Raw genomic sequence first — 57,671 nt, 5'->3', positions numbered from 1 at the left:
CGAATCTGTGACCTCTGCCTTCGGAGGGCAGCGCTCTATCCAGCTGAGCTACGGGTGCTTCACACTGATTATTAAAATCAGTTATGGTCTTTTAACTAATCATACTCTTAGCTTCAATGCTAAATTATCATTCTAATAAAAAAATTACTCGTTTGTAATTTATCTAACGACGCATTCCTTTTACTTTTTAATGATACTTTACCTTGAAATAACTTCTCTTTATTCAATGCTCTTTTTATTATAAAAAGAGCTTTTATTACAACTTCAAAACTCTCAAAAATAAGTTACAACATAAATTATAAGTATCAGGATAATTTTTAAATGGCTACATTACCAAATCGCTTTCATTTTATTTCCGCAGAAACTGAGGAGGCTATCAAAGCTACCCATAAATTAATTTCCGTTTATGGTCATTCTTCTCTGGAAGAAACTGATATTGTTGTTGCAATCGGTGGTGATGGGACAATGTTACAAACCGTACGAGATGTCATGAACACAGGCAAACCTATTTATGGTATGAATCAAGGTTCTGTAGGATTTCTTATGAATGAATTTCATGAAAAAAAATTGCCCAATCGTATTGCTGCCGCACATAAAAAAGAAATCCATCCCCTGCGCATGATTGCAAAATCTGAATGTCAAGATTCTATCGAGGCGCTTGCAATTAATGAAGTATCCCTCTTTCGGCAATCTTATCAAGCGGCAAAAATTCGCATCACCATTGATAACAACGTACGCATGGAACAATTAAGTTGTGATGGTGTCCTCGTCGCTACACCAGCTGGATCAACCGCCTATAATTTATCAGCACAAGGACCTATCTTACCTCTTATGGCTCCCCTTATGGCCCTCACTCCCGTTAGCCCTTTTCGCCCTCGGCGTTGGCATGGAGCTTTGCTTCCCGATACAGTAACAGTGCGCTTTGATATGCTTGAACCTGACAAACGCCCTGTAAACGCTGCTGCAGATAATATTGAAGTTAAATCTGTTCATTCAGTTACTATTTCAATGGCAACAGAAGTAACAGCTTCAATCCTTTTTGACTCAAATCATTCATGGGATGAGCGCATTTTATCAGAACAATTTCGCTATTAATGATTGTATTATGCGTTTTATATGTATATGATTGTTATAGTTAGTTTTTTTGTGAAAACATCTTAACACTTTTAAAGAGTGTAGAATATTGGTTATAATCATCATTAGATAGCGCAGTTAAAATCACAGAGCAGTTGATAAAAAAATGATACCATCTTTAAACAGTTTTGATGATTTAGGTCTTTCCGCAAAGGTTATTAATGCGGTGAAATCAGCGGGGTATACAGCTCCGACACCTATTCAAAGTGAAACAATTCCGTATGTCCTTCAAAGAAAAGACGTTTTAGGAATCGCCCAAACGGGAACAGGTAAAACCGCCTCTTTCGTATTGCCTATGCTCACTCTCCTTGAAAAAGGTCGTGCAAGAGCACGCATGCCCCGTACGCTTATCTTAGAACCAACAAGAGAAATTGCAGCTCAAGTTGAAGAAAATTTCGATAAATACGGCATAAATCATCGTTTAAATGTTGCTCTTTTGATTGGTGGAGTTTCTTTTGAACTCCAAGATCGCAAACTTGAACGGGGAGCTGATGTTCTTATAGCAACACCAGGACGCCTTCTTGATCATTGCGAGCGCGGTAAACTGCTCCTGATGGGCGTTGAAATCCTTGTTATTGATGAAGCTGATCGCATGTTGGATATGGGCTTTATTCCTGATATTGAACGCATCTGTAAGCTAACTCCTTTTACGCGTCAAACTTTGTTCTTTTCTGCAACAATGGCGCCAGAAATTACAAAATTAACGAAACAATTTTTACATTCTCCCATATCTGTTGAAGTTACAAAAGCATCCTCAACCGCAACCACAATTACACAGCGGCTCGTCAAATCTGGAAGTAAGTCATGGGATAAAAGAGCTGTTTTGCGAGAACTTATTCATAATGAAGGTGCAGAGCTTCAAAATGCAATCATTTTCTGTAATCGAAAGAGAGATATCTCTGAACTTTTTAGATCGCTCATCAAACATAACTTTAATGTAGGGGCCCTTCATGGAGATATGGACCAATATTCGCGCATGAACACCCTAGCTGATTTTAAAAATAATAAACTTACACTTCTTGTTGCTTCTGATGTTGCTGCCCGTGGACTCGATATTCCAGCTGTAAGTCATGTCTTTAACTATGATGTTCCTACACATGCTGAAGACTATATCCATCGAATTGGTCGTACAGGGCGTGCAAATCGTAGCGGAAAAGCTTTTACAATTGTCACAAAAGCTGATCAAAAATATATCAATGCCATTGAGGAAATGAGTAATGAAAAAATTGAATGGCTCAATGGAGATCTCTCAACTTTAATAGTCGATGATCAAACAGAAGATATTGTTGTAAAGAAAAAATCTTCAAAATCATCAAAGAAAACTGCTCACAAAGAGCCTGTTGCTCACACTAAAAAATCTGTAGAAGAGAATAAAACAGAATATATCAAAAATGCAAATAATAAGGAGAAGCCCTCTGAGCACCAACGCCCACGAAAAAATAAGAATTACACGCCCCTTGGATTTGGTGATGATATTCCTGCTTTCATGCTTATAAAAACGTGTAAATAAATCCGTTCTTTACTCTCTTTAAGAGTGAAATGAACGAAATGCTTTAAAAAAAGCCGCTCCTATTTCCTAGAGAGTCTTTCTGCTACCTTTTCACGCCCTAAAAGCTGCAAAATTTTTCCCATTTCAGGTCCATGATCCATGCCTGTAAGTGTCTGACGTAATGGCATAAATAAAGCTTTTCCTTTTCGACCTGTTTTTTCTTTTAATGCTGTTGTCCAAATTTTCCAACTTTCCTCCTTCAAAGCACCTTCAGGTAAGAAATCGAGTGATTGGCGCACAAAAGCGCGATCCTCTAGTGCCACTGTATCAAAATTCTGTTCATCATGAATGATTTTCCACCACAAAACAGCATCATTGACTTTATTAATATTGCTTCTTATCGCGTTCCAGAAATATTCCGCCTTATCTCCCTCAATAGAAAGTTTTTTAAGGCGCATTTTTACTTCCTCATAGGTTAACTCATGGACAAGATGACTATTCAAAGCAAGAAGATCAGCAATATCAAATTTTGCAACGGATCTTGACGTATCTTGGAGATTAAAATGCTCTAAAAGCGCTGCTTGATTAGGATAGGGATGCACATTTTGCGATGTCCCAATCAAAACGGCAAGGCATTGAACAGCTATAGATTCAAATCCTTCTTCCCGTAGAGAACGAATAGAAAGATCATTATTACGTTTTGAAAATCCTTTTCCTAAAACTGTCGCCAATAAATTGGTATGAGCAAAAACCGGTAATTCTGCATTAAGAGCTTTAAAAATAGCAATTTGAGCGCCTGTATTTGTAATATGATCATCCCCACGAATAATATGCGTAATAGCCATATCTACATCATCAACAATAGAGGGCAATGTATAAAGATAGCTTCCATCTTCACGAATAAGAACGGGATCTGAAAGAGAAGCCAAATCAATCGTCTGCTTTCCCTTTATTGCATCATTCCAGCAAACTTCTGTTCGCTTTGTTTGTAAAGGATCACTTTCAAAATTAGGAAGAAGAAAACGCCAATGGGGTTTACGACCTTGAGATTCAAAGTTTTTTTTCTCTTCTGCTGTCAATTTTAATGCTGCACGGTTATAAATAGGAGGCAATTTGCGTGAAAGCTGGATTTTACGACGTCGCTCTAACTCTTCTGCAGTCTCATAACAGGGATAAAGAAGCCCGCGTTGTTTGAGAATTTCCGCAACTTCATCGTATCGATTAAATCGCTTAGATTGGTAATAAATTGAATCTGGTTGAATACCAAGCCATTCAAGGTCAACAGCAATAGCATCAATATATTCTTGTTTAGAACGTTCAACATCTGTATCATCATAGCGCAAAATAAATTCTCCTTTATGCGCTTGCGCATAAAGCCAATTGAAAAGCGCAATACGGATATTGCCAATATGAATATAACCTGTTGGAGAGGGAGCAAAACGAACTTTAACCATAACATAATACTCAATTTTTATCGCGAAAATGATTGACTATAGGATAGCGACGATCGCGTCCGAAATTCTTGTAACTGATTTTTACACCGGGTGCAGATTGTCGCCTTTTATATTCAGCACTATAAAGAAGCTGTTCAATTTTCTCAACAATTTCCCGTGAATACCCACGTTGAACAATATCACCAATACTCATGTCATTTTCTACAAGAGATTGCAAAATATCATCTAGAATAGGATAAGGTGGAAGTGAATCTTCATCTTTTTGATTTTCTCGCAGCTCTGCAGAAGGCGCTTTTTCTATAATATTGGATGGAATGACAATTCCTTCTGGTCCTCTCAAATTGTGCAAGTGATTTTTATTGCGCCACTCAGCTAATGCATAAACCTGCATTTTATAAATATCTTTAAGAGGATTAAACCCGCCATTCATATCCCCATACAATGTTGCATATCCCACAGCCATTTCTGACTTATTGCCTGTCGTTACCACCATTGAGCCGAATTTATTTGAAAGCGCCATTAAAAGTGTACCGCGTATACGACTTTGAAGATTTTCTTCTGTGACGTCAGAGGATAACCCTGAAAAAACAGGTGCCATTGTCTTTAAAAAAGCCTCAACAGGTTGTGCAATCGGTATGATTTCATAACAACATCCCAAAAGATCAGCACATTCTTTGGCATCTTTTAATGATTCTTGCGAAGTATAATGATAGGGCATCATAATGGTGCGAACCCTCTCAGCACCAAGAGCATCCACCGCCATTGCTGTACACAGGGCTGAATCAATTCCTCCTGAAAGACCAAGAATAACATCCTTAAAGCCGTTTTTATTAACGTAATCTTTCAACCCTAAAACACAAGCTTGATAATCGGCCGCTAATCCATTGAGAAGACTTTCTTTAGGACCTGAAATACAGTGCCATCCCGTCGTTGTTTTTTGCCAATGGCTTAAAGCAATATGGCTATCAAAGTGTTTCATTTGAAATATCTTTTTTCCTTCTCCATTCAAGGCAAAAGACCCGCCATCAAAAACGAGCTCATCTTGACCACCAACTTGATTAGCATAAATAATTGGCACCCCAGATCGTAGGGCTTGCGTATGAACAACATCTATACGTTTTAAGGTTTTATTACGATAGTAGGGAGATCCGTTAAGGACAAGAATAATTTCCGCTCCTTTATTACCAAGCTCCGCACAAAGTGAAGAATCATTCCAAATATCTTCACAAATCACTATTCCTAGTCCTACCCCACGATAGATAAGAGGCTCAGGTCGTGGGCCTGAAGAAAATAAACGCTTTTCATCAAATTCAGCATAATTAGGTAAATCAAACTTCAAACTTTCGGCAATGACTTGCCCTTCATCAAGAAGCATGACACCGTTGTAAATATTGCCATTGCGTCTTAATGGAAGTCCAATGACAATTCCTGGTCCGCCTACGGTTATCTTTGCTAATTTCTCAACAGTCTCTTCACATGTTTTTGTAAAAGCAGGTTTTAGAACAAGATCTTCCGGCGAATAAGCGCTTATAAAAAGTTCCGTGAATAAAACAAGATCTGCCCCCTCTTCTTTGGCCTTTTGATGCGCCATGACAGCTAAAGAAAAATTCCCCTCAATATCACCGACAATAGGATTTAATTGAGCAATTGATACCCGAAAATTATTTTTCATAAGCCTTTGTATCATTTCATCAGTTTAGTAACCACAACTTTATTCTTCATCATCTTTATTCTTCATCATCGGAAATATCATTTTTAAAAATTCTCTTCTGCCATAATGACCTAAAAAATATTAGGCAAATTTTTGCCTACCCCCCAGCAGCAATTGCTAACGAGTCAGTCACGCGATTTTTTTTAAGGAGTTCAGCAACAAGAAAAGCCAATTCTAACGCTTGATCTGCATTTAACCGTGGATCACATTGCGTATGATAACGATCAGATAAATCGTCCACAGAAATGGCATGTGCACCTCCTGTACATTCAGTAACATCACGACCTGTCATCTCAATATGAATGCCTCCTGGATAAGTTCCCTCTCCACGATGCACTGCAAAAAAATTCTCTACTTCTTTTAAAACATAATCAAAGGGACGCGTCTTATAACCATTGGCAGTAATTGTATTGCCATGCATTGGATCACATGACCATATAACCGCACGCTTCTCGCGTTCAACGGCACGGATGAGTTTAGGCAGATAACTTTCAACTTTATCATAACCAAAGCGCGTAATGAGAGTAAGCCGCCCCAGCTCGTTTTCAGGATTTAAAATATCAATTAATTTTAAAAGCTCATCAGACTCAATGGAAGGACCACATTTTAATCCTATAGGATTCTTAATGCCGCGACAATATTCAACGTGAGCATGGTCAATCTGACGCGTACGGTCACCAATCCATAACATATGACCAGATGTTGCATACCAATTTCCTGAAGTTGAATCAATCCGAGTCAAAGCCTCTTCATAACCAAGCAACAGTGCTTCATGACTGGTATAAAAAGATGTTTCACGCAATGAAGAATGTGTTTTGGATGTAATCCCTATAGAACGCATAAAATCAATTGCTTCAGAAATACGCTCTGCCAATAATTCATAACGTTCTCCCTGCGGACTGTTAGAAACAAAACTCAACATCCATGTGTGAACATTTTCTAAATTAGCATAGCCACCTTGTGAAAAAGCACGCAATAGATTAAGTGTTGCCGCAGATTGGCGATAAGCCATAGACATCCGTTGCGGATCTGGAATACGAGAACCTGCTTCAAATTCAATGCCATTAATAATATCCCCACGATAAGCAGGAAATTCAACTCCCTCTTTTCTTTCAATATCAGAAGAGCGAGGCTTTGCAAATTGACCAGCAATACGACCAATTTTAACAACCGGTTTAGAACTACCAAAGGTCAAAACAATCGCCATTTGCAAAAATACACGAAAAAAATCACGGATATTATCAGCTTCATGTTCTGCAAAGCTTTCGGCACAATCACCACCTTGCAATAAAAAAGCTTGTCCTTTTGCAACAGCTGCTAATTCATTTTTTAAATCACGTGCTTCACCGGCAAAAACTAAAGGAGGGTAACTTCTCAGTTTTCGTTCAACATCTTCTAACATAGACTTATCCGGATAAGTCGGAACTTGTTTAATTGGCCTTGTTCTCCAAGAGTCAGGTGCCCATTCTTTTATCATTACACTCTCTCTAAAGATTAATCTTACAGATTGGCATATCAAAAGCTTTTTACCGCAATATATGCTGTTTAACTTTCTATTTTCTTCCCATTTTCATATATATAACTTGGTTTATACATCGTTACCAATTCTTCTGCCATCGTTGGATGCACTGCCATCGTTTCATCAAAGATATCCTTCGTCAGCTTTCCTTTGAGAGCTATCCCAATAAGCTGTGCCATCTCACCAGCGTTTTCCCCTAAAATATGAGCGCCCACAACAATACGGCTTTCACCATCAACAATGAGTTTCATAAGCATTTTCTCTGAACTACCAGAAAGAACATTACGCATAGGACGAAAAACTGTACGATAAATTTCAAGACGCTTATAACGCTTTACCGCCTCCTCTTCTGAAAGACCAACCGTTCCAATCTCTGGCTGTGAAAAAACTGCTGTTGTAATTAAATCATAATCAGGTGTTGTTGGAATATTCTCAAATGCTGTCTTAACAAAACACATTGCATCATGAATCGCAACAGGTGTTAATTGAATATGACCTGTTACATCACCAACAGCCCAAATGTGGGGTACATTCGTTGTCATTCTTTCATCAACAACAACTGCACCAAATTCATCCACTTGAACACCTGCTCGCTCAAGTCTTAAACCTGTTGTATTTGGTACACGCCCCGTAGCCAACATAATCTGATCGGCACTAATCGTTTGCCCATTTGATAAAATAACTTCATAACAATTTTCTGCAGCCTGCACTTTAGAAATTGTTACACCATAGAGAATAGAAATCCCTTTTTCAGTCATTTCATCGCTGAGCAATTGCCGCAAATCATGATCAAAACCCCGAAGGATTAAATCACCACGATGGAGCAGCGTTGTTTTTACACCTAATTCATGAAAAATATTAGCAAATTCAACACCAATATACCCTCCACCAACAATGACTATTGATTTTGGGAGTTGATCAAGGTCAAAAATCTCATTAGAAGTGAGGCAAAATCCACCGCCTTCTATGGAAGTATTTGGTGCAACTTTTGCCCCTGTTGCAATCAAAATTTTTTCTGCACTGACCCGCTCACCCGTGGCAGAAAGCTCTAATGTGTGATCATCTACAAAAGTAGCACGACTTTCATAAATATGCACATTGTTATTCTCTAATCCCTTACGATACAGCCCTTCTAACCTTGATATTTCTTTATTTTTAGCTGCAACCAACTTTTCCCAACTAAAAATTGGATCCGCATATTTCCACCCAAAACCAACACTTTTCTTAAATTCTTTTACATATTGTGATGCATAAACATAAAGTTTTTTGGGAACACAGCCACGAATAACACAAGTACCCCCTATACGATATTCCTCTGCTATAGCGACCCGCTTGCCAAGACCTCCAGCAAGCCGTGCTGCACGCACTCCACCAGAACCACTTCCAATAACAAATAAATCAAAGTCAAAAGAGCCCACGAATTATTCCTTCTTATACATCTGCAAGAGTAGGCTAAGATCTTTTATTATCAAATGAAAGTCTTTTTTTCTTTTGAAGAAGCCTTTTTTATAAAGCAGCATTCTAAAAGGACTTATTCTCATTAAAATATTTAAAACGGCGGGAAAACCGCCGCTATTTTAAAAATCAGAAATTGCCCATTGGTTGTCATGATATCAATCAAGCTATTTTTTATTTCCTGAAGATTCTGATTTTATAGGCACATTTGTAGGCATCGTAGAATTATTCAAATTAAGTGTTTCAGACATCTCTTTTCTCACATTTTCTACAAGATCCTGCATAAAAGCAGTACGCCATATATCAAATGCTGAGTAAGAATCACGTGCGATATTGGGAACTTCTGTCAAAAACTTTTTACCGGTATCAGAATTATAAAATGTTGTTATTGCATCAAGCTCTTTTTGAGTAAAATATTTTGCATATACATGAGCAATCTCTTTTTCTAGATCAGAGCGCCTTTTAATTAAAGCAAGCGCCTGCTTATCAACAATATCAGAAATATCCGCTGCCAAGTTTGGATCATCCCTCATCAGTACAGTTTTAAGATCTTCTACCGCATTTGGTAAAAAACTATCAAACTGATCCGTTGCGTGAATGGCACTTATAGCTTTTCTAGCTGAATCTAAATGTTGATCGCTCACACCTTGTGCATAAGCCATTCCAATATTCACAACAAAAACGACAACTACACCCAAATATACGACAAAACGCTGAAAAGAAAATATTATTTTCATTTAATGATTACCCCGATCGCTAATTATAATTTTAATTCGTTATTCTACCTAAAATCTTTAAGACCCTTTTTTACTGTGCTAACATATCATCATGTAAATGCCTTTTCTAAAAATCAAACGGTTCTAAAACTTTTATTTGACCATCAGCCATAGCGACAATTGCACGTGAAGCCAACCCCAAAAAAAGGCCATGCTCAACAACACCAGGAATAGCAAGAAGTGCATCCGATAATGGTTTTGGTTGCAAAATGCAGCCCCAAAATGCATCAAGAATAAAATGGCCACCATCTGTTTCAAAAGGATTTTTTCCATTCATTCGCAATGCAATTTTTCCAGAAAGCCCTAAATCATCAGCAACTTTTTCGATGGCTCTGCATGTTGTGTGGATACCAAATGGATTAACTTCAATTGGTAGTGCAAAAGCACCAAGTCTTTTTACCACCTTTGTTTCATCCGCAATGACAAGCATTGCACGAGATGCCGACGCTACAATTTTTTCATACAACAATGCTCCCCCTCCCCCTTTAATGAGCATCATCTCAGGACCAATTTCATCTGCTCCGTCAATATCAAGATCCAGCTCAGGTATTTGTTCTAAAGTGCTAACAGGCACTCCAAACTTATGACAGAGTTGTTCAGAATATTTTGAAGTAGCAACACCAGTCACCCGCAAACCATCCGCAACACGCTCACCTAGAAGACGAATAAATTCATTGACTGTCGAACCAGATCCGATTCCAAGCCGCATACCATCTTCCACAAACTCAAGCGCTTTAATAGCTGCCATTTTTTTTAACTGCTGAACATTCATGAATGACTTTGCCTTCTATCCGTATAAGCAGCATTTATCACCCCTATTACCACCGATAATAATGATAATAAAAGATAACCTCTTGACGCAATCTATTTAAATTGACCATCATCTTTTGCTTGAAGAGATGTTACTCGTTATAGAAATATATGATAAGAATAAAATAGAATAATCAACAATTATCTTTTTTATTTCTTTGAGAATATTTGTTAGCATTTTTCTCATTCAATAAGAATTTTTGATTTATTTTGTGCTATCAATAGGATGCACAAAAATGCACATATCAATTTTTTTGAAAAAATTAAAATGATCAGATATAAAAAATCATCTATTTCTAGAAAACTGTAGATTATTATCTCATTTCAATGACGTTGATAAACTTACCAATTTAAATACCGTAAAATATTATGAGAAAAGTCTTCTGTTATTTTTTGTTTTGTCATTATCCAAATGTGAAGCAAAATATGACTGATTATATGTTTTTATGAACGCTGTCTGTGCATATTCCATGGTCTATGAAACCCTAGCGAAGACCAAATAATATCTCCACCTTTGGTCATCATAACGCTTCCTCGTGATAACAATTGTTGAGGTATAAATATTGTTTTTGCCTTCTTGTAACAAGTTGGATTATGCATCACAAATGTCTGAATGAGAATATCTGCCTCTACACATTGACCTGTTTCTCTCTGTAAAACGATCACTTTTAATCCATTATCCAATAAAGATGTACATACATGATAATCACAAATAAATTGTCCGTGCAACGAAGGACCATATTTTGTTGGTTTAATCGTTTCCTTCACACGAAATGACTTTTTCCATATGGATGTCGTGAACTTAGAAATATAGTAACGATCAATATATAACTTTTTATCATGGATAACGCCCACGAGACGCATATTATCTGCTATAATCAGTTGTACAGGTGAATGCATTACACAAATAGAAATACCTGCCAAAATAAACAAACTAAAAAAGAGCCGGATGGGTGTTTTGCAAAAAGTCAGTCCAACCAAGCCTATACTCAATAAAACTAACGCTGATAACGGCATAAAACCAGGATTCAAATCAGGAGAAATAGCCTTGATAGCATGTGCAATCTTTATTACAAGATCAACTCCAAAACCCATAATTTGAAGAGGAAGCCATTCGAATCCTCCTAACATTGCAAGAACTGCGATTAATCCAAAGGGAATGACAAAAATTGAGATGACAGGCAAAGCAAAAGCATTACTGATAATGCTCAACGATGCCATATTAGAAAAATGATAAGCAGCATAAATTCCACTTGCACTCCCTGCAACAAAGGAAGAAGCACATGTTGAAAGCATCGATAAGAAAACAAAATTTATCACTCCTCCTCCAACATAAGAGGGAGTTGTTTTTCTTTTACGAAAAAATGACCTTCCACTCCACCAATCAAAAAAAGCGATCAAAGCAGCAGTCGCAGAAAAGGACATTTGAAAGCTAGGACCTAATATTTCATGGGGTGTCATCGCTAGAGTTATCAACCCTGCAATGGAAAAATTACGCATTGTTATAGCAGAGCGATTACACAATATAGCAACCAACATAACAGCAATCATCACAAAACTTCTTTGCGCTGATATTGCTAAGCCCGACAATAACAAATAAAAAGCTGTTATCATAAAAGCAACGATAGCAGCAAATTTTTTACTGGAATAATAGGAAGAAAAAACTGGAAAAAATGCTAAAAAACTACGGATACTCAAAAGAACTATGCCGCTTAACAACGCCATATGTAAACCTGATATTGATAAAATATGAGCTAATCCAGCTGTACGTAATGCTTCATTTGTCTCATTTGAAATACCAGCACGCTGCCCTGTTATGAGGGCAGCTGCAACACTCCCCTTTTCTCCTTCAAGGGCTATACGGATTCTTTGTGTCATCTTCGTGCGTAAATTTTCAATTTTCTGTAGAATGATAGCGAATATTCCATCAGGCTGCGAAACGGATATTTTTCTTGGTTTTCCTAAATAAACGCCTTGTGCTCCAATTCTTTTAAAATAATTATGAAAACTAAAATCGTAGCCTCCTGGACGCACCGGCCCAGAGAATGCACGAATCTTAACTTTTCCATGCAATCCATCACCAATCGCTAAGCCAGATGGCAAATATCTTGCCGATAAACGAACACGATGAAGACTATGGCGTAATACGGAATTTTCTGTATTCAAAATATCCAAAACTAAACGAAATCCTCCTTTGGCACCTGACTCAATAGAAACAATTCTTCCCGTCAATGTAGTGACAATGTCACTGCTTAGCATGGGTGTTGCAATACGCCACGTTTCTATTTTTGCCGCTAAAACACCCAATATAATACAAAACAGAAACCCCACGGGAATCCATATTTTTCGATAAAAACGTGCAACATAGAATATTCCCAGAAAAATACTGACCAACGCCCCCAATTGTCCCCAACTTGGTTCCCACTCTAAATGAAAATAGAAAATGATTCCTAGGGCAAAAAAGACTAAAATTAGCGAAAAAAGGATACCAAAAGAAACTTCTTTATTAATACAATCTTCTAACCATTTGCGAAAAAAAATGATTACTTCTTTTAAGAGTGTCAATAAAAAAAGTTTTTGTTGATTATAGCTACCGTTCTTTGCATCATCATACCTAGAAAAAACACTCTGCCCTATCTGACATGGCTTTTTTCTTTCTGTAACAGATTTTTCGGATAAACCCTCTTTACTTTTATAAAACATCAGTCCCCCACTTTAACTCGCAATACGGCTATTGCACGCCCCATCACTTATGCTAACATGACTTTTCTATAAAATTCCATAAGTAATATCTTAGTTTAAAGGAAAATATTCGTGTCTGTTATTACTCGTTTTGCCCCTTCACCCACTGGCTTCCTTCACATTGGTGGTGCTCGTACTGCTCTTTTTAATTGGCTTTATGCAAAACATACCGGTGGAAAAATGCTTTTACGAATTGAAGATACAGACCGAGAGCGTTCAACAGAAGCAGCTGTAAAAGCCATTATAGATGGCTTGCACTGGATGGGTCTTAGTTATGATGGCGCCCCTATTTCGCAATTCGAACGTGCAGAACGTCACCGCCAAATCGCTGAACAGTTGGTCAAGAATGGCAAAGCATATTATTGTTATGCTTCACCTGAGGAGTTAGCTGAAATGCGTGAAAAAGCCCGTACAGAAAGGCGCCCACCCCGTTATGATGGACGTTGGCGGGACCGTGATAGTTCTGAAGCTCCTAAAGGTGTTAAGCCTGTTATTCGCATCAAAGCCCCTCAAGATGGAGAAACGATCATACATGACCGTGTTCAAGGTGATGTCCGTTTTCCTAATAAAGATCTCGATGACTTTATTATTTTACGTTCTGATGGTTCGCCTACCTATATGCATGCTGTTGTCGTTGATGATCATGATATGGGCATCACACATATTATACGTGGTGACGATCATCTTACCAACGCAGCCCGACAAACGATTATCTTTAAAGCAATGGGATGGGACATTCCTGTTATGGCCCATATTCCTCTTATCCATGGTGAAAACGGTGCAAAATTATCAAAGCGACATGGTGCGCTCGGTGTTGATGCCTACCGAACAATGGGATATCTTCCTGCTGCTTTGCGCAATTACCTTGTCCGTTTAGGTTGGAGTCATGGTGATGACGAACTGATGTCACTTAAAGATATGATTTCTTGGTTTGATATTGAGGATATTAACAAAGGTGCTGCTCGTTTTGATCTCAAAAAACTCGATTCCATCAACGGACACTATATGCGTATGAGTAATGATCAAGAACTTTTTGATGCCGCTCTTAATATTCTACCAGAAACCGATAGGGGAGCACAAATTATTGAAAGACTTGATGAAAAACGCCGTGTTCAATTTTTAAAAGCAATCCCGCATTTGAAAGAACGTTCAAAAACACTGTGCGAACTGATTGACAATGCCTCCTTCATTTTTACGCAACGACCTTTACAACTTGATGAAAAAGCTCAAATACTCTTAGATAAAAATGGACGAACCATTTTAAACGATCTTTATCTTGCTCTGAAAGCTTGCCCCTCTTGGGATACAAAAACTCTAGATGAAACACTTCGCTCTTGTGTACAAACACAGAATCTCAAATTTGGATCTATCGCCCAACCACTTCGCGCAGCTCTTACAGGATGTGCAACATCACCAGGTGTTTTGGATGTTCTTATTTTATTAGGACGCGATGAATCCCTTCATCGCATCAAGGACCAACTTATCACAACAATATGCCCATGATGGACACTGAGTATATTTCCTCAAATAAGGATCTATACAGATATCTCAACGTGCCCTAAAAGAGTTTTTTATGTTATATCATTGAAATACATTTCTTATTGAGTAATAATGATCAACAAGGAAATATTTTTAGATTGCATGTACTCACTTTTAGAGGCAATCTACCCTTAAATAAGTAAGAAAAGCTTCAGTTATACATCCCCTACTCTGATGAAGCAGAGTCTTAATTTTTAGAAGTGAAGGATCTGAAAGGAATACCGAATGTCTGAGAATAACGCATATATTATTGTGAATGATAAAAAAGTAGAGCTTCCCTTGCGTAAAGGTACGAGTGGACCTGAAGTCATTGAAATTGCTTCTCTCTATAAAAAAACCGATATTTTTACTTATGATCCTGGTTTTACTTCAACAGCTTCTTGTGAATCAAAAATTACTTATATCGATGGTGATAAAGGCATATTGCTTTATCGTGGTTATCCTATTGATCAATTGGCTGAAAAAGGAGACTTTCTCGAAAGTTGTTATCTTTTACTTTATGGTGAACTCCCAACACAGCAAGAAAAAAATGAATTTGATCGATGTATTATGCAGCATACCATGGTCCACGAACAATTTGCACGCTTCTTCCATGGCTTCCGTCGTGATTCTCATCCTATGGCCGTCATGGTTGCCTGCCTTGGCGCTATGTCTGCGTTCTATCACGACTCTATTGATATTACAGATCCTCACCAGAGAATGATTGCTTCTGTTCGTCTTATCTCAAAAGTTCCAACGCTTGCTGCTATGGCCTATAAATACAGTATTGGACAAGCATTTGTTTATCCACGTAATGATCTTAGTTATGCTGCAAATTTCCTCCATATGTGCTTTGCTGTTCCTTGTGAAGAATATAAAACAAACCCTGTGCTTGCTCGGGCGATGGATCAAATCTTTACCCTTCATGCAGATCATGAACAAAATGCTTCTACATCTACCGTACGTCTTGCTGGATCCTCAGGTGCTAATCCGTTTGCCTGTATTGCAGCAGGTGTTGCATGCCTTTGGGGACCAGCACATGGTGGTGCCAATGAAGCATGCCTAAAAATGCTACAAGAAATAGGTTCTATTAAAAGAATTCCTGAATTTATTGCACGTGCAAAAGATAAAAATGATCCTTTCCGCCTTATGGGCTTTGGGCACCGTGTCTATAAAAATTATGATCCACGTGCAAAAATCATGCAAAAAACCTGTCATGAAGTTTTAAAAGAACTCAACATTCAAGATGACCCTCTTCTTGATATTGCAATAGAGCTTGAAAAAATTGCCTTAAGTGATGAATATTTTATTGAGAAAAAGCTTTATCCCAATGTTGATTTCTATTCCGGCATTACATTAAAAGCTCTAGGTTTTCCAACTGAAATGTTTACTGTCCTTTTTGCATTGGCGCGCAGTGTCGGGTGGGTGGCACAATGGAAAGAAATGATTGAAGACCCTGCACAAAAAATTGGTCGTCCTCGACAACTCTACACAGGCTATGCTATGCGTGACTATGTTCCTATAGATGAACGTGCAAATTAAAAAAGAAATCAATAAAGCTTCAATTTACTGAAGCTTTATTGAGAGTAATCAAAAAACATCCTTTAAGAATTTTTATAAAACGTGATTTTAAAACTCTTTCTACAGAGATAACATCATCATAAAAATTTACTAAAAAATTCTAAGTTTTAGCTCTGTAAAGAAATTGAGAATACTCTTCTGCAAATTAGCCAAACATTTAGCAAAAAGAAATTGAAAATTTTACCTTATAATCCTCATTATCTTTAATGGAAATGTATTCCCTATTATTCCCCCATGTTTAAAAGCCTTATTACATATTAAAATCTAGCAATGTCAGAATTTTTCTTTCTATCTTCTTCAGATAAAATTGCAAAAAGCTTACATTAAGTGCTTCTCTAGTTAGAATAAAAACACTTTACATTTTGTTCTGTTAAAAGCTGAAATTTTCTTTGTATTTAAGTTAATAGTTTTTCTTTTAAAGATAAATTATTGATTTTTAAATAAAATTATTAAAAATCACCCTATAATCAATAAGAGATGACCTTCTTTCCTGTGTTTTTTATTCCCATACTTGATAAAAAGAAATTACTTTTTTTATAATGATATTCAGCATAATGATAGCAAAATGAACACAGATAAATTTTTTACATTGCTCCAAAAGAGCTTACAGATTATAAAAATTCATGATGGTTTCATATTTGCCAGCTTATCTAATAGGAGAACATAATGAAATTATTAGCAGGAGCGCTTATAATAAGCGCGACACTGTTTACCCTATCGGCCAATTCTCAAACGCTGAAAATTGCAAGCGATGCTTCTTATCCGCCATTTAGTTATATCGACTCAAATAACAAACTGCAAGGGTTTGATATTGATATATCTTATGCGCTTTGTAAAAAAATGAATGTTGAATGTACTATTGTCACACAAGACTTTGAGGGGATGATTCCCGGTCTTCTTGCCAAAAAATATGATGCTATCGTTTCTTCCCTTTCTCCTACAAAAGAGCGCTTACAAAAAATTGATTTTACAGATCCTTACTACAACACAGCACTCGCTGTTATCGTTACCAAAAATTCGGAAATTAAAGAAATCTCAACACAAGCCTTTAGAGGTAAAAACCTTGGTGTACAATCAAATACAACACAAGCTGCATATGCGGAAGATCATTATGCCTCTGAAGGAGTTAATATCAAACTTTATCCTACAGCAACAGAAGTTAATCGTGATCTTTTAAGCCATCGGCTTGATATCATCATCTTTGATAAATTAAAAGCATTAAATTGGCTTGAAAATGAAGGAAAAGACTGCTGTCTCCTCTTGGGAACTCTAAAAGAAACAAATTTTCCTATTGCAATTGCACTCCGTCAAAATAATAATGATCTTAAAAACAGTTTTAATAAAGCAATAGAAGAAATCCGCGCCGATGGAACCTATGAGAAAATTATGAGAAAATATTTTACTTTCGATATCAATTAGATAGTACTATGAATTAAAACTCAATCTGTATATTTAAGGAGTATTTTTTAAATCTTTATTGGACATGCAGGTATAATTAGAAATTCGGCATTTTTATAAGAAAATTTACATTTATCAAAATAACTTTAATTGCTCCTTGAGAGCTAAACATTTTGTAGAATCTAATGACAACAATAAGGTTGTATTTTTATCGTATTAAAATCTAATTTTTTTTATGTTCAAATTTAATAGCCTTATTTTCAAGAAAAATCCTCAGTTTTTACTCATGAAATGATTCAAATCAAAAATTTCGTGAAAATTAAGCTATCATACAAGCAATAAGATATTTATTCTTTTTTTATCAATAATGCCCAACATAATGATCTAAAATAAACATCAATAAATTTTTGAATTGCTCCCAAAAAGCTTACAGATTATAAAAACATAATGATTTCATATTGCCCGCTTATCCAATAGGAGAACATCATGAAACTATTAGCAGGAGCTCTTATAATAAGCGCCGCACTATTCACCCAATTGGCTGATGCGAAAACATTAAAAATTGCGAGTGAAGGCACCTATCCTCCCTTCAGTTATATTGACTCAAATAATAAATTGCAGGGACTTGATATTGATATATCTTATGCACTTTGTAAAAAAATGAATGTTGAGTGTACTATTGTTACACAAGACTTCGAGGGAATGATCCCTGGACTTATTGCAAAAAAATATGATGCTATCATTGCTTCCCTCTCTCTCACACAAGAGCGTTTACAAAAAATTGACTTCACAGATCCTTACTACGATACAGCACTGGCTGTTATTGTTACCAAAGCTTCGGGAATTAAAGAAATCTCGACAAAAGGCTTTAGAGGTAAAAATCTTGGTGTGCAATCAAATACAACACAAGCTTTCTATGCAGAAGATCATTTTGCCTCTGAAGAGGTGAAAATAAAACTCTATCCTTCCACAATAGAAGTGAATCGTGATCTTTTAAATCATCGACTTGATGTGATTATTGTTGATAAATTACAAGCATTAAATTGGCTTAAAAATGAAGGAAAAGATTGTTGTCTCCTCTTGGGAACTCTAGAAGAAACAAGATTTCCTGTTGCAATTGCAGTTCGTCAAAATAATAATGATCTTAAAAATAAGTTCAATGAAGCAATAAAAGAAATCCGTTTGGATGGAACTTATGAAAAAATTATGAGAAAATATTTTACAAGTGATGTTTATTAAATATCAATATGATATTTAAATAAAACCCGTTGGTTATTGCTAAAAAATATTATCTAACTCTTTCATGAGGAATACAAGAATGATTGAAAATTTAGCATTGCTATCATTTAGCAATGGTGGATGGGGAGCAGTTATACTTTCCAGTGCAGGAATGACTTTGTCATTGGCATTATGTTGTGGACTTCTAGGATTTCCTCTAGGACTTCTCAATGCAGTGATGATTCGATCCAATATTAAGATGGCCAAAGCTATGGCACGCCTCTTTTCAACGATATTTCGTGGGCTACCAGAGCTTTTAACTTTGTTTTTAGTTTACTACGGATTACAAAGCCTTATTCAAAATTTATTTGACTATTTTAGTTTTGAAATCATGTTCAGTATCAATGCTTTTGTTGCTGGTGTTCTTGCCCTTAGTATGGTTCTTGCAGCTTTTTCTTGTGAAGTTTGGCTTGGAGCATTTAATATTTTTGATAAAGGTCAATATGAAGCAGCTAAAGCTTTAGGACTTTCACGGTCAACCACATTTTTTCGTATTGTCTTCCCTCAGCTCATCCGAAATGCCTTGCCAGGACTTTCTAATAATTGGCTTACTTTACTGAAAGATACATCCCTTGTTTCTACCATCGCGCTTGTTGACCTCATGCGACAAACGAATCTAGCTGTCGCTGCTACCAATAAACCCATGCTATTTTATTTTGTAGCATGCTTACTCTATTTGTTATTTTCAGCGGTTTTTACTGCAATCTTACGCCATTTGGAAACATACACTCAAATAGGCTATAAAAAGGTGCTAGGTCAATGATTCCTGAGTGGCTTTATTTTCTTTTTAATCCTGATCTTTTAAGTCATTATGGACCAAAATTTATTAATGGCTTTATTGTTACTGTTGAACTTGTTTCTATTTCTTGTTCTCTAGGACTTTTTCTTGGTATGCTTATCGCTTTTGCACGTCTATCAGAGAATACATTTTTACAATATTTTGCAAATGCTTATGTCTATTTTTTCCGTGGCTCTCCTTTATTAGCTCAACTCTTTCTTTTTTATTATGGGCTTGGTTCAATGAACAGTTTTTGGCAACAAGTGGGGCTATGGTGGTTTTTTCAAAACGCGTGGTATTGTTGTCTTTTTATTTTTACACTCAATTCTGCTGCCTATCAATCTGAGATCTTTAAAGGAAGTTTTCTATCCGTAACAACTGGACAACGCGAAGCATCAAAAGCTTTAGGTTTAAGCAACTCTGTCACATTTTTTAGAGTTATTCTTCCACAAGCAATGATTGTAGCATTACGCCCCCTAGGAAATGAGTTGATTTTAATGATTAAATCCAGTGCTGTTGCCTCACTTATTACTGTTTATGATTTAATGGGGGTTGCTAAACTCGCTTATTCACGGACTTTCGATTTTCAAGTTTACGTTTGGGCTGCTCTTATCTATCTCTTTATCGTTGAACTCATTCATCGTTTTATTGTTTTTATCGAGCAGCGCCTCACTCGATATTTACGGTAAATAAAATGATCATAAAAAACTTTACCAAACCAAAATGTTGAATTAATCAAGTTCTTCATCAATGAAAGAATAAAATAAGATGAATTTGAAAAATAATAAATCGATCTCTCCCAGTAAAAAACCAGTGATCTCTATTCGAAATCTAAATAAATGGTATGGAAACTTTCAGGTCCTACATGATATCAACTTTAATGTTCAAGCTGGTGAACATATCGTTATTTGTGGACCATCCGGATCAGGAAAATCAACGTTAATTCGTTGTATTAATCAATTAGAACAAGCACAAAAAGGTTCAATCTGTATCCATAACGTTGATATCCATACTGCACCTATACAACAGCAAAAAAATGTTCTTCGTAAGATAGGAATGGTCTTTCAGAACTTTAATTTATTTCCCCACATGAGCGTTATACAAAATTGTATTTTAGCACCTATGACAGTTCAGGGACTTTCCAAACAACAAGCAAAAGAACGGGCAATTCGTTACTTAACACATGTTGGTATTGAAAAACACTGTGAAAAATATCCTTTACAACTTTCTGGTGGGCAACAACAACGTGTTGCGATTGCCCGTGCACTTTGTATGGAACCTGAAGTCATGCTTTTTGATGAACCAACCTCTGCTCTTGATCCAGAAAGTGTGAGAGAAGTTTTGGAAGTGATGGCTCGATTGGCCGATACAGGGATCACAATGCTTTGTGTTACCCATGAAATGGGCTTCGCACGTAAAGTCTCAGAAAGAATACTCTTTCTAGAAAATGGAAAAATTGTTGAAGATGCAGCCTCTGAAGAATTTTTTACCAATCCTAAAAGCCAACGTGCTTGTAATTTTCTTGCTAAAATTAAATATTAATCATTAAAATATTGCTTTATTTATACAATTTTATTCCTGCTTTTTAAAATAGTGATAATTGTTTGTGCGCCAACAACCCCCGATGGTACTTCAGTTTTCATTTTCTGTTCTACCATCTCAAAGGAATCAAGTTGTGCCTGTCGCAATAAAGGATTAGCCAAAAGTTGTTCTACCTGTCTTGCTAACATGCCAGGACGGATTAATTCATTCAAATATTCCGAAACAATAGGCTTATCAGCAATAATATTTGGAAGAGCAGCACTCCATAACATCATTTTAGGAAAAATAAATAATTTAGAAAAGAAATCAAGTTTATAGCAAAGAACCATAGGAACTTTTGCTAAGGCTAATTCAAGTGAAACAGTTCCATGTGCAGCAAGAGCAACATCTGCTTGTGCAAAAGCACGCCATTTTTCATCTTCACCAACTACAATTTCTATCTTGCTTTTCCAGCCCTGCACAAAGTCCCGGATTCTATCTACCAAATGAGGTAAGGTTGGTAAAATAATACGTAAATGAGGAATACGTTGTACAAGAATCTCTACTGTTTCTCGAAAAATAGGCATTAAGGAACGAATTTCTGAATTGCGTGATCCTGGCAAAATAACTAATGTAGGCGATAATGTTTGTGTATCGATCAAATTTCTTTGTTCTAATTGGCTTTTTTTTCTGACTGAATTCTCAAAAGGGGAGGATATGTCAAAAGACGATGTCCAACATAAGTCGTGGCAGGGCCTCCCAAATCTTGCATAATCTTTTCTTCAAAAGGAAAAACCGCTAAAACATGATCAACAAATCCACACATAGCTTTTGCACGCTCTGGCCTCCATGCCCAAACGGTTGGTGCAATATATTTAATGATAGGAATAGAAGGCGCTAAAGCACGTACCTTTTTTGCAATACGATGCGTGAAATCAGGACTATCAATAATAATTAAACAATCAGGTTGTTCTTGTGCAATAAATTTGGATAAATTGCGAATATGTAGCAACAACAATGGTAGTTTTTTCAACACCTCCTTTAAACCTATTAAAGCAATATCATGGGAATCAAAAAAGCTTTTTAAGCCTAATGCCTTTAAATGGCTCCCCCCAACACCAATCAAATGAATATTGCATCCTATCTGTTGTAATAAACAAGAAATTAGATCGGCCCCAAGTAAATCACCAGATTCCTCACCTGAAACCACTGCAATCTTTAAGAAACAATTATTCATGACCAAACTTTTCAAATGTCTCTATAAATAAAGAATATTTGTTGGCTTTTTCTATTGTTGTTTTCACCGATAATATTAGACTTCTATTTGCCTCCACCGCAACACCAGATAAACCACTCTTTGCAATATTCATTATTGTCGCGGGCCCAATTGATGGCAAATCAACGCGATTATCCTGTTGTGGTTTTGCGCATTTTACAAGAATGCCACCTTTAAGGGGAATTTGCCCTCTTTCTCGCATTTCACAAATACGCCACAACATATTATCAGTTCCCTCAGCGCCCTCTAGAGCAACCACCCTTCCTTGAACAACGACAACGGCTTGCCCGATATCTAATTGACCTAAAAGCTTTGCTGCTTCTACTGCTAAAAAAATATCTTTTTTCTCTTTTGGAGTAGCGCGCCGTACTGTTAAATTAAATTCTATGGGAGCTAAAAGATCTGGGACTATTTCGTGAGCACCGATAACACAAAAACCGTGTGCTTCAATAACCCGTATAAAAGCTTTTAATAACGCATCGTCTCCCCTCTTCAAAGCTCCGATTAAATTAGGAAGAGCTAAAAATGTTGTCCAGTCCAGTCGCAATTGTTTAAGAAGTGGACGCTTTTTCACACCACCTGCCAAAACAACATTATATACACCAGCCTCTTTTAAAATTTTAACGAGTCGTGCTAACTCTACAATTGATAGCTCGCAATGCTCATAGCGATAAAGAACAGAATCTGCCTCACCATGCAAAAGCACAAGAAAAGGATTTTCTCCATTCTTCTCAAGAGTCTGCGCAACAGTAATCGGTAGAACACCATTTCCTGCTATAATAGCAGTACGGCCGGAAAGAAAACTTCTGGCTCCCCAAATAGGCATTTTTAATCCTTATGTTCTTTTATTCTAACACCTTCAAATTTTGGTGTACAATAAAAACGCTTTCCTTCTTCTTTAATAAAATTAACAACTTCAGAAACAGACTGAGAAGAAGAATAGAAAGAAGCAACATCACTGACACGCTCTTTAAATGGTTTGCTATGATCAAAAAGCATAGCAACCGCATGACGGAGTGCATGAATATCTTGACGCTCAAGTCCTGCACGCTTCATACCAATAATATTGAGTCCAGCAAGTTTTGCCTGCACACCAACAGCTGTTCCATAAGGTATCAGATCACCAACCAGTGCAGATACGCCGCCGATAAATGCATGATGTCCAACACGAACAAATTGATGAACAGCAGCACCACCACCAATAATCACATAATCACCAATAGTAACATGACCAGCAATCATTGCGTTATTGGCAAATGTTACATGATTGCCTACATAACAATCGTGAGCGATATGCGCATAACAAAAAAATTGGCAATTATCACCAACAACTGTCATTCCTACACTCGAATCGGAGCCCCTATGCATTGTTACACCTTCACGAATCGTACAATTCTTACCAATAAAAAGAGTTGTAGCCCCTCCTTTATGTTTATTATTTTGCGGATCTGCCCCCAAAACGGCATGAGAAAATACTTTACTCTTGGCTCCTAACGTTGTCTTTCCCATTATTACAACATGACTTGTCAAACTACATTCATCACCAATAACAGCCTCTGAACTAATATGGCAAAATGGTCCAACGCGTACATTCTCACCAAGCTGCGCTCCCTTCTCCACAAGAGCAGTTGGATGGATTTTCGTACCGGACATTTTTAAATTCCCATCAAATATCGTTTATTCTTCTTCGACAATCATCGCAGCAATTTCTGCTTCAGCGACACGGACATCTTCTACTTTTGCAACACATGAAAAACGTCTCATACCAGATCTTTTTTTCAAAAGCTGAACATGAATCTTGAGCTGATCACCAGGCATAACCGGCTTACGAAATTTCGCATTATCAACCGTCATAAGGTAAACTAAATTTGTTTGCTTATTGCCTAAATTTAAAAGTGCTATTGCTCCTGCCGTTTGTGCCATAGCTTCTAAAATCAAAACTCCAGGCATAACAGGCTTTGAGGGAAAATGTCCCGTAAAATGAGGCTCGTTAATCGTTATATTTTTAATACCAATCGCTTCTTGTTCACCATTAATATCAATTATACGATCAATTAATAAAAATGGATAACGGTGCGGTAATATTGATAATAGTTTTTCAATATCGACAGCCTCTAAGTTTTTAGTTTTTTCACTGCTGATCATATCAGCGTTTCTCCTTTTTAACTTTTCCCATACTGCGCAACGCCGCTACTTCACGAAACCATTGTTTAAATGGTCGCGCTGGACTACCTCCCCATTTTTCGCCATCCGGAATGTCATTCATAACACCACTACGAGCAGCAATCTGAACAGATTTACCTATTATGATGTGATCAGCTACTCCCACACTTCCACCAAGCTGAGACATATCCCCTATAGATGTACTTCCCGCAATGCCACATTGAGCGGCAATAAGACAATAGCGGCCAATTTTTACATTGTGGGCAATTTGTACAAGATTATCAATCTTGCTTCCTTCACCAATAACAGTATCTTGAAATGTCCCACGATCAATTGTCGTGTTCGCACCAACTTCTACACCATCCTCAATAATAACGCGACCAAGCTGTGGAATTTTCTCGATTCCAGAAACGCCCCCAACATAACCAAAACCATCTTGCCCAATGCAAACACCAGGATAAAGCTGAACCTTATCACCTATTATAGAACACTGAACTGTTACCTTAGGAGCAATATAGCAGTCACATCCAATACGGCAATTTTCACCGATAACAGCTGTGGATGAAATAAGAGTTCCTGCACCAATCTCAACATTTTTACCAATAACAGCTCCCGCTTCAATACACACATCATGTGCCAACTTAGCCGTTGGATGAATATGCGCATGCGATGAAATCCCCTTCTGCCCCAACCAAGGCATTGGCTTGACAGAATCTGGAAACAAAATACGACCAATCTGAGCAAAGTCACGCTGTGGTGTGGATGTCACCAAAATTGCCATAGTCTCGGGAACTTTAAAAACAATCTCATTCGTACACAAAACAGCAACAGCAGAACTGTCCAGTAAAGCATCAGAAAACTTCCGATGCTCTACAAAAACAAGCGAACCTTCCACAGCACTCTCAAGTGAAGAAAGAGTATTGATAACTTTATGAGAAAACTCTGGATTAAGAAGCTTTGCACCCGTCAACTCAGCAGCATTTGCAACTGTCAATCGTCGGGACGGCGTAAAAAAAAAATGTATCCGCCATCAAAACACTTTCTCTCCCAGCTTAAGCTATTCTCTTCAAGTTTTCCCTCTTAAAATCGCTCAAATCAGAACTTCGTAGAAATACCAAAGTTCAATTGTTGCAAACGATCACCTTCCTGCTTCGTTATTGGCCAAGCATAATCAAAACGCAAAGGACCAAACGGAGAATCCCACATCAAACTCACACCTGCAGATGAACGCCAAGCACTTTTGGTATTGGTAACAGACGGTTCACCCTTAAAAACGGCTTTATAATTATTGCCATAAAGCGTGGCAATATCCGCAAATAAAGCACCGCGCAACCCAAATCCTTCAGGCACGACAGGGATAGGGAACTGTACTTCAGCAGTCGCATTCATATATGTCGTTCCCCCCAAGAAATAAACCTCACCCTTACTCGAAACCTGACGCGGACCTATTCCATTATATTTGAACCCTCGAATCATATCAGAATTTACTTTAAACATATCGAAAATACGAACACCATCTCGGCCCATTCCGTGGATATAACCACCCCCAAAGGAAAGCAAACCAACGATATCCTTCTGGTCAGAAAGAGTCTTGTACATCATCGCCTTACCCGTGGTCTTCAAGAACTTTGCACTCCCACCAAGCCCTGCATATTCCTGAAGCAGATGCACGTACCACCCATCATGGGGGGATCTCATATCATCAATCGTATTATAGGTGAAACCATAACTAATTGATGAACGTTTCCAAGGGCTGTGTTTTGCAGCTTGAACAATCGCACCAGAATATTTCCCATATAATTCTATTATGTCACTCTCTTTGTCAAAATCATACTCTCCGCCAAAATCATATTCTTCCTGCACATAAGAATAAGCTACATTAGCAGATAATTGATTATTAATAGGTAACGAAAACCGCAGCGATCCACCTGTCTGCCGTACATCATAGGCTTTATCAGCACGATAAGTACTACGAAAAACATCAACGCCAGCAGATAAACGATACCCTAAGAAATAAGGATCAACAAATGATAAATTATAATTACGAGATTTTTCTTGCCCCGCACCTAATCCTAAACGAACATATTGACCACGTCCCCCAAGATTACGTTCAGTAACAGAAACTTCAAGTGACATACCAGGACTTGTTCCCCCTGTTGTATACCCTCCAGAAAGAGAGAGATCTCCTGTTGAAGCTTCAACGACATCTATTACCAAAACAACTTGGTCAGATTGATCTGTAGGAACCATTGAAATATTAACGGCTTTGAAGAAACCTAAACTTTCTAGACGACGTTTTGCCCGCTGTAATAAAGTTTGATTGTAAGCATCTCCTTCGTTTAAATCAATCTCACGGCGAATGACGTAATCACGCGTTTTCTCATTGCCACGTATATCAATACGTTGAATATAAGCACGTGTACCCTGTTCAATATTATATAAAATTGAAATTGTATGATTTGCTAAATTACGATTTCCCCGCGGTTCAACTTTAGCAAAAGCATATCCCGAATCAGCAACTTTGTTATTAATAGTTGCAACAGACTGTTCAATATCTTCTGCACTATAAACATTACCTGGCTGGGTTTTAAGCACCCTTTTTACAGATTGAACGTCAATTCCATCAACATCACTTTCAACCTGAATATCGCTAATTTTATAGAGCGCACCCTCATCAAGAACGAAAGAAATTTTATACGTATTGCTTGCTGCATCAAAAGTTGCTTTAGAAGAGACTACACGAAAATCTGCATAACCACGGTTATAATAAAAGCGACGTAAAGCTTCTTCATCAACAGCGAGGCGCTCTTCACTGTAAACATCACCTCCCAACAACTTCGAAAAAATTCCTGAAGTTTTTGTTGAAATCACATCACGCAAACGGCGACTTCCAAAGACACTATTGCCCTTAAAAGTGATATCACCAATCTTTGTTTTTTTCCCTTCAACGACATTAAATACCACATTAACCCGCCCTTTTCCAAGGTTAATCGTTTGAACGTTAACAGTGATATTATTACGACCAAGAGTTTTATAAGCCTCACGAATTGTATTTATATCAGCAGAAAGCTTCGCAGAATTAAAAGGCTCATTCGGTTTTAAAGAAATAAACCGCTTAAGATCTGGGTCTTTAAAAGATTTATTTCCTTGAAACAATATTTGATTGACAACCTCATATTCTTTTACGAATACAACCAATTTATCACCCACCGGATTTATTTTAACATCATAAAATAAACCCAATTCGAAAAGGTTCTTCACAGCACTATCAACATCACCACTGGAAACACCTTGCCCAACCTTAATCCCCATATTGTCTCGAATCGCCTGAGAACTTACAAACTTATTCCCACGAACCTCAATAGAGCGGACTACAGACGCTTGTATTTCTCCGACCGCAGCAATTGACATAAAAACCGTTGCTGGGGCAATCATCCCCATCTTTAACACCAATACAGATGCTGCATTTAAAAACTTTGAATTCGTAGTCATTGGCTTTTTTACCTTACTCTCGTTCCTTAGACATGATGCCTTAAAAAGCTAACTGCCATAACAACCTTTTTACAGCAACCTTTTTACAGCGAGACTTTTCATTCCTTAATTACTCATTATAATGTACAACGCCACAACATTTTGTAGACATGGTAAACAACCTTCAATTTGTTTTTGCTATTATTACTTAATTTATAAAGCGTTTTCCATAATTTAATTAGCTAAACCAACAAAAATAATCATTAAAAAAGACAAAGATCATAAAAAGGAGAAGAATGGAAAAACCTAAACGAAAAACGATTCCCTGAATTTTAGCAGATATTTTCCTCCCAGTAATGACCTCAATGACATGCAATAAAAGATGCCCACCGTCAAGCGGTAGAATCGGAAAAAGGTTAATAAGCCCAACACTTATTGAAAGAAAAGCTGCTAAATTCAATAAAGAGATAAAACCTGTCTCGCTCACTTTCCAAGCAATTTTAACGGTTTTAGAAGGTCCACTTAGCCGACAACGATCCTCTTTGCCTCCTATTAAACGACTCATAAAAAGAACGGTTTGAGTGGCGATAAACACAGTACGGTCTGACGCTTTTCTTACAGCTGTTACAAAACCATAGCGAATATGTTTTATATAAGTTGGATCTAAACGTGCAGGATTATTTAAATCAACAGGAACACCTACACCTATCATAGCACTTCGTGTTCGATTACCAAATCCATCATCTCGCTCAACGACTTTCGGGGTAATCATCGTTGTAAAGAATCGCCCCATGCGTTCTATTTTAAACTCTATGGGTTCTCTTCCGTGAAAAGCTACATAATTCATCAAATCTTCAAAGCTTTCAACCCGTCGCCCATCCATTTCAACAAAACGATCACCTAATTCCAAACCGGATTGAAGAGCAGGGCTATCTTTTACCAAAGAACCAACAACGGGCTCAATGGCTACACGACCATAGATAAAGAAAAAAAATGTTAGAATAACAACAGTAAAAAGGGCATTGAAGAAAGGACCGGCAAAAACAGTTGCTGCTTTTTTCCAAGCATGCGCACTAGCAAATGAACCATCAACAATCAGAGATGATTGGGATGATTCCGTATCGATTTTTTCCTCATCCCCAACAAATTTTACATAACCTCCTAAGGGGATAAGTGCTAAACGCCACTTCGTGCCATGCTTATCTGTATAACTCGCTATTTCTGGTCCAAATCCAAGCGAAAAAATTAACGCCTTAATACCACACCACCGACCAATGAGATAGTGCCCAAATTCGTGCACAAAAATGATAATCATAATGATGAAAAGAATACTCAAACTTCTTAAAAGAAAATCACCCATAGTGACGATATGATTTAAAAGTTCCAAACTATCTTCTCCCAATTAGATCATACTAAAAAGATTAAAAGGCGCATCCATATCAGACATAAATGAACCAATTAAATAAAGAAGAAAAGCTGCCCCTACCAATCCATCTATACGATCCATAAAACCACCATGTCCAGGCAATAAAGAACTAGAATCTTTAACAGAAAAACGTCTTTTGAGCCATGATTGCCCTAAATCACTCAATTGTGAAACAATTGACAAAACAAGTGTAAGGAGTGGCACAAAAAAACTGGCTAAATTTATATCAAAAAATCCAAAAGCAACCCATATACCACCGAAAACTCCGACAAATGTACCACCAAGTGCTCCTGACCATGTTTTATTAGGAGAAAATTGTGGTGCTAATTTAGGGCCCCCTAATGCACGTCCGATAAAATAACCACCAATATCTGTTCCCCACACTATCGTAAATAAGAAAATAACAACTTGGAACCCCAACATTTCATGATCCCGTAGAAAGCATAAAGCAACAACAGGAAAAGATGCATATAAAAAACCACAAAAAACCCAACCACTCTTTTTTATAGATATAATAGCTAATACTGTAGCTAAAACGATTAAAACACAAAAAATCAATGAAGCAGATACACTCAACACTAAAAAAAAGCCAAAGATTAAATAAAATATACTTGCTAATATTTTTTGTAAAATACACCATTTCTCTTTAGTAATACTCATCCACTCATAAAGAACAAAACCGCCAATACACCATACAAATAAAAAAAAGAAGTTTCCTCCCAACCATGTTAGATACAACGCAATAATGCCAAAAACAAAAGCTGTCAGAATACGATAAACCAAATTAGACAAAACAACATCCAAACAATAAAAATAGAAAATACAAGCTCTAAAATTAACGCAAGAAAAACTCCCCTACGCAGTATTTTTATCTCATACCTGTATAATTTCTCTTATAATTTATCATAAATAATTCAGTCTACTAAGATAGCGCTTATGAAACTAATAATCAATGAAAACAGCTTCAAAAATCTCCGTCAAAATTATAAAATATTTTTTTAATATTTTCTCAAATATAAAATGAAAAAGCAGTTACCTCTGCCCCATACAAATTAACTAATATAGGTTTCGTATAAAAATACTTTTCTATCAACTATTCGTCATTAAAAAACGAATTACGCCACATAACATCTGCTTGATCAATTATACTCACATGTTTTATAATGAGAAATAAGAGAAAGGTTAGGCTTGTTTTTTGCATTATATTCTTTCCCCAACCTTCATCTTAGAATATTTGAATAATTTCTAATAATGCTTTCATTATGCATTTTAACAAAGACGTGCTCAACTAAAAAACCGCACCATGCTGTTAAATAGTGTCTCCCAGCAAAGGGCATGATTTATCACGCAGACTAAAAAATAAAAACATCTGCCCTTTCAAATCAGTCTCTCCCATATCAAAATGATAGAACACCTTCCTGCATCACACCTTGCTACCACAGAGCACACCACTCCCTACAATTATCCCTAGAAACAATTTACAGGCTGGGAGTAAATATCCTTTTTCTAGTGACAAAATCGTCTTAAACGTGCATAATTTCAGATTCTTTTACGGCTAAAATTTTATCAATATCAGCAATAGTTTCATCCGTGAGTTTTTGAACTTTTTCAGACAAACTATGGGCTTCATCTTGACCAATTTCACCATCTTTTTCTAACTTTTTCAAATTGTCCAGACCATCCCGACGAACATGACGTGTAGCAACACGCGCTTGCTCTGCATAGTGATGCGCAATTTTTACAAGTTCTTTACGGCGCTCTTCATTCAACTCAGGCAAAGGAATACGTAGATTCGTACCATCAGTTATGGGATTTAAACCAAGACCAGAATCGCGAATAGCGCGCTCTACAGCTCCGACCATCGTTTTATCCCATACAGAAACAGAAAGCATCCGAGGTTCGGGAACAGAAATATTAGCAACCTGATTTATATGCACAACAGAACCATAAGATTCAACGGTCAACGGTTCTAATAAACTGGCCGATGCACGTCCGGTCCGCAAACCACCTAATTCATGTTTAAAAGCCGTAATGGCACCATCCATGCGACGTTTCAGATCATCCATAATTGATGTAACATTCATATTTCTGTCTCCTTCAATTGTCCTTTGAAGCTTACCCTTATTCCGATACTATTGTAAAGCGTCCTGTTCCATTCAAGACCTTAGCCAAACCGCCTTTTTCATGAATGGAGTACACAATAATCGGTACATTGTTCTCACGTGCTAAAGTGACCGCCGTTGAATCCATAACAGATAATCCCCATTGCAAAACTTCAACATGTGTTAATTGGTCAAAACGCTTAGCCGTAGGGTCTATTTTTGGATCTGCTGAATAAATACCATCAACTTGTGTTCCTTTAAGAAGGACATCCGCACCAATTTCTGCTGCACGTAAAGTAGCAGCAGAATCAGTGGTAAAAAATGGATTTCCTGTACCACCTGCAAAAATAACAACTTTTCCCTGATTCATATAAGCTATTGCTTTACGTTGCGAGAAACTTTCACAAATTTGTGGCATAGCAATCGCAGAGAGTACAACAGTTTCAACCCCTAATTTTGTCAAAGATGTTCGCAATGCTAAAGAGTTAATAGCAGTTGCAAGCATTCCCATATGATCACCTGTCACTCGGTCCCCACCATGCGAAGCAACAGCAACGCCACGAAAAATATTTCCCCCACCGATAACAACCGCAACTTCTATCCCCATTGTGCGCACTTCTGCAATATCAGCGGCAATACGGTCTACAACAGAAACATCAATGCCAAAATTCTGCCCTCCCATAAGAGCTTCACCAGAAGCCTTTAAAAGAATACGTTTATACGGAAGTGCTAATGCCATTAATAATCTCCCCAAAAGCCCATTTACTTTTTGCTTTTGACATCACGAAGGGCACCACTTTTTTCACGTGACGCCCTCTCAACAATTACATTTTTCCCCTCAGAGATTCTACAACCAATGATATGACTTTAAATCTCTGATCAAGAGTTTGCAATAACTAGCCTTTTACAGCAGCAGCAACCTCTGCTGCAAAATCAGACTCCTCTTTTTCCACACCTTCACCTAATGCAAAACGAATAAAGCCTGTAATTTTTGCTGGAGCACCTATTGATTTCTCAGCATCCTTTAAAGCAGCCTCAACAGTTATATCAGGATTCATAACAAAAGCTTGAGAAAGCAAAACAACCTCTTCAAAAAACTTACGCATACGCCCTTCTACCATTTTTTCAATGATATTTTCAGGTTTTCCAGACTGACGTGCTTGATCTGAAAAAATTGCTTTTTCACGTTCAACAGCAGCAGCATCAACATCTTGTGCTGTAAGTGCTAATGGATTGGTTGCCGCAATATGCATCGCGACCTGCCGACCAAAAGCAAGAGCAGCCTCTTTATTTCCTGTTGTTTCAATCGCAACCAAAACACCAAGTTTTCCAAGCCCATCAGCCACACTATTGTGTATATAAGTCGCAACAACACCATTCTCAACGGACAATTTAGCGGAACGACGAAATGTTATATTTTCGCCAATTGTACTAATTGCATCTTTAATTGTAAGCTCTACAGTCTTCTCAGAACCTGGATAAAGAGAAACAGAAACAGATTCAACATCCCCTGACGTATCTAAGGCAGCAGTTGCTACTTTACGCACGATGTCTTGGAATCCATCATTGCGTGCAACAAAATCTGTTTCAGAATTAATCTCAACCAAAACTGCATGTGAATCTTTTGATACGACTCCGATTAATCCCTCAGCTGCTGTACGACCAGCCTTTTTATCTGCTTTAGCTATTCCTTTTTTACGAAGCCAATCAACAGCAGCTTCCATATCACCATTGGTCTCTGCTAGGGCGGCTTTACAGTCCATCATACCAGCGCCAGATAGTTCTCGAAGTTCTTTTACTTGTGCAGCAGTAATGCTCATATTTGCCTCTTTATTTTGTAACAGTGAAAGCGTGCAAAATCCCTCTGCACGCCTATAACTTCTTCTTTAGACAATAAAAGTACCTTAATTAGGCATTTTATATTATTCAGAAACTTCTGAAACTGCATTTTCTTCCAAAATAGGCTCCACAGGTGCATCAACTTGAGCTCCTAAATCGATACCCATTGCTCCTTGCTGGCGTGCAATACCATCAAGAGCAGCACGGGCAAAAAGATCGCAATAAAGAGAAATTGCACGTGAAGCATCGTCATTACCTGGTATTGGATGTGTTACGTCATCGGGATCACAATTGGTATCAATAATAGCAATCACTGGAATACCTAAACGTTTTGCTTCTTGGAGTGCAATATTTTCTTTATTCGTATCGATAACAAAGATAAGATCTGGAACAGAACCCATATCTTTAATACCACCAAGCGCACGATTAAGCTTTTCACGATCACGTTCAAGATTTAAACGTTCCTTTTTAGTAAAGCCTTGCGCTTCAGCAGCAAGAATTTTATCAAGCTTCCGCAAACGATGGATCGAATTGGAAATCGTTTTCCAGTTTGTGAGCATGCCGCCAAGCCAACGTGCATTAACGTAATACTGAGCGGAACGATTCGCCGCATCTGCGATAATGTCAGATGCTTGCCGTTTCGTACCAACAAAGAGAATACGACCACCACGCGCTACAGTATCTGAAACAAGTTTAAGTGCTTGGTGTAAAAGTGGAACGGTCTGAGCAAGGTCAATAATATGGATATTATTACGCTGACCATAAATATAGGGAGTCATTTTGGGATTCCAACGATGAGTCTGGTGACCAAAATGCACACCTGCTTCTAAAAGCTGGTGCATAGTAAAATCGGGTAGTGCCATAAATCTTATCCTTTCCGGTTCAACCTCCGCGGAAAAAGCAGGAAGACCTGCTACCGGCGGATGCTTGCTAGAAGTTTCTCACAGATCATTTGCAAACACCCAGACTCCGCGTGTGGAATAGCGCAAACATACTAATATTTGATTCTTTTTCAAGTTATTTTCTTTAATCATTTAATATTTGCATTTTCACATTGATTAAGATCTTTTCCAAGTTCCAAGAATTCGAGACTGTTCAATTTTGCACGCACTGAAAAAGTTCCATAATCTATATGAAGATCACGCATGACACCATTCTCATGTAAGAGAAAACTGCTACGATAAACCGGCAAACCATCTTTATTTTCTCCATCATCAAAATAAGAAATTGTAACAGGCCAATATTCTTCTTCATCCAATTTTCTTACTTTTTCCGTTTCGCTATCAGATAAAAGCGTCTTCTTTTCCCCTATGACGATACTTTCTTTTATAACTTTATCTGCTTTATTTGTCCCATCAAATACAGTAACATTGTAAAAATGATCTCCTGCTTTTGCATGGCGGATAATATTTTTTAGTTGCATCATTGGAAATTCAGCCATTGCAAGCTTATACTCTTTTTCCTTTGGCTTTTTTAAGGTAACTGTAATACCATCTTGCGTACGCTCCGCAACTCCCTCGGCACGATGCACAACCTCTTCTCCCTCTTGATCTGTAATATTAAAACGAAATGTACGGCTGTCTCCTGTTTCATAACTCGTCGTCTGTTGATCCGTCAAACGTACTGGCATATCTTCAATGTAAACACGGCTAATGAAACGAAAACGTGTGCTATAGCCTTGGCATGCCGAACCAGCAAGCTCGTAAACCATTCGCCCTGACATCGCAGAAATTGTCATGTCATGAGAAACGCTATCGAGATGAAAATCATAAATTGCTCGATGAGGCACAATAAAAATAGGCTCTTCAGCTCTCGCTGTACATAAAAAAACAATATATAAAATTATTATAAATAATGATCTAATCATTCCCAAATTCCAAACTTTATCCCCGTTGCATAACATCATACAATAAGGCAAAAAAGGCTAATTTCTCAATTAACCACACATTTCCTTAAATCAAAAAATAGATTATACAATGAATGTATTATAGAGCAGCTATGGAGTTTAAATTATGACTAATATGATTGAAAAAAACTTAGAGAAATTCGGAATCACTCTTCCTGAAGTAATCTCCCCCCTTGCCAATTACATCACCACTTCACAAAGTGGCAATCAACTCTTTATTTCTGGACAACTCCCTCTTATTAATGGAAAACCAATAGCCATCGGTAAAGTTGGTGCAACTGTGAATACCGAACAAGCCCAAAAAGCATCCGAAGCTTGCGCTCTCAATATTCTCGCTCAACTCCAAGCAACTCTAGGTGACTTAAATAAAATAAAACGTGTGGTAAAAATTACTGTTTTTGTGGCTGTAGATTCTCATTTTACCGATATTCCTTTTGTTGCCAATGGAGCTTCTAATTTATTCGTCAATATTCTTGGTGAAATTGGAAAACACGCCCGTTCTGCTATTGGTGTTGCCTCTCTTCCTATGGATGTTCCTGTAGAAGTTGAAGCCATCATAGAAATCTAAGCCTTTATATAAGACAGTGCACCATCCTAAATATAACTAAAGTCAAAATACTTCTTTGTCTTACACTCTGATAAACTTTGTATTTTTTCGTTTTTAATTAAAATCTTAAACTTACAATAAAAGGAAATATTTGTATGAAACAAGCTTATGATAACAACAATATTTTTGCTAAATTGATTCGCAATGAAATCCCTTCTGTTCGTGTCTACGAAGATGATGATGTTATTGGATTTATGGATATCATGCCACAGGCACCAGGTCATACGCTGGTCATTCCTAAAAAAGGCTCTAGAAACTTACTTGATGCAGATACTGAAACATTATTTCCTGTTATTAAAGCTGTTCAAAAAATTGCAAATGCCGTCAAAAAAGCCTTTCAAGCAGATGGCATAACTGTCATGCAATTTAATGAAGCAGCTAGTCAACAAACCGTTTATCACCTCCATTTCCATATTATACCACGTATGGAGGGAATAGAGCTTACCCCTCATAATGATATGGTAACGCCTCCAGAAATACTTGAAGAGAATGCAAAAAAAATCCGTGCAGCTTTATAACACACTCTTAAGTTGTTGTGCTTTTTTTCTACACGTTTTTTTTGTAAAGTTTTCCATTTTACTTTTCTTTGAACTTACAGATATATCGGAAGATGAAATTTCTAACTGTAAGCTTTCTTTTTTACCATTTGATTTTTGTGTCAATACGCGAACGGTACCGCCATTGCGTAACTTTCCAAATAAAATTTCATCAGCTAATGGCTTTTTAATATATTCTTGTATAACACGCCCTAATGGGCGTGCTCCCATCTGAGAATCATATCCTTTATTAGAAAGCCATAAAGTTGCAGAAGGGCTTAATTCAAAACAAATTCCCCGATCAGCTAATTGTGCTTCAAGCTGAAAAATAAATTTTTGCACTATCTGATTGATGATTAAATGAGATAAAGGTGCAAACGGAATAATTGCATCTAACCGATTACGAAATTCTGGTGTAAATAACCGATTGATTGCTTCTATATCCTCACCATCACGATGTACTTTCCCAAATCCAATAGCTGATTTTGCCATATCTGAAGCACCAGCATTGGTTGTCATAATCAAAATAACATTGCGGAAATCAATTTTCTTACCATTATGGTCTGTTAATCTACCATAATCCATTACCTGCAATAAAATATTAAATAACTCTGGGTGCGCTTTCTCAATCTCATCTAGCAATAGAACTGCGTGAGGTTTCTGATCAACGGCATCTGTAAGGAGACCTCCTTGATCAAACCCTATATAACCTGGAGGTGCTCCGATTAAACGTGCTATCGTATGCCGTTCCATATATTCTGACATATCAAAACGCAATAATTCAATGCCTAAAGATGATGCAAGCTGTTTTGCAACTTCAGTTTTTCCTACACCTGTTGGTCCTGAAAATAAATAACTTCCTATTGGTTTATCCGGTTCGCGTAAACCTGCTCGCGCCAATTTTATGGATGAAACTAAGACGGAAATTGCCTGATCTTGACCATAAACAACATGTTTGAGTTCTCTTTCAAGCTTACTCAGTATCTTCTGATCATTCCGGGAAACTGTTTTTGGTGGAATTCTTGCAATTGTAGCAACAGTCGCTTCAATTTCTTTAACACCTATACTCTTCTTGCGTTGTTTTTGTGGCAAAAGCTTTTGCGCTGCGCCACTTTCATCAATAATATCAATTGCTTTGTCAGGTAACCTACGGTCAATTATATAACGTGAAGATAATTCTACAGATGCCTTCATCGCCTGATCTGTATATTTAATCTGATGAAAATCTTCAAAGTAAGGCTTCATCCCCTGCAAAATTTTAATCGCATCTGTAACAGAAGGTTCATTAATATCAATCTTCTGAAAACGACGCTCTAAAGCACGATCTTGTTCAAAGAATTTGCGATATTCTCTGTAAGTCGTCGAACCAATACATCGCATAGTTCCAGAAGATAACACAGGTTTCAAAAGATTTGCTGCATCCATATTTCCCCCTAATGTTGCTCCTGCTCCAATTAAGGTATGGATTTCATCAATAAATAAAATAGCATCTGGATACAGCTCAAACTCTTTAATAACTTGCTTTAAGCGTTCTTCAAAATCACCGCGATAACGTGTACCTGCAACAAGTCCCCCCATATCAAGAGAAAATATTGTTGCATTTGATAAAACTTCAGGCACTTGCCCATCAACAATGCGCTTTGCCAATCCCTCAATTATAGCTGTTTTCCCTACTCCAGGATCACCAACCAAAAGCGGATTGTTTTTTGACCTTCGACATAAAATCTGAATCATGCGTGAAATTTCTATTTCACGGCCAATTAATAAATCAATTTTTCCATTACGTGCTTTACAATTGAGATCAACACAATAATTCGTTAAAGCACTTGTTCCTCTTTCACCATTATCCGAAATCTGCTGATCTAATTGCTCTTCAAGTCCTTCAAGTAACATGGATAACCCATCATCACGCGTGACACCCTGTGAAATAAAACGTACAGCATCATAGCGTGTCATTCCCATCTCTTGAAGAAAATATGCTGCATGGCTTTCACGTTCAGAAAAAATTGCAACAAGAACATTTGCCCCCGATACTTCATCTTTTCCAGCTGATTGTGCATGAATCACCGCACGTTGGATAACACGCTGGAAAAAAGCTGTAGGCTTTGTATCCTCATCAGCTCTAATCTGTTCATCTAACTCTGAGCGAAGATAATTGGTTAAGCGCTCTCGCAATTCCTCCACATCTACTTGGCAAGCCTGAATAACGGAATTTGCATCGGCATCATCTAACAGCGCAAGTAGAAGATGCTCTAGTGTTGCATATTCATGCCGTGCTTGAGTAGCAATTGTTAATGCACGATGCAAAACCTCTTCAAGACTAGGTGTAAAAGATGGCATAGCTCCTCACTTCCATTCCATTACACATTGTAACGGATGTTCATTTTGACGCGTACATTCCCTCACTTGTAATATTTTCATTTCAGCGACTTCATAAGTATAAGTCCCACATTCTCCTATCCCATTGTGATGAACATTTAACATTATCCGCGTTGCCTCTTCGAAACTTTTTTTAAAAAAGTTCTTCAAAACGAAAACAACAAAATCCATAGGTGTGTAATCATCATTAAGCAAAAAAACTCGACATAATTTAGGTTTTTCGAGTTTTTCTCTAGCCTTAGGCATTATAACCGCACCATGCCTACCTTCATCCCAATTCTTGCCCTTTTCATTATGCATAATATGAGCTATAGAGTTTATTATGAGCGTCTGTCCCATTATCGTTTTCCATGCAACACATTTTTTATTAATTTTAAATTCTTTCATAACTATTGCAATACCTGTTTGTATTAGAAAAAAATCTCCCTCTATGGTTAGACTTCAATCACTCACTCATAAAATAACTTCTGTAAACAAATTAGTAATACCATTCGCCTAAACTGCATCAACAAATTACAGAAAAGGAAGCTTTATAGAAGTTTTTCAGGATAAATGGAGAAATAGGATACTGCAAGTGTATATTAATTATCAAAAAATTATGCGCTACTGTAAAACAATAGCAATTTCTTTTGTTATGTTAGCTTTTTCTTACTGTTGGGCATCAGCCACACCTCAAGGCGCATATCCTGATAAGTATGCGGCTATTGTTATAGATGCTACTACGGGAAAAACTCTATTTCAAGCCAATGCAACACTGAAACGTTATCCTGCTTCTTTAACAAAAATGATGACATTGTACTTACTCTTTGAAGCTATGCAGATGCGTCGTGTGACACCAAATACACCAATTCCTGTTTCTCATTATGCAGCAATGCGTCCACCAACAAAAATTGGATTTAAAGCAGGCCAAACAATTTCTGCAGAATCAGCAGCTAAAGCACTCATTACAAGATCCGCAAATGATGTTGCTGCTGCCATTGCAGAATATCTTGGAGGTAGTGAAAAAAAATTCGCTCAAATGATGACAATAAAAGCTCGTAAACTTGGCATGAAACATACACATTTTGCAAATGCTTCAGGACTTCCGGATGTGCACAATTATTCTACAGCACGAGATATAGCGACTTTGTCATTAGCTTTACGTAAACATTTTCCCAAACAATATAAATTGTTCAAAACAAAAAGTTTTAATTTCCGTGGACATAAAATTAACAGCCACAATAAACTTGTTAAAATAATGAAAGGTGTCGATGGAATTAAAACAGGCTACACACAAATGTCAGGTTCTAATTTAGCAACTTCGATGCGTCTTGAGGGGCGCTCTGTTGTCGCTGTTGTTATGGGAGGTAAATCATCTACTGCGCGTGACGAGCATATGGCTAGCCTATTGAAACAATATTTGCCCAAAGCAAGCCAAATGAAAAGTGGTGAACGTTTAATGGCTTCTGTACGCTATCACTTACCGACTGGCGCCAATACTCCTATACCGACCATTAAAGCTGATTCAAGTAATTTTGACGATGAAATTTCGACTATGTTGACAGCATTTGCAGAACAACCTAAAAACTCCAATATCGCAATAACGGCTGTAAATAAGGTAATTATACCAATACCGAATCCTCAAAAAACTATACCGGCTGAGACTCATAAAATTGTAACAGTCTCTTTGTCCGAAAATGCCGGATGGGCTATCCAAATTGGTTCTCTTCCTAGTGAAGAACAAGCAAAAACTCTACTTTTAAAAGCAAAAAATATAGCTTTTTCTATTTTAAAACACGCATCTTCACACATGCAACTGTTTGAAAAAAATGGGCGGCGTTATTACCGAGCGCGCTTTACAGGGTTTCAATCAAAAAAAGCTGCATTTGATGCTTGCTCTACATTAAAGAAAGCAAATTTTAACTGCTATACTGTAGCCTACTAAAAATTTTTGAATTCTGCGTTAAGGATAGTATTATGACAGATAATGCTTTTGCTTCATTCCATAAAAAAGAAATTTTATTGAAGCAATCATCCCTCCTTTCATTGCGTTCTCTTCACGATGCTGCCGCAAAACTTACTGGTTTAAAATATAATTCGACTGCATTAGATACACAATCTCTTGTTCACCTTCTCATTTGCCAAACAATACGCAACCGTCGTCTCATAATGCCTCCTGTACGCATTCATTTACGCGTTGCGAGCCAAACTGGTAATGTGCCTATTAAAATCCGTTTAGGAGCAACAAATATTTAATTTCTCTAAAAAATTATTTTATTATTAACCATTATCTACAGCCTTAGAAAACCCTTTGATAAACATACTTTTTTCTTAAATTGTTGAATTTTTCTGACAGCTTTTCCAACTATCCAATATCTCCAAGCTTTCAATAAAAACATTGTTAAGGACATAAAAATACCCAATATTTTTCCACTTTTGGATTTAATATAAAAAATTATCCTTGATATCTTTCTGGAAAAAATGAATAGCTTCATTAGATGAAAGCTTATCATTTGATGGGATTATTGTAAAAGTTCAATAAAGAAAGTCCCTCTTAATAACGCTCCCCATACAACATAAACGCTGAAAAAAACATAAGCTTTATCAGAAAATACGATCTCTCTCCCAAAAGTCCAGTTATGGATTGAAAAATGTTCCAGCTCTTAACAAGATATCACATTGACTGCAAGACCACCTTTACTTGTCTCTTTATAGCGTTCACTCATATCATGACCAGTCTGGCGCATTGTTTCTATACAAGCATCAAGAGAAACAAAATGATCTCCATTACCATATAATGCAAGAGAAGAAGCCGTTACCGCCTTAACAGCTCCCATTGCATTACGCTCAATACAAGGAACTTGTACAAGACCTGCAACAGGATCACATGTCATTCCCAAGTGATGTTCAAGCGCAATTTCTGCCGCATTTTCAATTTGAGCTGGTGTTCCACCTAACGCTGCGGTCAACCCTGCTGCGGCCATTGAAGATGCCGTTCCAACTTCACCTTGACACCCAACTTCTGCACCAGAAATAGAGGCATTATGTTTGATAACACCGCCTATAGCTGCTGCCGTTAATAGAAAATTATGTATTCCCTCTCGATCTGAATCATCATTAAATTGAAGATAATAACGCAAAACGGCTGGGACGACACCGGCTGCTCCATTTGTTGGTGCTGTAACAACACGACCACCTGCTGCATTTTCCTCATTGACTGCTATAGCATATACCGAAAGCCAATCATTTGCCCAAAGTGGATAATTGTAATTTTTCTTTTGTTTTTCCAAAAGCGTTTCATGCAGCTTTTTAGCGCGCCTTAGAACACGCAATCCACCAGGCAACTCACCTTCTTGTGAAAGACCTCTATCAATGCAATTTGTCATCGCTGAAAAAATTTCATCAAGCCCTACATCAAGAGAAGAACGCTCTATCTTTGTTTCTTCATTTAAGCGCTTCATTTCAGCAATTGAAAGTCCTGATTTTTCTGCCATTGATAACATTGTACAAGCAGAATCGAATGGATATGGTACCTCAAATGCTTCTGGTTGTATATTATCATTCATATGGCTTAATTCATCCTCAGTCACAACAAAGCCACCGCCGATAGAATAATAAATCTGCCGCAACAGAACATTCCCATCAGTATCAAGTCCTTCAAAGGCTAGTCCATTTGTATGTCCAGGGAGGATTTGCTTTCGTTCAAAAATAAGATCACGTTGCACATCAAACTGATAAGCGGGATGACCTACTGGTTGCACTTTTTTTTCACGTATAACTTTTTCTAACAGAAACCCCATGCTATCAGGATCAACAGTAGAAGCTTTTTCTCCTAAAAGTCCTAATATGATAGCTCTATCTGTTGCATGACCAATACCCGTGAAAGCTAAAGAACCATAAAGATAAACACGTATACGAGAAACTTGAACATCAGACGACTGAGAAAAATCTCCTATCTTTTGCAAAAACATATTAGCAGCTGTCATTGGTCCCATCGTATGTGAGCTAGAAGGACCAATCCCAATTTTAAAAAGTTCAAAAACAGATAGAAACACGTATCACCTTAAACTATAGTACAGCTTGAGCATATATGCTTTTTCATAACGTTTCTTCCGTTTAAAATCAAATTGCGAGATAAACTAAAAAAATGACAACAATAAACACGAATGTCGCTCGTCTTGCTACCACCCAACACTTTCTTTCTATAGTGTTTTCCATTAGCCAACCTTTAAAACGGACAATGCCCCTAGAGTCACAACTCCTAATGTTTCAAGCGTAGTAAAATAAGTGTTAATATGCAATATTAAAATTCAATAAGGATGAGAAATCTTATCGGAAATATTTTTCATAAGGCACTAAGTTCTTCAAAACGTATGCTTAATTTTATAAAATATTTTATGGATATGTTTCAATGAAACGTACAAATTTTTCTAACGATTCTCGTTCTGTCTCAAAATTGTTTTCTGGAGCACTCATATCGCGATAACCAAGTGCCATACCACAGATAATATGGCGATCAGAAGGAATAGATAAAAGCGTACGAATCTGTTTATGATAATCAGCAAAAGCAGCTTGAGGACAGGTATCTAATCCAAATCCACGTGCAGCTAACATAATGGTCTGCATAAACATACCCAAATCAAGCCAACTCCCCATTTCCATGTCGTGATCCATTGTAAATAAGAGTCCTACAGGTGCATCAAAAAATAAAAAATTTCGCGCCTTTTGATGAAGTACTTTTTCTTCATCATCTTTTTGAATTCCAAGACTCTGATAAAGATCCAAACCAACTTTTCGACGCCTTGAAATATAAGGCTCACGCCACTGACGTGGATAATAACTATATTCACGCTCTCCTTTTACACCTGAAAGCACAAGTTGTGAAAGCTCTTGCCCTACTTTCTGTAATACACTTCCTGTAAGCACAATTACTTGCCATGGCTGAATATTTGTTCCAGATGGTGCACGTGCTGCAAGTTTTAAGATTTCTTTGATTGTTTCCAAACTAACTGGCTGATCAGTAAAAGCGCGAATTGACTTTCGTGACAAAATAGATTGAAAAACACTCATAGGAGAAACTGTCATTGTTTTTACTTTCTTTATGAAAAATAGTTTTTTCTTATCAAGGATAATATACTGCGAAAATACCTTTGCAGCTTTTTCAAACACTCTATTTCTTTAAATGACTTACACATTTCACGCAGTGGTAAATATTCCCCTTAGAGATAATATAATCTATCTCTTTTAAGAGAAAGAAATTTGTCTAAAAGAAGACAAAATAAATTTATAATCAATGACTAACCCCCAACTCCGTTAAGCTCTCAAAAAAACTCTCTTCAATTCGTTCTAAATCCTGTAGAAGATCATCAACATCATGCTGCTTTTGCTTTAAATCAGTTCGTTTTTTATGAATTCCTGCAATTAATTTCTTAAGCTTTTTCTCATCATCAGGTGGTTTTCCAACCATTGTCAACATATCAGATATTTCAGACAACGAAAATTTTACTCTGTTAGCATACAGGATTTGTTTTAACTTATGACGATCCGTTTATGTATAAAGCCGTGTACTTCCACACCGAAAAGGGATAAGAAGTCCCTCTTCTTCATAGCAAAGTTCGAGCTATTATTGAAAACTCACGTGTTAATTTTCCAATTGAATAATATTCGTACATTTTATTATTCTGTCTGCATAGATCACATTGTTATAAGAAATATATCTATTTTTTATAAAACTTAGTGAGCACCTTAATCTCTACTTTTCTGCATTCTAATTTAGAAGAAAATACATTCATAAACATTGTATAGTAGAGAATCAATTATTTTTAGATTACAGAAAGACTATTGATCTTTCATTATAAATCCTTTTAAATCTCTATAGAAGATATCAATTAAAAATTTTCCTAAAGTTTAAAATCAATCATTATTTGATTTGTAGATAATCAACTCTTTTCCTTGAATATGATTTTTGAGTTTCACATATTTGGGAAAAAACTTTCTATACTGCCTTCAGAAATTAAGAAACTTTAAAATGAAACAACAAGAAAGATAAGCATCATTACAAAACAATAAGCTACTAAAGATGTTTAAAATAACTATCGCCTTATAATTTTTGATATTTTTCAAGAAAATATACAACTTCTGCATTTCGAAATAAAAAACGTCTGAACTTTCTATTCAGACGTTTTTATATTATGTGGTGTTGTATTTAAATTATTCAGCAACGGCCCCGGTTGTCATATTTGTCAACATAGCCTTAGCCACTTCGTTATTACTAGACTTACGCTGCTCATCTACAATCAAATCATCACGAACTGCAGCAATACGACGGATTTGAGAAATTGTACCACCCGTACCTGCTGGAATAAGACGACCGACAATAACGTTCTCTTTAAGTCCTTGCAAAGTATCAATTTTACCAGAAACTGCTGCTTCAGTAAGAACACGTGTTGTTTCCTGAAACGATGCCGCCGAAATGAAAGAAGGCGTTTGAAGAGAAGCTTTTGTAATTCCAAGAAGAATGGGATTACCAGATGCAGGTTTCTTCCCTTCTGCAATCAAATTATCATTGATTTCATCAAGTTCAATACGATCAACATTATCACCTGGAATATAACCAGAATCTCCAGATTCTGTAATTTCAACTTTTTGCAACATTTGACGAACAATCACTTCAATGTGCTTATCATTAATAAGAACTCCCTGCAAACGATAAACCTCCTGAATCTCATTAACAAGATAAGATGCCAAAGCTTCAACCCCCTTAATCGCCAAGATGTCATGAGGTGCTGGATTACCATCAAGGATATAATCTCCCTTTTCAATTTGATCGCCTTCTTGGAAGTGGAACAACTTACCTTTTGGAATCAAGTATTCTACTGCCTCAAGAGTTTCATCATTTGGTTCAATAATGATACGACGTTTATTCTTATAACCACGGCCAAATCGAATTGTACCACTTACTTCAGCAATAATCGCATGATCCTTTGGACGACGCGCTTCAAAAAGCTCAGCCACACGAGGAAGACCACCCGTAATATCTTTCGTCTTGGCACTTTCCATTGGCAAACGAGCAATAACATCACCAGCCTTAACATGAGCACCAAGCTCAACAGAAAGAATAGTTTCCACTGACATCATATAACGAGCTTCACCTCCCTTATACAATTTAGCAATGGATTCACCTTCTTTATCCGTGTGAATAATAATAGCTGGTTTAAGATCCGCACCACGTGGATTAGCGCGCCAATCAATCACCAAACGCTTCGTAATACCCGTAGATTCATCAGCTGTTTCAGTGACAGATAAACCATCAATCATATCTTCAAAACCCACATAGCCTTCAACTTCCGTTAAAATTGGACGTGTATAAGGATCCCATTCTGCTATACGTTGGCCACGTTTAACCACATCACCATCATCAACAAAAATATGAGCACCATAGCTAACACGATGTACAACGCGCTCTTTTCCTAACTCATCCTTGATAAGGATAGCCATATTACGCCCCATAACAACCAAATGTCCTTCAGAATTACGAACCACATTACGATTACGAATCTCCACCTTACCTTCATAAGATGCCTCTAAATACGATGAATCAACAACCTGCGCAGTTCCTCCTAAGTGGAAAGTACGCATAGTAAGCTGTGTTCCCGGCTCACCAATGGATTGAGCAGCAATAACACCAACGGCTTCTCCCTGATTAACAGGTGTTCCACGCGCCAAATCACGACCATAGCATTTTGCACAAACACCAAGACGTGTTTCACATGTTAATGCAGAACGAATTTGAACAGATTGAATTCCAGCTGCTTCAATCTTCGCGACATCAGCTTCCTCAATCATTGCTCCACCTTCAAGGATAACCTCTCCAGAGACAGGATGTAGAATATCAACAAGCGCTGTACGACCAAGAATTCTTTGCCCAAGGGAGGCAACAATTTGTCCTGCATCAACAATCGGCTGCATGGTAAGCCCTTTTGCGGTACCACAATCAACTGCTGAAATAATAGCATCCTGTGCAACATCAACAAGACGCCGTGTTAAATAACCAGAGTTTGCCGTCTTTAACGCAGTATCAGCAAGTCCTTTACGTGCACCATGCGTGGAATTGAAGTATTCATTAACAGTTAGACCTTCTTTAAAATTGGATATAATGGGTGTTTCAATAATTTCACCCGATGGTTTTGCCATTAATCCACGCATACCGGCCAATTGTCTCATCTGGTTAGCAGAACCACGAGCACCAGAGTGCGACATCATATAGATAGAATTCATCGGTCGTTGACGACCTGTTTTAGGATCAATATCGACGGCTTGAATACGTTTCATCATTTCATCTGCAACGCGATCTGTACATTTACCCCAAGCATCTACAACCTTATTGTATTTTTCACCTTGTGTAATCAAACCATCATTATATTGCTGTTCGTACTCCTTAGCCAAAGCTTCTGTTTCTGCGACTAAACGCGACTTACTATCAGGAATAACCATATCGTCCTTACCGAATGAAATTCCTGCACGACAAGCATAAGAAAAGCCAAGCTGCATAATACGGTCACAAAAAATAACCGTCTCTTTTTGTCCACAGTGCCGATAAACATGATCAATCATTTTAGAAATGTTCTTTTTCGTCATCTCTTGATTGACAATATCAAATGAGATATCCGCACTTCTTGGCAAAAGCTCACCGATAATCAAACGACCAGGTGTCGTATCATAAAGTTTAGAGACTTCTTTTCCATCCTTCCCCATATTCTTAACACGGCCTTTAATCTTCGTATGAAGCGTTATAACCTTATTTTCCAAGGCATAATGAAGCTCACCTATATCAGAAAAGGCCATTCCTTCACCTGGTTCTTTTTCAGAAACAATTGAAAGATAATAAAGACCAAGAACCATATCCTGTGAGGGAACAATAATGGGAGCACCATTGGCCGGATGAAGAATATTATTGGTGGACATCATCAAAACACGGGCTTCAAGCTGTGCTTCAAGAGAAAGCGGCACGTGAACCGCCATCTGATCACCATCAAAATCTGCATTAAAAGCAGTACACACCAGTGGATGAAGTTGAATAGCTTTGCCTTCAATTAAGATAGGTTCAAAAGCCTGAATCCCCAAACGGTGCAATGTTGGCGCACGGTTGAGTAAAACAGGGTGTTCACGAATAACCTCATCCAAGATATCCCAAACTTCTGGATGTTCTTTTTCAACAAGCTTCTTTGCCTGCTTTACCGTTGATGAATAGCCTTTTGCATCAAGCCGCGCATAAATAAAAGGCTTAAATAATTCAAGAGCCATTTTTTTGGGAAGACCACATTGATGCAATTTTAATTCAGGACCCGTCACGATAACAGAACGCCCCGAGTAATCAACACGCTTCCCAAGTAAGTTCTGACGAAAACGTCCTTGCTTGCCCTTCAACATATCTGATAAAGACTTAAGAGGACGTTTATTGGCTCCAGTAATCACACGCCCACGCCGTCCATTATCAAACAATGCATCAACAGCTTCTTGTACCATACGCTTTTCATTGCGTACGATAATTCCAGGAGCACGCAATTCAATCAGCCGTTTCAAGCGGTTATTACGATTAATAACACGCCGATAAAGATCATTCAGATCTGATGTCGCAAAACGCCCACCATCAAGCGGAACCAATGGACGCAAATCCGGTGGAATAACCGGAATTGTTTTCATAATCATCCACTCTGGCTTATTTCCAGATTCAAGAAAATTTTCAACGATTTTAAGTCGTTTAATCAATTTTTTCTGCTTTAACTCTGAAGTTGTTTCAGCTAATTCAAGACGCAAATCATTAGCGATTTTATCTAACTCCATACTAGCTAAAAGCTCGTAAATAGCTTCAGCGCCAATCATAGCTGTAAACTGATCTTCTCCAAATTCATCAATAGCAAGCATATATTCTTCTTCAGAAAGAAGCTGATGGAGCTTAAGAGACGTCAATCCTGGTTCGGTTACAATATAATTCTCAAAATAAAGAACCCGTTCAATATCTTTTAAAGTTAAATCTAAAAGTGTAGAAATACGACCTGGTAATGATTTAAGAAACCATATATGCGCAACGGGTGCCGCAAGTTCAATATGCCCCATACGCTCACGACGTACGCGGGAAAGAGTAACCTCTACACCACATTTTTCACAAATAATGCCCTTATACTTCATGCGTTTATATTTGCCACATAGACATTCATAGTCCTTAATAGGGCCAAATATACGTGCACAAAAAAGACCATCACGCTCTGGTTTAAAAGTCCGATAATTAATCGTCTCAGGCTTCTTAATCTCACCATACGACCAGGACAAAATTTTCTCAGGACTCGCAATAGAAATACGAATAGAGTCAAATGTCTGCGCTGGCGCTTGAGGATTGAAAAGATTCATGACCTCGTGGTTCATGCTGTTCTCCTTCAAAGATTCTTAGAACCTGTTGTAATATCTCATCTATTTTATAACAGATCTTCTTTAAAAGACATTTACTTTTAAAAATGACCTGTATAGCCTTAATAAGGTTATTGAGCCTCTTAAAGTAATAAGAGCGCAGCCTTTTTCTAATGCGCTCCTTGAATTATTATTCTGCCGTATCAGACAATGCCCGCTGTGCAATAAGTTCACGCGCATCATCAAGCTCCACATTAAGAGCAAGTGAGCGCATTTCTTTTACCAACACATTAAAGCTTTCGGGTATACCTGCCTCAAATGTATCATCACCACGCACAATTGCCTCATAGACTTTTGTTCGACCAGCCACATCATCTGATTTTACTGTTAGCATCTCCTGCAAAGTGTATGCAGCACCATAAGCTTCAAGTGCCCAAACCTCCATTTCACCAAAACGCTGACCACCAAATTGTGCCTTACCTCCTAATGGCTGCTGCGTAACAAGTGAATAGGGACCAATAGAACGTGCATGAATCTTATCATCAACAAGGTGATGCAATTTCAACATGTAAATATATCCCACCGTTACTGGACGATCAAAAGGCTCCCCAGTACGACCATCATAAAGCGTAACCTGCCCTGAACTATCTAAGCCTGCGTCTTCCAGCATCATGTTAATATCAGACTCATGTGCTCCATCAAAAACAGGCGTTGCAATTGAAACCCCTTTCTTCATCTGCAATGCCAATTTGTAAAGGCTTTCATTATCATACTGACGAACTGGTTCATTATGATTATCATCAGGCATAAGATTTTCAATACGCTGACGCAACGGCAATATATCCCCAGTCTCTTGATATAACTCTAACAAAGCACCAATCTTCTTGCCCATCCCCGCACATGCCCAACCAAGATGCGTTTCAAGAATTTGTCCAACATTCATACGACTAGGCACACCAAGCGGATTCAAGACGATATCAGCATGGGTCCCATCTTCAAGAAATGGCATATCTTCTACGGGAAGAATACGTGAAACAACACCCTTATTCCCGTGACGTCCCGCCATCTTGTCACCTGGTTGGATTTTGCGCTTCACAGCCACAAAAACCTTCACCATTTTCATGACACCAGGAGGCATTTCATCACCTCTTTGGACCTTTTCAACCTTATCCATAAAGCGACGTTGTAATGCTTCTTTTGATTCATCATATTGCTTGCGCAAAGCTTCAATTTCATTTTGAAGCTTTTCATCCTCAACAGCAAATTGCCACCACTGGGATCGTGGATAATGCCCCATTACTGTACTATCAAGCTTTTTGCTGCCCGAAAAGCCTTTCGGACCTTCTACAGCAACTTTACCTGTCAACATATCGGTGAGGCGCGCATAAACATTGCGATCAAGAATAGACTGTTCATCATCACGGTCTTTTGCTAAACGCTCAATTTCTTCACGCTCAATTGCCATCGCACGTTCATCTTTTTCCACGCCATGGCGATTAAAAACGCGAACTTCAACAACAGTACCAAAAGTCCCAGGAGGCATACGCATAGAAGTATCACGAACATCGGATGCCTTTTCCCCAAAAATTGCACGCAGAAGCTTTTCTTCCGGCGTCATGGGACTTTCACCTTTCGGGGTAATCTTTCCAACTAAAATATCACCTGGTTGAACTTCAGCACCAATATAAATAATGCCAGCTTCATCAAGATTTCTTAACGCTTCTTCCGCAACATTAGGAATGTCGCGCGTAATTTCCTCAGGTCCAAGTTTTGTATCGCGTGCCGCAACTTCAAATTCCTCAATATGAATTGAAGTAAACACATCATCAGCAACAATGCGCTCGGATAACAAAATAGAATCTTCATAATTGTATCCATTCCAAGGCATAAAGGCTACGAGAACATTCCGCCCAAGAGCCAAATCACCAAGATCCGTGGATGGACCATCTGCAATGATATCACCTTTCTCTACCCTATCACCGACATGTACAAGAGGACGCTGATTAATACAAGTGGACTGATTAGAACGCTGAAATTTCTGTAAGCGGTAAATATCAACGCCTGATTTTGAAGGATCTAAATCTTCTGTTGCACGGATAACAATACGGGTAGCATCGACTTGATCAACAACACCACTACGTTTTGCACTTACAGCAGCTCCTGAATCGCGCGCAACAATAGATTCCATTCCCGTCCCAACAAATGGCGCTTCAGCGCGTACAAGAGGAACTGCTTGACGCTGCATGTTCGATCCCATAAGCGCACGATTCGCATCATCATTTTCCAAAAAAGGAATAAGCGCTGCTGCAACTGAAACCAACTGTTTTGGTGAAACATCCATCAAATCAACATGATCACGCGGCGCCATTAAAACTTCACCAGCATGACGGCAAACAACAAACTCTTCTATAAAACGACCTTCGTTATCTAATGAAGAATTAGCCTGAGCGACATAATGCTTTGCTTCTTCCATCGCTGAAAGATAAATAACTTCTTTTGTGACTTTCCCATCAATAATTTTTCGATATGGGCTTTCAATAAAGCCATATTTGTTAACTCGCGCAAATGTTGCTAAGGAGTTAATCAGACCAATATTGGGGCCTTCTGGTGTTTCAATCGGACAAATACGACCATAATGCGTAGGATGTACGTCACGGACTTCAAAACCCGCACGTTCACGAGTCAAACCACCTGGACCAAGAGCAGAAAGACGGCGCTTATGGGTAATTTCTGACAATGGATTGGTTTGATCCATAAACTGCGACAATTGTGAAGACCCAAAAAATTCACGGACCGCTGCTGCCGCAGGCTTTGCATTGATTAAATCCTGTGGCATAACTGTATCAATTTCAACCGATGACATACGCTCTTTTATCGCACGCTCCATACGAAGAAGACCAATACGATATTGATTTTCCATCAACTCCCCAACGGAACGAACGCGACGGTTGCCAAGATTATCAATATCATCAATTTCACCACGTCCATCACGCAATTCAACCAACATCTTAACAACAGCAAGAATATCCTCTTGGCGTAAAATGCGAACTGTGTCTGGACAATCAAGATCCATACGTAAATTCATCTTAACACGCCCGACAGCTGAAAGATCATAACGCTCTGGATCAAAAAACAATGAATGGAACATTGCTTCTGCTGTATCGATTGTTGGAGGTTCACCTGGACGCATCACCCGGTAAATATCAAATAACGCATCCTGCCGACTTTCATTTTTATCCACCTTCAAAGTATTGCGGATGTAAGCGCCAATATTCATGTGATCAATATCAAGAATATTGACTTGATCAGCACTAACATCGAGCAGAATTTTTAATACTTTTTCGTCAATTTCATCACCAGCTTCAAGGTAGATTTCACCTGTTTCGTAATTGACGATATCTTCGGCTAGATAACAACCTAATAAATCATCTTCACTAACTTTAACCGCTTTAAGTCCTTTTTCTACCAAAGACTTCGCAGTACGAACTGTTAATTTTTTACCAGCCTCCGCAACGACTTCACCACTATCTGCATCTATAAGGTCAGAAATGAGCTTCATTCCTTTAAAGCGATCCACAGAATAAGGAACTCGCCATCCTTCTCCATCACGCTCATAAGTCACTTTATCATAAAACGTCGATAAAATATCCGACGCATCCATACCTAATGCCATCAAAAGACTAGTAACAGGAATCTTGCGCCGTCGATCAATACGCGCATAAATGATGTCCTTAGCATCAAACTCAATATCAAGCCAAGAACCTCGATACGGAATAACACGAGCAGCAAAAAGAAGCTTTCCTGATGAATGGGACTTTCCTTTATCATGGTCAAAAAAGACACCAGGAGAACGATGCATCTGAGAAACAATAACACGCTCCGTACCATTAACAATAAAGGTACCATTCGTCGTCATTAAAGGCATATCGCCCATATAAACGCCTTGCTCTTTAATGTCTTTGATATCTTTGGAGCCAGTATCCTCATCAACATCAAAAACAATCAAACGCAATATGACCTTTAATGGGGCAGCATAAGTTAAATCACGTTGACGGCACTCTTCAACATCAAATTTTGGTAAATCAAATTCATAACCTACAAACTCAAGCATAGCTGTACCGGAAAAATCTGAAATAGGAAAAACCGATTTAAAAACAGCTTGCAAACCTTCATCTGGTCGTCCACCTTTCGGTTCCTCAACCATGAGAAATTGATCGTATGAGGCTTTTTGAACCTCAATAAGATTCGGCATTTCTGCTACTTCAGGAATCTTACCAAAAAATTTCCGTACGCGCTTACGACCATTGAATTGAGACATCATTGCGTGAGTCTGAGCCATCGTCGCTCCTTGATCTTTACTCTTCAAGGTAGACCAACCTTGAAAGCCTTATACCATTAACCTGCATATGCAGACCAGTTCACTTGACACTCAATAATGAGCATCATTAACTTTCCCCACCAACATAAGCCATTTATCTCTTTGACTCTATGATGAAGGGGTAAGTAATCCAAACCTATCCCATTCCTGTTACGAAACCATTGGGAAAAGGTTTTTTACTCATTATTTTCCCTCTTTGTATTAAGAGAAAGAAAATCGGCGAACATAAATGCCCGCCGATAAAATTAAATTTACTTAAGTTCCACCTTAGCACCGGCAGCTTCAAGTTGAGATTTAATTTTTTCTGCTTCTTCTTTAGAAGCAGCCTCTTTAATAGGCTTAGGTGCACCTTCAACCAGATCTTTAGCTTCTTTAAGACCAAGTCCAGTAAGAGCACGAACTTCCTTAATAACATTAATTTTTTGTGCGCCACCTTCAACAAGAATAACATCAAATTCTGTTTTTTCTTCAGCAGCTGGAGCAGCAGCACCAGCAACAGCAGCGACAGCTACAGGAGCAGCAGCCGAAACTCCCCACTTTTCTTCAAGTAACTTAGAAAGCTCAGCGGCTTCCAAAAGGGTTAGATTAGAAAGGTCTTCTACGATCTTCTCTAGATCAGCCATTTTTAAATTCCTTCAATTAAAAGATTTTAACCATTATTAAATCTTATTCAAAAAAACAGAAAAGCATTAAAGCTCTTCCATAAACGTGAATACAAACAGCCTTAAGCCGCCTTATCCTCCTGAGCATATGCTCCAATGACACGTGCAACCTGACCAGCAGGGGCATTAACAACCTGTGCAATACGGGTCGCAGGGGTAGAAATCATACCCACAAGTTTTGCACGCAACTCGTTTAATGAAGGCAATGAAGCCAATGACTTCACAGCATCTACAGTTAAACTTGTTGCACCCATTGAACCGCCAAGTATGACAAATTTGTCATTGCTTTTCGCAAAATCAACAGCAACTTTCGGTGCTGTGATTGGATCTTCTGAATAAGCAATAAGTGTTTGTCCAGTAAACAAACCCACTATCGATTCAGATTCCGTGCCCTGAAGAGCGATTTTAGCAAGACGGTTTTTGGCGACCTTAACGGCACCGCCAGCTTCACCCATTTTCGAACGCAAATCATTCATCTGTGAAACTGTCAGACCGGAATAATGTGCAACAACAACAGAACCAGACTTCCGAAAAGCCTCGTTAAGCCATGTAACAAATTCGCGTTTTTCCGCTCTATTCACTGTCTCTCTCCATTTAACAGATTTGCTTAAAACAAACCTGTTGGTTACCTTTGATAACATAAAACACTTCATGTCACCGATGAGGATCCTGTCCCCTTTTTCACGCACAGCGTTCAAAGGCAACCTTGGCTCAAACCCTTTAAGTCTTTTAACTCTCAGTTTTTACCCCAGTCTCATGCAGGTTTTTTTTGATTAAGATACTTAAAAGCATCACCTACAATCTCGGACAGGATATTCCGGAATTTCTCCCGGTACAACCTAAGCCCTATAAAGCTTAGATAGCGAGCTGATCAAAATCAGCATTTTAAATACAATTTTGATATTCCCATACCCCAAAACAAAATTATAAATCAGCTTATACTAGCTCTGAACGAACCGTTGCTGGATCAACTTTAACACCAATTCCCATAGTCGACGAAACAGCAACGCGCTTAATATACTCACCTTTTGCACCTTGCGGTTTGGCTTTAATAACTGCACTTGCAAAGGCTTTTATATTTTCTACGATTTTTTCAACACCAAAAGAAGCCTTACCAATACCAGCATGCACAATACCAGCTTTTTCCACACGAAACTCAACAGCACCACCTTTAGAAGCTTTGACAGCACCGGCGACATCAAGTGTTACAGTACCAACTTTCGGATTCGGCATCAAACTCCGTGGACCAAGAATCTTACCAAGACGACCAACAAGAGGCATCATGTCTGGCGTTGCAATACAACGATCAAAATCTATAGTCCCTCTATTAACGCTTTCAAATAAATCTTCGGCACCCACAATATCAGCTCCTGCCGCCTTAGCTTCCTCAGCCTTATCCCCACGAGCAAAAACGGCAACACGAATATTTCTCCCTGTTCCATTAGGCAAATGAGCAACGCCTCGAACCATTTGATCAGCATGACGAGGATCAACACCCAAGTTCATTGAAATTTCGATTGTTTCATCAAACTTAGCAACAGCACGCTCCTTAACCATTGAAACGGCATCTTTTAAAGCGTAAAGTTCATTAAAATCAATATCTTTTCGGATATTTTTTATTCTTTTTGCTACTTTTGCCATAATATTAGCCCACCACTTCCAAGCCCATCGAGCGAGCAGAACCTTCAACCATACGCATTGCTGCCTCAATATCATTCGCATTAAGATCTTTCATCTTTGATTCCGCAATCGAACGAATTTTATCGCGAGAAATGCTTCCTACAGACACTTTACCAGGCTCTTTTGAGCCAGATTTCAGGTTTGCTTCCTTCTTTAAAAAGAATGATACAGGAGGCGTCTTGAGAGAAAATGTGAAAGATTTATCTTGGTAATACGTAATAACAACTGGAATCGGTGCCCCCTTTTCCATTTCTTGTGTCGCTGCATTAAACGCCTTACAAAATTCCATGATATTAATACCACGCTGCCCAAGAGCTGGACCAATCGGTGGAGATGGAGTAGCAGCTCCTGCAGGGACCTGCAACTTAAGCTGACCTATACTTTTTTTTGCCATAACAATCTGCCTTTAATTTTACTGGTATACTGACAATTCATCTTGCCCGTTACCCGCTTGCAGTCACGTGGTTCGGATCATTAAGCCGACAAAAGCTATAAATCACCTCCCACTCCTTCCTTAAAGTAATTAAAACTACTCTAAGTTTAATCAGAGTTTTTCAACCTGACTAAATTCCAAATCAACAGGCGTAGGACGCCCAAAAATAAGCACTTCAACCTTAAGACGAGAGCGCTCTTCTTCAACCTCTTGAACAATTCCATTAAATGAAACAAAAGGACCATCAGCAACGCGAACTTGCTCTCCAACCTCAAACAATACAGAGGACTTTGGAGACTCAACCCTTTCCTGAACTTGTTTGAGAATTTGCTCAACCTCTCGATCAGAAATGGGAACAGGACGCGCATCTGATCCTAAAAAACCTGTCACTTTAGGCGTATTCTTAATAAGATGATAAACTTCATCTGTTAACTCAGCACGAACAAGAACATAACCAGGAAAAAATTTTCGCTCAGTATCAACTTTGCGTCCACGACGAACCTCTACAACACGCTCTGTTGGAACAAAAATCTTTTCAAAAAGATGATCAAGTCCCTTTTGCTTTGCCTCCTTATCAATAGCTTCCGCTACTTTCTTTTCAAAGTTTGAATATGCCTGAACAATATACCAACGAGCTGCCACAGTCACACTTCCTTACATTCTCAACTAAAAAGATATTTCAGAAGATCAATAACCCGCCAAACACCAAAATGCATAACCTGATCCACAATAAAAAAGAAAGCTGAAGCCAATGCAGTTACCAACAAAACCATAATAGTAGAAATAACCGTCTCACGACGTGTAGGCCATTTCACTTTAATTGTTTCTGCATAAACCTGCTTCAAAAAGGTAATCGGATTGGTTTTAGATGCCATCGTCACACTATACTCTCTCTAGTCCTATTGTGTTTTATAGAATAAAATAAACAGGAAAAAAAATGCAAAAGCCAACTTTCAGACTTATGCAATTTCCTTACTTTCTATTCAATACCGTTTCACACACAAAAAAACAAGCCCCATATCAAAAAAAGCGAAAAAGGCAGCAAAATCCACTCCCTTATATGTACCCCCCCTTTGGCAGGGGCAGCAGGACTTGAACCCGCGACCTGCGGTTTTGGAGACCGCCGCTCTACCAACTGAGCTATACCCCTAACTCTCAAAACTAAAACACTTTTAACACCCCTTTAACAAGCATTATTTATTCAATGATCTTAGAGACGATACCGGCACCAACAGTACGACCACCTTCACGAATAGCAAAACGCAG

The 57,671-nt window shown here is 37.9% G+C and carries 44 protein-coding genes, 2 tRNA genes and 3 pseudogenes (1 of these 49 running past the window's edge); 13 read left to right on the top strand and 36 right to left on the bottom strand.

Translation table 11 applies throughout. The annotated features are described in order from the left end of the window. Window positions 1-58 (bottom strand) — tRNA-Arg (locus ACFIK1_RS08580); it reaches 19 nt to the left of the window's first position. Window positions 59-321: 263 nt separating this feature from the next. Between ACFIK1_RS08580 and ACFIK1_RS08575 the strand changes: the two genes are divergently transcribed. Together ACFIK1_RS08575 and ACFIK1_RS08570 are read left to right on the top strand one after the other, a co-directional pair. Further along, window positions 322-1,095: an NAD kinase gene (locus tag ACFIK1_RS08575; protein WP_375662586.1), complete on the top strand. Its 774-nt coding sequence runs from the start codon at window positions 322-324 to the stop codon at window positions 1,093-1,095. 145 nt (window positions 1,096-1,240) lie between these two features. After that, window positions 1,241-2,644 (top strand): DEAD/DEAH box helicase, encoded by a 1,404-nt coding sequence (locus tag ACFIK1_RS08570; protein WP_375662585.1) that lies wholly within the window; start codon window positions 1,241-1,243, stop codon window positions 2,642-2,644. A 59-nt stretch (window positions 2,645-2,703) separates the two neighbouring features. Here ACFIK1_RS08570 and gltX (ACFIK1_RS08565) read toward each other — a convergent pair whose 3' ends face one another. The 7 genes from gltX (ACFIK1_RS08565) to ACFIK1_RS08535 form a co-directional block, all read right to left on the bottom strand. Then, on the bottom strand, window positions 2,704-4,077 hold the full coding sequence (gltX, locus tag ACFIK1_RS08565) for a glutamate--tRNA ligase (RefSeq protein ID WP_375662584.1): 1,374 nt from the start codon (window positions 4,075-4,077) through the stop codon (window positions 2,704-2,706). A 10-nt stretch (window positions 4,078-4,087) separates the two neighbouring features. Further along, window positions 4,088-5,749, bottom strand: a complete 1,662-nt coding sequence (locus tag ACFIK1_RS08560; RefSeq protein WP_375662583.1) for an NAD+ synthase — start codon at window positions 5,747-5,749, stop codon at window positions 4,088-4,090. Window positions 5,750-5,885: 136 nt separating this feature from the next. After that, the gene (locus ACFIK1_RS08555; RefSeq protein ID WP_375618353.1) at window positions 5,886-7,265 is read right to left on the bottom strand and encodes a class II 3-deoxy-7-phosphoheptulonate synthase; all 1,380 of its coding nucleotides are present in this window, start codon (window positions 7,263-7,265) and stop codon (window positions 5,886-5,888) included. Window positions 7,266-7,333: 68 nt separating this feature from the next. Further along, window positions 7,334-8,725 (bottom strand): glutathione-disulfide reductase, encoded by a 1,392-nt coding sequence (gor, locus tag ACFIK1_RS08550; RefSeq protein WP_375662582.1) that lies wholly within the window; start codon window positions 8,723-8,725, stop codon window positions 7,334-7,336. 204 nt (window positions 8,726-8,929) lie between these two features. Next, window positions 8,930-9,499, bottom strand: coding sequence for a DUF2059 domain-containing protein (locus tag ACFIK1_RS08545; protein WP_375632798.1), 570 nt, complete (start codon window positions 9,497-9,499; stop codon window positions 8,930-8,932). 106 nt (window positions 9,500-9,605) lie between these two features. Then, the gene (rpiA, locus tag ACFIK1_RS08540; RefSeq protein ID WP_375612139.1) at window positions 9,606-10,310 is read right to left on the bottom strand and encodes a ribose-5-phosphate isomerase RpiA; all 705 of its coding nucleotides are present in this window, start codon (window positions 10,308-10,310) and stop codon (window positions 9,606-9,608) included. A 482-nt stretch (window positions 10,311-10,792) separates the two neighbouring features. Beyond that, entirely contained in the window at window positions 10,793-13,051 is a 2,259-nt protein-coding gene (locus tag ACFIK1_RS08535) for a ComEC/Rec2 family competence protein (protein ID WP_375662581.1), read from the bottom strand. Window positions 13,052-13,162: 111 nt separating this feature from the next. On the opposite strand from ACFIK1_RS08535, the gene gltX (ACFIK1_RS08530) reads away from it, so the two are divergent. The 7 genes from gltX (ACFIK1_RS08530) to ACFIK1_RS08500 all read left to right on the top strand — a co-directional run bounded on the left by gltX (ACFIK1_RS08530) (window position 13,163) and on the right by ACFIK1_RS08500 (window position 21,185). Further along, on the top strand, window positions 13,163-14,593 hold the full coding sequence (gene gltX / locus ACFIK1_RS08530) for a glutamate--tRNA ligase (RefSeq protein ID WP_375662580.1): 1,431 nt from the start codon (window positions 13,163-13,165) through the stop codon (window positions 14,591-14,593). Window positions 14,594-14,854: 261 nt separating this feature from the next. Further along, window positions 14,855-16,150, top strand: coding sequence for a citrate synthase (gene gltA / locus ACFIK1_RS08525; RefSeq protein ID WP_375618359.1), 1,296 nt, complete (start codon window positions 14,855-14,857; stop codon window positions 16,148-16,150). Between the two features lie 705 nt (window positions 16,151-16,855). Continuing rightward, window positions 16,856-17,608 (top strand): transporter substrate-binding domain-containing protein, encoded by a 753-nt coding sequence (locus ACFIK1_RS08520; RefSeq protein ID WP_375618360.1) that lies wholly within the window; start codon window positions 16,856-16,858, stop codon window positions 17,606-17,608. 465 nt (window positions 17,609-18,073) lie between these two features. Continuing rightward, the gene (locus ACFIK1_RS08515) at window positions 18,074-18,826 is read left to right on the top strand and encodes a transporter substrate-binding domain-containing protein (RefSeq protein ID WP_375662579.1); all 753 of its coding nucleotides are present in this window, start codon (window positions 18,074-18,076) and stop codon (window positions 18,824-18,826) included. A gap of 79 nt (window positions 18,827-18,905) precedes the next feature. Then, complete coding sequence (locus tag ACFIK1_RS08510; protein WP_375639751.1) at window positions 18,906-19,628, top strand: ABC transporter permease; 723 nt, start codon at window positions 18,906-18,908, stop codon at window positions 19,626-19,628. Further along, a complete protein-coding gene (locus ACFIK1_RS08505) occupies window positions 19,625-20,332 on the top strand; it encodes an ABC transporter permease (RefSeq protein WP_375632788.1) in 708 nt (235 codons plus the stop codon). The genes ACFIK1_RS08510 and ACFIK1_RS08505 overlap by 4 nt, the downstream gene beginning before the upstream one ends. 79 nt (window positions 20,333-20,411) lie before the next feature. Then, window positions 20,412-21,185, top strand: coding sequence for an amino acid ABC transporter ATP-binding protein (locus ACFIK1_RS08500; RefSeq protein ID WP_375632786.1), 774 nt, complete (start codon window positions 20,412-20,414; stop codon window positions 21,183-21,185). A 20-nt stretch (window positions 21,186-21,205) separates the two neighbouring features. Here ACFIK1_RS08500 and lpxB read toward each other — a convergent pair. From lpxB to ACFIK1_RS08435, 13 genes and pseudogenes are all read right to left on the bottom strand, one after another. After that, window positions 21,206-22,401 (bottom strand): annotated as a pseudogene (lpxB, locus tag ACFIK1_RS08495) (lipid-A-disaccharide synthase). Continuing rightward, the gene (locus tag ACFIK1_RS08490) at window positions 22,394-23,266 is read right to left on the bottom strand and encodes an LpxI family protein (protein WP_375632782.1); all 873 of its coding nucleotides are present in this window, start codon (window positions 23,264-23,266) and stop codon (window positions 22,394-22,396) included. The pseudogene lpxB and the gene ACFIK1_RS08490 overlap by 8 nt, the downstream one beginning before the upstream one ends. A 2-nt stretch (window positions 23,267-23,268) precedes the next feature. After that, complete coding sequence (gene lpxA / locus ACFIK1_RS08485) at window positions 23,269-24,093, bottom strand: acyl-ACP--UDP-N-acetylglucosamine O-acyltransferase (RefSeq protein ID WP_375609506.1); 825 nt, start codon at window positions 24,091-24,093, stop codon at window positions 23,269-23,271. Between the two features lie 24 nt (window positions 24,094-24,117). Next, window positions 24,118-24,585, bottom strand: coding sequence for a 3-hydroxyacyl-ACP dehydratase FabZ (gene fabZ, locus ACFIK1_RS08480; RefSeq protein WP_375655237.1), 468 nt, complete (start codon window positions 24,583-24,585; stop codon window positions 24,118-24,120). Window position 24,586: 1 nt separating this feature from the next. Next, a pseudogene (lpxD, locus tag ACFIK1_RS08475) lies at window positions 24,587-25,634 on the bottom strand (UDP-3-O-(3-hydroxymyristoyl)glucosamine N-acyltransferase). A 64-nt stretch (window positions 25,635-25,698) separates the two neighbouring features. Continuing rightward, window positions 25,699-28,095, bottom strand: a complete 2,397-nt coding sequence (gene bamA / locus ACFIK1_RS08470; RefSeq protein WP_375662578.1) for an outer membrane protein assembly factor BamA — start codon at window positions 28,093-28,095, stop codon at window positions 25,699-25,701. Between the two features lie 217 nt (window positions 28,096-28,312). Next, entirely contained in the window at window positions 28,313-29,461 is a 1,149-nt protein-coding gene (locus tag ACFIK1_RS08465) for an RIP metalloprotease (protein WP_375618369.1), read from the bottom strand. A gap of 15 nt (window positions 29,462-29,476) precedes the next feature. Further along, window positions 29,477-30,292, bottom strand: coding sequence for a phosphatidate cytidylyltransferase (locus ACFIK1_RS08460; protein WP_375613469.1), 816 nt, complete (start codon window positions 30,290-30,292; stop codon window positions 29,477-29,479). Window positions 30,293-31,023: 731 nt separating this feature from the next. After that, the gene (gene frr, locus ACFIK1_RS08455; RefSeq protein WP_273790667.1) at window positions 31,024-31,584 is read right to left on the bottom strand and encodes a ribosome recycling factor; all 561 of its coding nucleotides are present in this window, start codon (window positions 31,582-31,584) and stop codon (window positions 31,024-31,026) included. A 37-nt stretch (window positions 31,585-31,621) separates the two neighbouring features. Continuing rightward, window positions 31,622-32,341, bottom strand: a complete 720-nt coding sequence (gene pyrH / locus ACFIK1_RS08450) for a UMP kinase (protein WP_273790666.1) — start codon at window positions 32,339-32,341, stop codon at window positions 31,622-31,624. A gap of 157 nt (window positions 32,342-32,498) precedes the next feature. Continuing rightward, entirely contained in the window at window positions 32,499-33,422 is a 924-nt protein-coding gene (gene tsf, locus ACFIK1_RS08445) for a translation elongation factor Ts (protein WP_375662577.1), read from the bottom strand. Window positions 33,423-33,524: 102 nt separating this feature from the next. Beyond that, entirely contained in the window at window positions 33,525-34,304 is a 780-nt protein-coding gene (gene rpsB, locus ACFIK1_RS08440; protein ID WP_273788135.1) for a 30S ribosomal protein S2, read from the bottom strand. A gap of 167 nt (window positions 34,305-34,471) precedes the next feature. Then, the gene (locus ACFIK1_RS08435) at window positions 34,472-35,308 is read right to left on the bottom strand and encodes a cell envelope integrity EipB family protein (RefSeq protein WP_375662576.1); all 837 of its coding nucleotides are present in this window, start codon (window positions 35,306-35,308) and stop codon (window positions 34,472-34,474) included. Window positions 35,309-35,453: 145 nt separating this feature from the next. Between ACFIK1_RS08435 and ACFIK1_RS08430 the strand changes: the two genes are divergently transcribed. Beyond that, window positions 35,454-35,915, top strand: coding sequence for a RidA family protein (locus ACFIK1_RS08430; RefSeq protein WP_208439554.1), 462 nt, complete (start codon window positions 35,454-35,456; stop codon window positions 35,913-35,915). Window positions 35,916-36,049: 134 nt separating this feature from the next. Continuing rightward, window positions 36,050-36,472 carry an HIT family protein gene (locus tag ACFIK1_RS08425; protein ID WP_375662575.1) on the top strand — a complete coding sequence of 141 codons (423 nt, stop codon included), beginning with the start codon at window positions 36,050-36,052 and terminating at the stop codon, window positions 36,470-36,472. Here the strand turns inward: ACFIK1_RS08425 and clpA are convergent. After that, on the bottom strand, window positions 36,467-38,830 hold the full coding sequence (gene clpA, locus ACFIK1_RS08420) for an ATP-dependent Clp protease ATP-binding subunit ClpA (protein WP_375662574.1): 2,364 nt from the start codon (window positions 38,828-38,830) through the stop codon (window positions 36,467-36,469). The two genes, ACFIK1_RS08425 and clpA, sit on opposite strands and share 6 nt — an antisense overlap. Window positions 38,831-38,836: 6 nt before the next feature. Next, window positions 38,837-39,208: an ATP-dependent Clp protease adapter ClpS gene (clpS, locus tag ACFIK1_RS08415; protein WP_375662593.1), complete on the bottom strand. Its 372-nt coding sequence runs from the start codon at window positions 39,206-39,208 to the stop codon at window positions 38,837-38,839. 235 nt (window positions 39,209-39,443) lie between these two features. On the opposite strand from clpS, the gene ACFIK1_RS08410 reads away from it, so the two are divergent. Beyond that, entirely contained in the window at window positions 39,444-40,793 is a 1,350-nt protein-coding gene (locus ACFIK1_RS08410) for a D-alanyl-D-alanine carboxypeptidase (protein ID WP_375632766.1), read from the top strand. Window positions 40,794-40,825: 32 nt separating this feature from the next. Next, entirely contained in the window at window positions 40,826-41,104 is a 279-nt protein-coding gene (locus ACFIK1_RS08405; RefSeq protein WP_375618379.1) for a hypothetical protein, read from the top strand. A gap of 407 nt (window positions 41,105-41,511) precedes the next feature. Here the strand turns inward: ACFIK1_RS08405 and ACFIK1_RS08400 are convergent, their stop codons facing one another. From ACFIK1_RS08400 to ACFIK1_RS08340, 13 genes and pseudogenes are all read right to left on the bottom strand, one after another. Continuing rightward, a complete protein-coding gene (locus tag ACFIK1_RS08400; RefSeq protein ID WP_375632764.1) occupies window positions 41,512-42,903 on the bottom strand; it encodes an L-serine ammonia-lyase in 1,392 nt (463 codons plus the stop codon). 340 nt (window positions 42,904-43,243) lie between these two features. Next, window positions 43,244-43,933, bottom strand: a complete 690-nt coding sequence (locus tag ACFIK1_RS08395; protein WP_375618388.1) for a nitroreductase — start codon at window positions 43,931-43,933, stop codon at window positions 43,244-43,246. A gap of 205 nt (window positions 43,934-44,138) precedes the next feature. Further along, on the bottom strand, window positions 44,139-44,342 hold the full coding sequence (locus ACFIK1_RS08390) for a hypothetical protein (RefSeq protein ID WP_375662573.1): 204 nt from the start codon (window positions 44,340-44,342) through the stop codon (window positions 44,139-44,141). 716 nt (window positions 44,343-45,058) lie between these two features. Next, a complete protein-coding gene (gene rpoC, locus ACFIK1_RS08385) occupies window positions 45,059-49,270 on the bottom strand; it encodes a DNA-directed RNA polymerase subunit beta' (RefSeq protein ID WP_375662572.1) in 4,212 nt (1,403 codons plus the stop codon). 172 nt (window positions 49,271-49,442) lie between these two features. Continuing rightward, window positions 49,443-53,591, bottom strand: a complete 4,149-nt coding sequence (gene rpoB, locus ACFIK1_RS08380; RefSeq protein WP_375632759.1) for a DNA-directed RNA polymerase subunit beta — start codon at window positions 53,589-53,591, stop codon at window positions 49,443-49,445. A gap of 290 nt (window positions 53,592-53,881) precedes the next feature. Further along, the gene (gene rplL, locus ACFIK1_RS08375; protein WP_273790654.1) at window positions 53,882-54,253 is read right to left on the bottom strand and encodes a 50S ribosomal protein L7/L12; all 372 of its coding nucleotides are present in this window, start codon (window positions 54,251-54,253) and stop codon (window positions 53,882-53,884) included. A gap of 101 nt (window positions 54,254-54,354) precedes the next feature. After that, window positions 54,355-54,873, bottom strand: coding sequence for a 50S ribosomal protein L10 (gene rplJ, locus ACFIK1_RS08370; RefSeq protein WP_012755027.1), 519 nt, complete (start codon window positions 54,871-54,873; stop codon window positions 54,355-54,357). A 355-nt stretch (window positions 54,874-55,228) separates the two neighbouring features. Next, window positions 55,229-55,933, bottom strand: a complete 705-nt coding sequence (gene rplA / locus ACFIK1_RS08365) for a 50S ribosomal protein L1 (RefSeq protein WP_375613460.1) — start codon at window positions 55,931-55,933, stop codon at window positions 55,229-55,231. Window positions 55,934-55,937: 4 nt separating this feature from the next. Further along, window positions 55,938-56,366 carry a 50S ribosomal protein L11 gene (gene rplK / locus ACFIK1_RS08360; protein ID WP_273723157.1) on the bottom strand — a complete coding sequence of 143 codons (429 nt, stop codon included), beginning with the start codon at window positions 56,364-56,366 and terminating at the stop codon, window positions 55,938-55,940. Window positions 56,367-56,516: 150 nt separating this feature from the next. Next, window positions 56,517-57,047, bottom strand: coding sequence for a transcription termination/antitermination protein NusG (gene nusG, locus ACFIK1_RS08355; RefSeq protein ID WP_375632755.1), 531 nt, complete (start codon window positions 57,045-57,047; stop codon window positions 56,517-56,519). A gap of 20 nt (window positions 57,048-57,067) precedes the next feature. Then, entirely contained in the window at window positions 57,068-57,280 is a 213-nt protein-coding gene (gene secE / locus ACFIK1_RS08350) for a preprotein translocase subunit SecE (protein ID WP_273790652.1), read from the bottom strand. A gap of 199 nt (window positions 57,281-57,479) precedes the next feature. Continuing rightward, window positions 57,480-57,555, bottom strand: a tRNA-Trp gene (locus ACFIK1_RS08345). 47 nt (window positions 57,556-57,602) lie between these two features. Then, window positions 57,603-57,671 (bottom strand): annotated as a pseudogene (locus tag ACFIK1_RS08340) (elongation factor Tu); the annotation flags it as partial.

It is taken from the genome of Bartonella sp. OC16QHHD (assembly GCF_042194035.1).
GTDB lineage: Bacteria > Pseudomonadota > Alphaproteobacteria > Rhizobiales > Rhizobiaceae > Bartonella.
Note: the sequence above shows the minus strand (reverse complement) of the source record. Positions and strands in the feature narration are given on the sequence as shown.

Bases quoted from the DNA above. Each gene is read 5' to 3' on its own strand.
- ACFIK1_RS08575 (WP_375662586.1), top strand. From the start codon at position 322: ATGGCTACATTACCAAATCGCTTTCATTTTATTTCCGCAGAAACTGAG.
- ACFIK1_RS08570 (WP_375662585.1), top strand. From the start codon at position 1,241: ATGATACCATCTTTAAACAGTTTTGATGATTTAGGTCTTTCCGCAAAG.
- gltX (WP_375662584.1), bottom strand. From the start codon at position 4,077: ATGGTTAAAGTTCGTTTTGCTCCCTCTCCAACAGGTTATATTCATATT.
- ACFIK1_RS08560 (WP_375662583.1), bottom strand. From the start codon at position 5,749: ATGAAAAATAATTTTCGGGTATCAATTGCTCAATTAAATCCTATTGTC.
- ACFIK1_RS08555 (WP_375618353.1), bottom strand. From the start codon at position 7,265: ATGATAAAAGAATGGGCACCTGACTCTTGGAGAACAAGGCCAATTAAA.
- ACFIK1_RS08545 (WP_375632798.1), bottom strand. From the start codon at position 9,499: ATGAAAATAATATTTTCTTTTCAGCGTTTTGTCGTATATTTGGGTGTA.
- rpiA (WP_375612139.1), bottom strand. From the start codon at position 10,310: ATGAATGTTCAGCAGTTAAAAAAAATGGCAGCTATTAAAGCGCTTGAG.
- ACFIK1_RS08535 (WP_375662581.1), bottom strand. From the start codon at position 13,051: ATGTTTTATAAAAGTAAAGAGGGTTTATCCGAAAAATCTGTTACAGAA.
- gltA (WP_375618359.1), top strand. From the start codon at position 14,855: ATGTCTGAGAATAACGCATATATTATTGTGAATGATAAAAAAGTAGAG.
- ACFIK1_RS08520 (WP_375618360.1), top strand. From the start codon at position 16,856: ATGAAATTATTAGCAGGAGCGCTTATAATAAGCGCGACACTGTTTACC.
- ACFIK1_RS08515 (WP_375662579.1), top strand. From the start codon at position 18,074: ATGAAACTATTAGCAGGAGCTCTTATAATAAGCGCCGCACTATTCACC.
- ACFIK1_RS08510 (WP_375639751.1), top strand. From the start codon at position 18,906: ATGATTGAAAATTTAGCATTGCTATCATTTAGCAATGGTGGATGGGGA.
- ACFIK1_RS08505 (WP_375632788.1), top strand. From the start codon at position 19,625: ATGATTCCTGAGTGGCTTTATTTTCTTTTTAATCCTGATCTTTTAAGT.
- ACFIK1_RS08500 (WP_375632786.1), top strand. From the start codon at position 20,412: ATGAATTTGAAAAATAATAAATCGATCTCTCCCAGTAAAAAACCAGTG.
- ACFIK1_RS08490 (WP_375632782.1), bottom strand. From the start codon at position 23,266: ATGCCTATTTGGGGAGCCAGAAGTTTTCTTTCCGGCCGTACTGCTATT.
- lpxA (WP_375609506.1), bottom strand. From the start codon at position 24,093: ATGTCCGGTACGAAAATCCATCCAACTGCTCTTGTGGAGAAGGGAGCG.
- fabZ (WP_375655237.1), bottom strand. From the start codon at position 24,585: ATGATCAGCAGTGAAAAAACTAAAAACTTAGAGGCTGTCGATATTGAA.
- bamA (WP_375662578.1), bottom strand. From the start codon at position 28,095: ATGACTACGAATTCAAAGTTTTTAAATGCAGCATCTGTATTGGTGTTA.
- frr (WP_273790667.1), bottom strand. From the start codon at position 31,584: ATGAATGTTACATCAATTATGGATGATCTGAAACGTCGCATGGATGGT.
- pyrH (WP_273790666.1), bottom strand. From the start codon at position 32,341: ATGGCATTAGCACTTCCGTATAAACGTATTCTTTTAAAGGCTTCTGGT.
- tsf (WP_375662577.1), bottom strand. From the start codon at position 33,422: ATGAGCATTACTGCTGCACAAGTAAAAGAACTTCGAGAACTATCTGGC.
- rpsB (WP_273788135.1), bottom strand. From the start codon at position 34,304: ATGGCACTACCCGATTTTACTATGCACCAGCTTTTAGAAGCAGGTGTG.
- ACFIK1_RS08435 (WP_375662576.1), bottom strand. From the start codon at position 35,308: ATGATTAGATCATTATTTATAATAATTTTATATATTGTTTTTTTATGT.
- ACFIK1_RS08430 (WP_208439554.1), top strand. From the start codon at position 35,454: ATGACTAATATGATTGAAAAAAACTTAGAGAAATTCGGAATCACTCTT.
- ACFIK1_RS08425 (WP_375662575.1), top strand. From the start codon at position 36,050: ATGAAACAAGCTTATGATAACAACAATATTTTTGCTAAATTGATTCGC.
- clpA (WP_375662574.1), bottom strand. From the start codon at position 38,830: ATGCCATCTTTTACACCTAGTCTTGAAGAGGTTTTGCATCGTGCATTA.
- clpS (WP_375662593.1), bottom strand. From the start codon at position 39,208: ATGGGACAGACGCTCATAATAAACTCTATAGCTCATATTATGCATAAT.
- ACFIK1_RS08405 (WP_375618379.1), top strand. From the start codon at position 40,826: ATGACAGATAATGCTTTTGCTTCATTCCATAAAAAAGAAATTTTATTG.
- ACFIK1_RS08395 (WP_375618388.1), bottom strand. From the start codon at position 43,933: ATGACAGTTTCTCCTATGAGTGTTTTTCAATCTATTTTGTCACGAAAG.
- rpoC (WP_375662572.1), bottom strand. From the start codon at position 49,270: ATGAACCACGAGGTCATGAATCTTTTCAATCCTCAAGCGCCAGCGCAG.
- rpoB (WP_375632759.1), bottom strand. From the start codon at position 53,591: ATGGCTCAGACTCACGCAATGATGTCTCAATTCAATGGTCGTAAGCGC.
- rplL (WP_273790654.1), bottom strand. From the start codon at position 54,253: ATGGCTGATCTAGAGAAGATCGTAGAAGACCTTTCTAATCTAACCCTT.
- rplA (WP_375613460.1), bottom strand. From the start codon at position 55,933: ATGGCAAAAGTAGCAAAAAGAATAAAAAATATCCGAAAAGATATTGAT.
- rplK (WP_273723157.1), bottom strand. From the start codon at position 56,366: ATGGCAAAAAAAAGTATAGGTCAGCTTAAGTTGCAGGTCCCTGCAGGA.
- secE (WP_273790652.1), bottom strand. From the start codon at position 57,280: ATGGCATCTAAAACCAATCCGATTACCTTTTTGAAGCAGGTTTATGCA.